Below are 47,762 nucleotides of genomic sequence, written 5' to 3'. Positions count from 1 at the left end.
TACAGGTGCTCGATCGAGACCGATGTTTACGAGATTGGAGGACAAGAGCGAGCCTGGTAGATCGCCATGTTCAATCTTTGTTCTTCAACATGGCCAAAATCGCAGCTTCGGGCCGACTGGGCCTGCAAGGGGGAGACTGAGCCAGGACAGGACATCCCCTGCCCGGCGCCCTTCGAGCAAGGCCAGCATAGGGACGAGAAACAATCTCGCAGTGACCATCGCCGACACCGGATTGCCGGGCAGGCCGACCACCCAGCGTCCTTGCGAGCGCCCGATCCACACCGGTTTGCCCGGCTTGATCGCTACCTTTGAAAAGAGCAGTTCGAGCTCCTGCTCGGCGAACATGGCATTGGCATGGTCCCGCTCGCCCACCGATGCGCCGCCGGTCACGATCACGACATTGGCAATCGCCAGCGCCCGTCCTGCAAGCCGCTGTAACGACAGCAAATCGTCATTCCCCCACAGGCGGGCCTCTATCGTCGCCCCGTATTGCTCCGCCATCGCGGCAACCCCGCACGAAACCGATTCCGGGATCGAGCGCGGGGTTGCGCGCGCCGCCCCCGGCGGCACAAGTTCATCGCCGGTCGCAATGATCGCCACGCGCGGCTTCTTGTAGACCAGCGCCGCCGGCTGATCAGCACCCGCCAGGGTGACGATCGCGCGCGGGGTGAGCAGGGTTCCGGGTTGCAGCAACAGATCGCCCTCGGCAAAATCGCTGGCGGCATCCCTGACGTGCCAGCCCGGACCGAACGGCCCCGTGATCTTCATCACGTCGCCGCCGGCGATGCAGTTTTCCTGCATGACGACGCGGTCAGTGCCCTCGGGCATCGCGGCACCGGTGAAGATTCTGGCGCATTCGCCAATCCGGACCGCAGGCGGAAGCTCTCCTCCGGCGAAACTTTCGCCGACGATCCTGTAGCTGGCACCCCTCAGGGCATCGGCGTTGCGCAAGGCATAGCCGTCCATCGCCGACACCGCGCAGCGGGGGGACGAGATTGCAGCATGGATAGGTTCGGCAAGGACCCGCCCATGCGCCTGGGCCAGGGGAACCTGCTCGGTCCCAAGAACACACCGCACACTGGAGGTGAGCAGGGCCAGTGCCTCGTCGAAACCGATCACGCGCAGACATCTCTTAGCCGGGGCAGCGCGCCTGCGATCGAACACGGCTTGTGGCGACTGTCGAACTCGAGTTCGAGCAAGCCGTCCCACGCATCGCGGCAGGCGCCGGTCGATCCGGGGATGCAGAATATGAAAGTATCGCCGGCCTGCCCTGCGAAGGCACGCGACTGCATCGAGGCGACGCCCACGGTCATGAGGCTTTTCTGGTGGAACGCCACGGAGAACCCGTCCATCTCGCGACGCAGCAAGGGCTTGACGGCCTCGGGCGTGTTGTCACGCGGGGAAAAGCCGGTGCCCCCGGTGGTCAGGATGACTTCTATCTCGCGTTGCTCGAGCCAGCTCTCCAGGCAGACCCTGATCGCCGGGATGTCGTCCTTGACGATCGCGCGGTCGTGCAGGACGTGTCCGGCAGCGACAAGCCTCTCCACCAGCAGGCCGCCGGATGTGTCGGTTTCCAGCGATCGCGTATCTGAAATGGTCAGGACGGCCATCCCCAGTGGATGGAAAGGCAAGTCCGGGGCTATGCCTGGCATGGTCGGTCTATGCTCCCTGGTTCAAGGCATGGGCGGGAAGAAGGCAAAGGCTTGACCCTGTCGACAAGGGGCGCGGCAGGTTCACCCTCCGATCGATGCAAGGTGGGGGGTCGCGCCGCTATTCCCCTCGTGCAGACGGTGCCCGGCATCCTTGCCCGCTGTCAGGCCGCGGATGCGGGCGACCAGTTCGTCATGGTGGCTGTCCTCCGCCAGCAGGGGGCGCAAGTCGCTGCCATAATCCCCGAACAGGCAGAGGTGCAGCTTGCCGGTCGATGATACGCGCAGGCGATTGCAACCTGCACAGAAGTCGCGCGAGTATGGGGCGATGATGCCGATCCGGCCACGCCCCGATGGGTGGGCATAGTCGGTCGCAGGGCCGGAACCTGCTTCGCGCGCGACAGGCCGCCAGCCCGCCCGCGCCAGCTGCCCGGCGATGTCCGCGCCAGGCAGGCGATGCCGCGTGAAAAACGGTACGTTATCGTTGGTCCGCATCAGCTCGATGAAACGGAGGGTAAGGTCATGCTGGCCGACGAAGTCCATGAAAGCGCCGAGTTCGTCATCGTTGATCCCGCGCATCAGAACCGTGTTGAGCTTGACCGCGTCGATGCCCGCATTCCGCGCCGCCTCCACCCCCGCGAGGACCTCCCCGAGCCGGTTATGCCCGGTTATCCGGGCAAAACGCTCAGGATCGAGCGAATCGACTGAGACGTTCAACGCCCCGATCCCCGCAGCGGCATAGTCCCGCGCCCGTTCGGCAAGGCGGTAGCCGTTGGTCGTCATCGCAAGGCGGCGGATGCCGCGCGTGCTGGCAACGGCGCGCGCGATGTCGAGCAGTTCCGGCCGAAGGCTCGGCTCGCCGCCGGTCAGCCGCACCTTCCACAGGCCCAGCGCAGCAAAGGCCGCCACCAGCCGGGCGATCTCCGCAACCGACAGGGCCGCCGGCGCTCCCGCCCGCTTGCGATAACCATCGGGCAGGCAATAGGTGCACCGGAAGTTGCAGGCCTCGGTCAGCGACAGGCGCAGGTATTCAAAACGTCGGCCATGCCCATCGGCCAGTGCTTGCGGTGTCCGTTGCTCGGTCACTGCACCAACGGTCCCGTGGCTGCTGCCAGCTCGACCCCTTCCAGCGTGGCGCCGGCGGCAAGGATCCCGATGTATTGGGCGACGGCGCGCCGCCAGCTCGCTTCCTCCAGATAGCCGGAAATCTGGTCCGATACGGCCTCGAACGGCAGTTCGCGCGCCTCCTCGTGCCGTCCGGCGCGGATCACGTGCACGCCAAAGCGGGTGCGGACTGGTTCTGGATGCAACGCACCGGGCTCGAGGCTGAAAAGAACCTCCTCGAATTCGGGAACCAACGCGCCCGGCGCAATTTGCCCCAGCATTCCGCCCTGCTCCTTCGACGGGCAGGCCGAATGCTGCCGGGCCAGCAGATCGAATGCCTGCGGATCGCGCTGGAGGGTGCGGATTGCCGTTCGCGCGTCGCCGGTCGCCAGGCCATAAGCCAGGGAGTCCGCAGGATCGGCCGCGAACAGGATGTGACTGGCCTCGACCAGCGGGGCGGACCGGAACCGCTCACAGTGAGTATCGTAATAGCGGCGCGCGGTCGCCTCGTCGGCACGCGGGGTCTGCACCTCGGCCGCAAGCAGCGCCTCGATCCGGGCTTCCTCGCCGCACAGGGGGCGGCCGTCGGCATCGGCCAGCCCGCTACCTTCGATCCCGAGCCGCTCTGCTTCATCGAGCAGCAGCTGGCGCACGGCCAGCGCCTCGGCCGCAGCATTCCAGGCGGCCTGTGCGTCAGGCGCGGGATGGTGCTGCGCTTCGGCGGCGATTGCCTCGGCGGGCACTTCCCGGCCATTGACGGCAACGCGGGGCTGGTCAAGCACCTCAACCATTGCGCGCCGCCAGCTTGCGCGAGCGCACGACCTGATACCCCGGCCGCCAGACATAGCGGATTGGTGCAGACAGCATATGGACCAGCCGTGTAAAGGGGAACACCAGCAGGATCGTCAGCCCCAGGAACAGGTGCAGCTTGAATACCAGCGCGACTTCGCGGATCTGATCAGCCGCACCGGCGCGGAAGGTGAAGATGCCCTGCGCCCATTCCATGAACTTGACCATCTCGTGTCCATCAAGATGCTGGGCCGAGACGGGTATGGTCGACAGTCCCAGTGCCAGTTGCACCCACAGCAGCAGGATCACCATGTTGTCGCTGAAGTTCGATGCGGCGCGCACGCGCGGATCGAGGAAGCGGCGGTGGATCAGCAGGCTGGCGCCCGCAATCGCCGCCACCCCGGCAACCCCGCCCGCGATCATGGCGAGCAGTTGCTTGGCTCCGTGCGGCACGCCCAGCATATCCCAGATCGCGATCGGGGTGAGCAATCCGACCAGGTGTCCGGCAAAGATCGTCAGCACCCCGGCGTGGAACAGCACCGAGCCCACGATCAATTGCCGGCGGCGCAGCATCTGGCTTGATCCCGCCCGCCAGGAATAGGGCTCCCGATCGTAACGGATCACCGATCCCACGACGAGCACGGCAAGCGCGATGTAAGGATAGATGCCGAAGAGCAGATGGTGGACGAAATCAGCCATGGACCTCACTCCTCGAAAGATTGAGGGACCCGAAGCGGGCAACCATCGCAGCCGCTTGCGGGCACGCGGCATCGGGCGCGGCGGGCGCGGCGGGCGCATCGAAGCGAACCTGTTCCTCGGCCCACGCCTTGTCGAGCGCGGCCAGATCGTCCGGATCGTCAGGCGGAACGATGGCTAGTTCGTCTGCGCTCGCTCCGGCAAGTCCGGACAACACCTGCATCGGTGCGGCCCAGGGCGTGCCCTTTTCGGCCAGACGCTGCGCAAGTGCCGCGATGACAACGCCGGGCTGGGAAAGTTCCTCGAGCGCCTGTTCGGTGGGAAGGACCGACAGGTACTCGAGGAACAGCGGCAAATAGTCGGGCAATTCGTTCGCCGCGATCTCGAGGCCCCGCGCCTCGTACCGGTCGCGCAGGTCGACCATGGCCTGGCCGCGATCACGGCTTTCGCCGTGGACATGCTCGAACAGGTGCAGCGACAAGGCCCTGCCCCGGTCGAAAAGCGAACTATACCCTTCCTGCAAGTCCAGCAGCTCGTCGTCGATCAGCGCCTGGACTAGCGGCTTGACCTCCTCGATCTGGCCGCTCTCCAGCACGCCATCGAGTTCGAGCGCCGCCACCAGCTCGGGGGCTGCCTGCTGCATGGCTTCTGAGGGGTAGCGCAACAGGTGCGACAGGATGAGTAGCGTATGGCGCATCAGAACACCTCCGTAGGAGTTTGCAGCTTCTTGCGGGCAGGTGCCCCGAACAGGTTCGCGTCGGACGATCCGCCCGAGCAGCCGTTGCCGAACGAGAACCCGCAGGAACCCTTTTCCTCGAACATGTCCTCGGCGTCCTCGCGGTGGCCGGCAGGGATGACGAAGCGGTCCTCGTAATTGGCAATCGCCATTACGTGATACATGCCCTCGATCTGCTGTCCGGTCAGGCCAACCTCGCGGGCGATCTCCTCGACGATCGTGCCGTTCACGGTCTTCGCACGCATATAGGCGCGCATGGCGAGCATCCGCTCCAGCGCGTCGACCACCGGCGCTTCCTTCCCCGCAGTCAGCAGGTTGGCGAGATACTTCACCGGAATGCGCAGGCTGCGGACATCGGGCATCCCGTTCCGCGCCGCGATCTTGCCGGCGCTGGCCGCCGCATTGATCGGGGAGAGCGGTGGCACGTACCAGACCATCGGCAGGGTGCGGTATTCGGGGTGGAGCGGGAAGGCGACCTTCCATTCCATCGCCATCTTCCACACCGGCGAATGCCGCGCGGCTTCGATCCAGCCCTCGGGCACGCCATCGGCGCGGGCCTGCGCGATGACCGCCGGGTCGTTGGGATCAAGGAAGATGTCGAGCTGGGCCTGGTAGAGGTCCTCGACGTTCTCCGCGCTGGCGGCCTGCTCGATCCGGTCCGCATCATAAAGCATCACGCCAAGGTAGCGGATGCGCCCGACGCAGGTTTCCGAGCAGACCGTCGGCTGGCCCGCTTCGATCCGTGGATAGCAGAAGGTGCACTTCTCGCTCTTGCCGGACTTCCAGTTGAAGTAGATCTTCTTGTACGGGCAGCCCGAGACGCACATCCGCCAGCCGCGGCACTTTTCCTGGTCGATCAGGACGATCCCGTCCTCCTCGCGCTTATAGATCGAGCCCGAGGGACAGGCCGCGACGCAGGTCGGGTTGAGGCAGTGCTCGCACAATCGCGGCAGGTACATCATGAAGGTGTTCTCGAACTCGCCGTAGATCTCCTTCTGGACGCCTTCGAAGTTGTAGTCGGCCGAGCGCTTGGAAAATTCGCCGCCGAGAATTTCCTCCCAGTTGGGGCCGCCTTCGATCTTCTCCATCCGCTGGCCCGAGATCAGGCTGCGCGGGCGCGCGGTGGGGAATGCCTTGCTTTCGCCCGCCTGCTGCAGATGCGCGTAATCGAAAGTGAACGGCTCGTAGTAGTCGTCGATCTCGGGCAGGTCGGGATTGGCGAAGATCTTGGCGAGCAACCGCCACTTGCCGCCCATGCGCGGCTGGAGTCGACCGTGCTTGAGATCCCAGCCCCCGTTCCAGCGTTTCTGGTTTTCCCAGTCCTTGGGAAAGCCGACGCCGGGCTTGGTTTCAACGTTGTTGAACCAGGCATATTCCATGCCGTCGCGGCTGGTCCACACGTTCTTGCAGGTGACCGAACAGGTGTGGCAGCCGATGCACTTGTCGAGGTTCAGCACCTTGCCGATCTGGGCGCGGACTTTCATGCTGCATTCTCCCCTTCGGCCAGCGGGCCTTCGAGCCAGTCGACCTTTTCGAGCTTGCGGACGATCACGAACTCGTCGCGGTTTGAACCGACGGTGCCGTAGTAGTTGAACCCATATGCCTGCTGGACGTAGCCGCCGATCATGTGGGTGGGTTTGAGGATCGCGCGGGTGACCGAATTGTGGATCCCGCCGCGCTGCCCGGTCAGCGGAGATCCGGGTACGTTCACGATCTTCTCCTGGGCATGGTACATGAACAGCGTGCCTTCCTTCATCCGCTGAGAAACGACCACGCGGGCGACCAGCGCGCCGTTGGAATTGAAGGTTTCGACCCAATCATTGTCGACCAGTCCGGCCTTGGCGGCATCGACTTCGCTCATCCACACAATCGGCCCGCCGCGCGACAGGGTCAGCATCAGCTGGTTGTCGGTATAGGTCGAATGAATCCCCCATTTCTGGTGCGGGGTAATGAAGTTGAGCACCACGTGCTTGGCCCCGGCGGCCTGCGCCAGCATCGGCGCGACCGCCTTGGTATCGATCGGCGGGCGATAAACGCACAGCCCTTCACCAAAAGCCAGCATCCACTTGTGGTCCTGGTAAAGCTGCTGGCGCCCGGTCAGGGTGCGCCACGGGATCAGCTCGTGGACGTTGGTGTAGCAGGCGTTGTAGCAGACGTGCTCGCTTTCCAGCCCCGACCAGGTGGGGGACGAGATGATCTTGCGCGGCTGGGCCTGGATGTCGCGGAAGCGGATCTTTTCCTCCTCCTTGGGCAGGGCCAGGTGGGTGTGGTCGCGGCCGGTATTTTCCGAGAGCGCCGCCCAGGCCTTGACCGCGACCTCGCCATTGGTTTCAGGCGCGAGCATCAGCAGGACTTCGGCGGCGTCGATCGCAGTGTCGATCCGGGCCATGCCCTTGGTCGGTCCGTCCTCGGTTACGGTGCCGTTGAGCTGGCGCAGGTTCTCGACCTCGTGCGCGGTGTTCCAGCCGATCCCCTTGCCGCCGTTGCCAAGCTTGTCCATCAGCGGACCGAGCGCGGTGAAGCGCTTGTAGAGGTTCGGATAGTCCCGCTCGACCACCGCGACATTGGCCATGGTCTTGCCCGGCAGCGGCACCGTCTCGCCCTTGCCCCAGTCGGCAACGCCAAACGGCTGCGCCAGTTCGCCCGCGGTATCGTGCTGGATCGGGACCAGCACCACGTCCTGCTCGACCCCCAGCACTTCGGGCGCGACCTCGGAGAAGGTCTTGGCGATGCCCTTGTAGATGTCCCAGTCGCTGCGCGATTCCCACACCGGGTCGACCGCCGCCGAGAGCGGGTGGATGAAGGGGTGCATATCCGAAGTGTTGAGATCGTCCTTCTCGTACCAGCTCGCGGTCGGCAGGACGATGTCGGAATAGACGCAGGTGGTCGACATGCGGAAGTCGAGCGTGACCAGCAGGTCAAGCTTGCCCTTGGGCGCATCGTCGTGCCACTTAACCTCGCGCGGCTTCTGGTGGCCCATTTCGCCCAGGTCCTTGCCCTGGACGCCGTGAGCGGTGCCGAGCAGGTGCTTGAGGAAGTACTCGTGCCCCTTGCCCGAAGAACCGAGCAAGTTCGAGCGCCAGACGAACATGTTGCGCGGCCAGTTGGCCTCGTCGTCCGGATCAAGGCACGACAGCTCAAGTTCACCGCCTTTGAGTGCCTTGGCAACGTAGTCCTTCGGCTCCATGCCAGATGCCTTGGCCGCCTTGCCCACTTCCAGCGGATTGGTCTTGAGCTGCGGCGCGCTGGGCAGCCAGCCCATCCGCTCGGCCCGCACGTTATAGTCGATCAGGCTGCCGTCCCAGTCGCCCTTGGGCGCGGTAGGAGAGAGGATTTCTTCCACTCCCAGCGTCTCGTAACGCCACTGGTCGGTATGGGCGTAGAAGAAGCTGGTCGAATTCATCTGGCGTGGTGGACGATTCCAGTCGAGCGCGAAGGCGAGTGCCGTCCACCCGGTCTGCGGGCGCAGCTTCTCCTGCCCGACATAGTGTGACCAGCCGCCGCCCGATTGGCCGACGCAGCCGCACATCACCAGGAGATTGATGATCCCCCGGTAGTTCATGTCCATGTGATACCAGTGGTTGAGTCCGGCGCCGAGGATGACCATCGACTTGCCGCCCGTCGCTTCGGCATTGGCGGCGAACTCGCGCGCCACGGTGACGATGTAGTTGGCGGGAATGCCGGTGATCTTTTCCGCCCAGGCCGGGGTGTAGGGCGTCATGTCGGCATAGTCGCGCGAGACGTGTTCTCCGCCGAGGCCGCGGTCCAGCCCGTAGTTGGCGCAGAGCAGGTCGAAGACGGTGGCGACATAGGCCTTGCCTTCGACCAGTTCGAGTTCGCGCACCGGCACGCGCTTCACCAGCACGTCGGGATGGTCGGTGCCCTCGAAGTGGTCGTGCTCGCGCCCGCCGAAATAGGGGAACGCCACGTCGACCACCTCGTCATGGTCCTTGTCGAGGATCGCGGTCATCCGCAGCTTGACCCCGGCGCCCTTGCCGTCCTTCTCCTCGAGGTTCCACTTGCCCTTTTCGCCCCAGCGATAGCCCGCCGAACCGGCGGGGGCGACCACCTCGTCGCTGGCCTCGTCGATCGCGACGGTCTTCCATTCGGGGTTGTTGCCCTCGCCCAGGTTGCCGGCAAAGTCCGAGGCGCGCAGCAGGCGGTCGGGAACCAGCCGTCCGTCTTGCTCGATTAGCCGGACCAGCATCGGCATGTCCGAATAGCGCCGGCAATAGTCCTCGAAATAGGGCACCTGCCGGTCGAGGTGGAACTCGCGCAGGATCACATGGCCCATCGCCAGCGCCAGCGCCGCATCGGTCCCCTGCTTGGGATTGAGCCACAGGTCGGCGAACTTGGTCGCCTCGGCATAGTCGGGGCTGACCACCGCGACCTTGGCCCCGCGATAGCGCGCCTCGGTCATGAAGTGCGCGTCGGGGGTGCGGGTCTGGGGGACGTTGCTGCCCCATAGCATCAGGAATCCGGCGTTGTACCAGTCGGCGCTTTCGGGAACATCGGTCTGTTCGCCCCAGGTCATCGGGCTGGCCGGGGGCAGGTCGCAGTACCAGTCGTAGAAGCTCATGCAGGTTCCGCCGAGCAGCGAGAGATAGCGCGACCCCGCCGCATAGCTGACCATCGACATCGCCGGAATCGGGCTGAACCCGATCACCCTGTCGGGGCCCCAGGTTTTCGCGGTATAGGCATTGGCGGCAGCGATAATCTCGTTGACCTCGTCCCAGGTCGAACGGACAAAGCCGCCGTGACCGCGGATTGCGGTATAGCTCTTGCGCTTTTCCGGATCGACCTGGATCGAGGCCCACGCCGCAACCGGCGGCAGGTCCTTGCGTGCCTCGCGCCACAGCCGCAGCAGGCGCTTCCTGACCATCGGGTACTTCAGCCGCTGCGCCGAATAGATGTACCACGAATAGCTTGCCCCGCGCGGGCAGCCGCGCGGTTCGTGATTGGGAAGTTCCGGGCGGGTCCGGGGATAGTCGGTCTGCTGGGTCTCCCAGGTAATGATCCCGCCCTTGACGTAGATCTTCCACGAGCACGACCCGGTGCAGTTCACCCCGTGGGTAGAGCGCACGATCTTGTCGTGCTGCCAGCGCTGGCGATAGCCCTCTTCCCAGTCACGGTTCTCGGCGGTGGTGACGCCGTGACCCTGGGCGAAGCTCTCCTTCTTCTGGCGAAAGAAGGTCAGGCGATCGAGCAGATGGCTCATGCGGGGGCTCCTTGGGCAATGGGGGCAGCGGCGATTCCGCGTTCAACGTCGTGCAGCAGGCCGCCGCGGCGGGTGTAGGCCCACCAGGTGAGCACGGCACAGCTGACGTAGAAGGCGAGGAAGCCGTAGAATGCAGGCAGCGGCGATCCCGCGAGCGTGATCGAGCTGCCGAAGGTCTTGGGGATGTAGAACGCCCCGTAGGCGGCAATCGCAGAGGTGAACCCGACGATCGCGCCCGCTTCCTTCTCGGCCTGGCGGGTGGCTTCAGCCGCCGACAATTCCGGCATCAGGCGCGGCACTTCGCGGCGCATGATGTTCGGGATCATCTGGAAGGTCGATGCGTTGCCGATGCCGGTCACGAAGAACATGAATACGAACATCGCGAGGAAACCCTGGAAGTCCTTGGCTTCAAGGAAGTGGACGACGCCGATGACGCCCACGATCATCGCGACGAAGACCCAGAAGGTCACCCGCGCGCCGCCCCACTTGTCGGCCACCCAGCCGGTCGCCGCGCGGCTGATCGCACCGACCAGCGGAGCGATCCAGACGTATTTCAGCGCATCGACCTCGGGGAACTCCTTCTTGGCGAGCAGCGGCAGGCTGGCCGAATAGCCAATGAATGAGCCAAAGGTTCCGGTGTAGAGCCAGCACATCAGCCAGTTGTGCTTGCGCTGGAAGATCACTGCCTGCTCGGCGAAGCTCGCCTTCACATCGGCGATGTCGTTCATTCCGAACCAGGCCAGCAGGCTGGAGGCGATGATGAACGGCACCCAGATGAACCCGGCGTTCTGCAGCCACAGGTGCGCACCGGTCTTTGCCGCGATCTGCGGTTCGCCGCCCAGCACTCCAAACACACCGCTGGTGATCACCATCGGCACCACGAACTGCATCACCGAAACGCCCAGGTTACCCAGGCCCCCGTTCAGCGCCAGCGCATTGCCCTTGCGTGCCTTGGGAAAGAAGAACCCGATGTTCGACATCGAACTGGCGAAATTGCCCCCGCCCAGCCCGCACAGCAGCGCCAGCACCAGGAAGATGAAGTAGGGCGTATTGGGGTTCTGCACCGCATAGCCGATCCCGAAAGCCGGGATCAGCAGCGATGCGGTGCTGAGCGTAGTCCACAACCGCCCGCCGAAGATCGGCACCATGAAGCTGTAAAAGATCCGCAGCGTCGCGCCGGTCAACCCGGGCAGCGCGGCTAGCCAGAACAGCTGGTCCGTGGTGTAATCGAAGCCGATGAGGGGCAGCTTCGCCACGACCACGGACCAGACCATCCATACCGCGAAGGCCAGCAGCAACGCGGGGATCGAGATGAACAGGTTGCGCCGGGCGATGCGCTCGCCGGTGCTTTCCCAGAAAGCCGGATCTTCCGGGCGCCAGTCGCTCAGGATCTTGCCGGCCTCGAGCGGCGGATGACGGGCGGCATCGTGCAAGCCCGCCATTTCCGGGAATTCCGGCAGCGTGCGCACGTCGATCCCGCTGGCCTTCTGCTCCATCTGGCGGATCGCCAGGTGCATCCACGCCAGCGCCACGGCCACCAGCGCGAACAGCACCGCAAAGCAGCTGGTCCAGATGCCGGTAAGATCGCTGACCGCGCCGAACACGATTGGCAGCACAAATCCGCCAAGGCCGCCGACCAGCCCGACCAGCCCGCCAACCGAGCCGACGTGATCGGGATAATAGACCGGGATGTGTTTGTAGACCGCGGCCTTGCCCAGCGACATGAAGAACCCGAGCACGAAGATCGCGATCACGAAGGGCACCAGGCTCATCGAGGTGGAAAAGCGGATGTCGCCCTTGACCCCATGGATAACATAGTCGGTCGCCGGGTAGGACAGCATGAACAGCAGGATCATCGAGACGCCGAACGTCGTGTACATGATCCGCCGCGCGCCGTAGCGATCGGAAAGAACCCCGCCATAGGCACGGAATACCGAGGCCGAGAGCGAGAAGGTCGCCGCCAACATGCCAGCCACCTTGATGTCGACCCCGTAGACCCCGATCAGGTACTTGGGCAGCCACAGCGCCAGCGCGACGAAGGCGCCAAAGACGAAGAAGTAGTAGAGCGAGAAGCGCCAGACCTGCTCATTCTTCAGCGGCTCGAGCTGTTCCTTTAGCCCCTTGGGTTTTTCCCCGCTGAGCTTGCGCGCCGCAAGATCGGGATCGTCCTTGGCAAACAGGAAGAACAGCACGGCCGTTGCCGCCAGCACCCCGGCCCAGATCTGCGCCACGGCCTGCCAGCCCATCGCCACCATCACCCAAGGTGCGACGAACTTGGTCACCGCCGCGCCGACATTACCCATGCCGAAGAACCCCAGCGCCGAGCCCTGCCGGGCCTGCGGATACCATTTGGAGACATAGGCAACGCCGACCGCAAACCCGCCTCCGGCAAGCCCCAGCCCAAGCGCCGCAAGCAGCATCATTGGATAAGTCGTCGCGTGGCTGAGCAGCACGGTCGACGCGGCCGAAGCCAGCATGGTCAGCGGAAAGACGATCCTGCCGCCATACTGGTCGGTCCACACCCCCAGGAACAGACGGACCAGCGATCCGGTCAGGATCGGCGTGCCCACCAGCAGGCCGAACTCGGTGTCGTTGAGCCCCAGCTCCTTCTTGATCTCGATTCCGATGATCGCGAAAATCGTCCAGACCGCGAAGCAGACAGTGAAGGCAAATGTGCTCAGCCCCAAGGCGCGGCTGCGCTCGGTACTGCTGGTCGATTCTTGCGTCGGCATGGTCTGCCCCCTTCCATTACGGATCCGGCTGGGCAGGGGATGCACGTGAAGACGCGGCAGCAGGTTGATTACGATCAAATTGGCGGAACGGAATGGTGCGACTTCTTATTGGCCTGATCTGGAAGTCATTCCTACTAGATAAAGATCAATCCGACGATTGATGAAGATCAAGCAGGCCTCTATTGCTGGGTGAAACTACCAGAAAGCGAATCCTCCGTGCGTCCCGCCGAACGACCCGAAATTGCAACCCTGCCGCTGTTCCGGGACATGGGCGAGGCGGAGCGCAACCGGATTTTTTCCGGTTCGTTCCTGCAAGTATTCCCGCCGCAGTTGACCCTGTTCGAACTGGGTCAACGCGCCGATTTCCTGCATGTCCTGGTCGATGGGCTGGCCGAACTCTATGCCCATAGCGCCGGCCGCGATACGACGATGCGGATCGTCGAGCCGGTGACCAGCTTCATCCTCGCCGCTGTCGTTACCGATATGCCGTACCTGATGTCGGCGCGCACCTTGACCTCGTCGCGGGTGCTTCTTGTTCCTGCGGCACTGGTGCGTGAGGTGATCAAGCAGGATACTGCGCTGATGCAGGCAACGATGCACGAGTTGGCGCTCGGCTATCGCGATGTCGTCCGTGCACTCACCGACATGAAGTTGCGACAATCGGCAGAACGACTGGGCAACCTCATTCTGCAACAGGAACGTCGGCAGGGCTCCACCGGCCGGGTGCAGCTCCGCGCGGAAAAGCGCGTGCTTGCCTCGCTGCTGGGCATGACGCCCGAAAACCTTTCACGTGCGTTCGGCGTGTTGGGAAGCCACGGGCTCGTCGTGGACGGCAGCCAGGTTCGCGTCGTGGACCGGTCCGCACTGGAAGCCTTCTCCCGGCCCGATCCGGTCAGGGAATAGAGCTAGAACTTCGCCTCGACCGAGAACCAGGCCTTGGTCGTATCCGTGGCGAAGCTCCGGGCATTGTAGCGGGCAAACTTGGCAAGAACTGTGATTTTGGGGTTCAGTGGATAGCTCGCCAGCGCGTTCCATTCGCTGCCATAGTCAAGCCCGGCACGCGTGGAGCGAAAGCGGTGCCACATCCCGCGCAGGGTCAGCCCGCCAAGCGCCTTGCCGCCGACCTTGAAGCCGGCATCAACATAGAGGTCCTCCAGCCCGTTGCCCGGCGTGGTGAGGAATTTGTCGGCCCATCCGTTGAAGGCATGGAGCGTGGCAAGCGGGGTTTGCAGGGCAGCCGCGCCATCGCCCTCCAGCCGCTCGTAGCCCAGGCGTAGCGTTACCGGCCCGGCCTTTAGCCCGGGCTCGAGCAACAGATAGTCCAGCGCGAAGGTGCGCGGGTTGTTCGAGAGGTTGTGCTGGCGAGCAAACTCGGCGGCATAGAGGATCAGGACCCCCTTTCCGACGGGCCGCTCGCCAGCCATCCGCACGCCCAGGGTACGGGAACTGCCGGCGGGGAAGGCCGGAAGAACCAGCCAGTAGCCGTAGCCCGAAAGCGTGCCGAAGCCTTTGATCGTGTATGCCGCCCGCGCGCCATTGATCGCGGTGTCGCGCCAGGTGCCCTGCGGCGAATCCGGTCCGAACACCCGGTTGACGCGCCAGGCATGAAAGTAATCCAGTGACAGGTCAGGGAGCGGCCTGACCGTCACGCGTGCTGCGTCGAGTGTCTGGTCATCCTGCCGCCAGCCGACCGAGCCGATCCAGCGCTGGTTCTCGACGTTGACCGCCTGACGCCCGACCGTCGCTTCAACCTCAGCGGATGGCCGCCAGCGAAGATAGGCCTGGTTGAGCAGCGTGTCGGTCGGATCGGCGACCACAGGATAGGCGGCCTTGCCATTGACAGTGTCGTTGTAGTGCGCGGCCCCGATCGCCAGGATTGTCTCGCCCTCGATCACGGCGGAAAAGTGCTGCCACTCGCGCGTCTTGATTCCCGCCCGGACGCGCAAGGTTGATGCCGCCGCATCCTCGGGCAGGCCAGCCTGATCGACCAGTTCGAGACGATAGCGGACGTCGGCATAGGGCGTGACCGGCGCTGCAGGCGGCGCCTCCGCCAAAGCTGGCGCAGCCAGACCGACAAGTGCCAGAACGCAGAAGTGTGATTGATGCATTTCGCACAACTAGCCGGATTTTCCCGCCAATGATTGACGTATATCAATTATATTGCACCTTTGCTGTTTTTGGATCTTCAGTGATCTGCATCACTTTTTGCAGTCACCCTTTGAGTAGGCCCCGGTCATGCTCAACAGGATCTTTCCGGAATCGGCCCGCCATAAACCGCCCGGCCGCGGGTTCTTTCGCGTCTCGAAACGGATTGCGGATTGGATGAACCCTCAAATCTGCACGCTTTGCGGACACATCCAATCCGTCGGCCACGCCGCGAACGCCGCGGGAACGGACAAGCAGACCCGGTGCGAATGCTGTGGACACCGCCTGTAACGGCATGAATCAGAGGGACTCGGGAACGCCGAGAACCGGCCAGGATCATTTCATGAAACACGTGACTACAAAGCGTCTGCCACCGATCCCGGCGGTATGCTTGCTACCGGTGCAACCCCTGCTCAAACGCATCGTGAAAAGGATCATCCTTGACCACCCGACGATCTTTGACCGCCTGGGACCCTATAAGCAGTGCAGCTATGTGATTGATGCGGGCCGGCTGCCATTCCTGTTGCTCCTCCGGCCTGATCCCTTGAATCCTCGGCTGCGCGCACTCACCCGCGGGCCAGCTCACCCTTGCGACGCCCGGATCACCGGCTCTTGCGCCCAATTGGCAAGAATGGCCGATGGCTGCGGCGATGGGGATGCGCTGTTTTTCTCCCGGGACATCCACATTACCGGCAACCTCGACGCAGTCGTCTGCTTGCGAAACGCCATCGACGATCTCGACGGCTCGATAATGGATAGCATCTGGGGGATGCTTCGCGGGCCGGGCAAACTCCTTGGCCAACCTGCGCGCAGGCGCTACCACCGGCGTGCGGCGACTTGGGCATGAAGCGGCCCGAACTCGTCTGCCCGGCAGGGACACCCGCCATGCTGCGCGCGGCGGTCGATGCCGGGGCAGACGCGGTTTACTGCGGCTTTCAGAACGCGACCAATGCGCGCAATTTCACCGGGCTGAATTTCACGTCCGAGGAACTGCACAGCAGTGTCGCCTATGCCCATGCCCATGGGGCCAAGGTGTTGCTGGCCTTGAACAGCTTTGCCTCGGCCGGGCGTTTTCCCCTCTGGAAGGAAGCGGCCGATTGCGGGGCGCGGATCGGCGTTGACGCCTTCATCGTGGCCGACATCGGGGTGGCAGCCTACATTGCACACCACCATCCTCATTGCCGGCTACATCTCTCGGTTCAGGCGGGGGCATCCAGCCCCGAGGCGATCAATTTCTATTGCCGCGAATTCGGCATCCGCCGCGCGGTGCTGCCCCGCATCCTGACCATTCCCGAAATTCGCCAACTGAAGGCGGAAATCCCCTGCGAGATCGAAACCTTCGTTTTCGGAAACCACGGGCTCATGGTTGAGGGAAGGTGCAGCCTGACCAACTATGCCGTCGGCATTTCCACCAACATGGACGGCGCTTGCTCGCCTCCTTCGAAGGTACGCTACGACCGCGACAGCGCCGGCGCCGTCATCGCCAGCCTGGGCTCCCACGTGATAGACCGCTTTGCTCCCGACGAGCAGGCCGGCTATCCGACGATCTGCAAGGGCAGATATTGCACTGCGGCGCGTCCTGAGCCGTTTTATGCCTTCGAGGAACCGATCAGCCTCAACCTGATGGAGATGCTGCCCGCACTCGCCGCGGTTGGCGTCGATGCCCTGAAGATCGAGGGCCGGCAACGATCGCGGGCCTATGTCGGCAATGTCGTTGGCGGCTTCCGCAAGGCAATAGATGCTGTGGCTGCGGGCCGGGCGCCAGACCTGATCGACCTGCTGGCCCTGACTGAGGGCCAGAAGCAGACCCAGGGCGCATTCATGACCAAGAAGTGGCGCTAGAAATCATGGCAGCCAAACTGACTCTCGGGCCAATTTTGTTCCACTGGGACGCCGACGCCAAGCGCGACTTCTACGCCCGGATAGCCGACGAAAGCCCGATCGACACCGTCTATCTCGGCGAGGTCGTCTGTTCCAAGCGCACCCCGTTCTTCGACAGCCACCTGCCGGAGGTGGTCGAACGGCTGGAACGCGGGGGCAAGACGGTCGTCTTCTCCAGCCTTACCGAGGTCGTGCTCAACCGGGAACGCAAGATGACCACCGACCTGTGCGTGGCCGGCGATCACAACATCGAGATCAACAATGCTGCGGGCCTGATCGCAACCAAAGGTCGGCCACATCGGATCGGCCCGATGATGAACGTCTATAACGAAGAGACCATGGTTCACCTCGCCGGTCATGGTGCAAATCATTTTTCCCTGCCGCCGGAACTTCCCGGAACAGTGGTGGAATTGATGGCGCAACGGGCCCGCCCCCTGGACGTTGCTATCGAGGTCCAGGCGTTCGGCCGCGTCCCGCTCGCCATCTCGGCCCGTTGTTTTCATGCGCGCGCGCACCGGCGAAGCAAGGATGAGTGCCAGTTCGTGTGCGGTAAAGACCCGGACGGACTGACGCTCACCACTTTGGAGAACGAGCGATTCCTGGTGATCAATGGCGTGCAGACCCTGTCCCACGGCTATCTCAACCTTGCAGCGGAAATCGAGGACTTGTTGGCGCGCGGCGTGACGCATGTCCGCCTGATGCCCCATCGGACCGACATGGTCGCCGTTTCGACGATATTTGCAGATCGCCTGGCAGGCCGGTCCACCGGAGCAGAGGCAATGTCGCGACTTGCTGCACTCGGCATCGGCCCTTTCATCAATGGTTTTTGGCACGGAATTGCGGGCCATCAATATCATGACGCTCGCGGTCCGGTCGTTGCCTGAGGGCGAGAGCACAGCGCTTGAGATGCTGCAAGCTCTGCAGCTTTTCAGGCGATGGCTGCGCGAGGCTGAGGCAGAGGAATGCCACGACCCCGCCACAATGGTCCTCGCAACGGCCACCTGTGACGGCACACCCTCGGCACGCATGGTGCTGCTGAAGGACTGCAATGACCGCGGCTTCGTGTTCTACACCAATCTGGGAAGCCGCAAGGCGCAGGAATTGCGCGCAAATCCGCAGGCGGCACTGCTGTTCGACTGGGCGAAAGCCGGGCGGCGCGTCGAGATCGCGGGCCGGGCGGAACCGCTTCGCGCGCAAGAGGCTGATGCCTATTTCGCGCGGCGTCCGGCGCTTTCCCGGATCGGAGCCTGGGCCTCGCGCCAGTCGGAACCATTGGGCAGCCGCCTGCACCTATGGCTAAGGATCGCACGCTTCACGGCGATCTGGGCAACTGGCAGGTTGGCACGGCCGAAATTCTGGTCGGGCTTTCGCGTCATTCCCTCGGAAATTCGATTCCAGGAGCAGGGCGGACCTGTTCGTCTCGTGGGAACCGACGACGCGGTGAATCCCGCTGGCACGTGAGTTGCCCAACCCCGCGGCCCGCCAACAACGGGCGAGCTTTGACCCAGATCATTCAAGCGCCGTGCTGAATCGGGCAATGGTGCCCGGCGAACAGGTCGAGCAATAGTCGGGAACGTGCGCCATGGCAGAGTGCCGAAGAGCCAATCTCGGCGATAAGCACCCGTGTCGCAGTTGCGCGGTCAGCGCCCGGGCTGTCTGCAACACGCTTGATGTGCAAGCGCTCGCCGAGCTGCGCAATCAAGGGGGCGAGGTCCGCCTGTCTCAGGGAGAAGCCCTGTTCCATCAGGGAGACCGGGCGGACTGCGTATTCAGCCTGACGAGCGGGATTATCCAGCTTTACGCACTGCTCCCGGACGGGCGTCGTCAGGTCATCGCGTTTCATTTTCCGGGCGAATTCATTGGCTTGTGCGGATGGGGGGACCATCATTGCACCGCCGAGGCAGTCAGCAGGGCCACGCTTTGCCGGTTCGATGCTGCGCGCTTCGAACAGTTTGCGCGTCGGAAAGCCGAACTTGCCCAGTCCAGCCAGCACCGCCTGACCGGCGATCTGATCGCCGCACAGAACAGGACCGTCCTGCTGGGACGGGCAACCGCGCGCGAACGGCTCGCGTGCTTTCTGCACGATGTCCATCACCGTTCGCAGGCCGGGGCGGGGGCGGGCGCCCCGGGCAACGTGATCCATCTCCCGATGAGCCGGATCGACATCGCGGATTACCTCGGGCTGACCAAGGAGACGGTCAGCCGGGAGTTCACCGCCCTGCGCCAGGCCCGAACGATCCGCTCCCGCCCCGGCAGGCAGCTTGAAATTCTCGACATGGCACGGATCTGCAGCCTGGCATTCGGAACCGGAACCTTTAGCGAGTCGGCGCTAGCCGCACTTTGAATAGCCGCACTCCAGGCATTTGTCGCAGCCCTCCTGGCGATGCATCGTAAGGTGCCCGCATTGGGTGCAGGCCCTGCCGACCGGTGCGCCCTCGATGGATGAGGCCGGGACCTGCGGATCGGCCCGCGGTCCTTCGCCGCCGCTTAGACCCGCCAGGTGCCCCTCGAACACATCGCCGATCGCGGCGAGCAGCGATGGGACATACCGCCGGTTCACCCACGAGCCGCCCCGCGGGTCGAACACGGCCTTGAGCTCCTCGGCGACAAAGCCGATGTCCCCGCCCCGGCGCAGCACGGCCGAAATCATGCGGGTCAGCCCGACCGTCCAGGCATAGTGCTCCATGTTCTTGGAGTTGATGAACATCTCGAATGGCCGGCGCCGATCCTCCTCGATCAGGTCATTGATCGTGACATAGATCGCGTGCTCGCTGTGTGGCCATTTGACCTTGTAGGTCGACCCATGCAGCAGTTCAGGCCGGGGCTCGAGGACGGCTTCGGCGGAAGCAGGGGCCGGAGCGGGCGCGGGCGGCGCCTCGACGCTCAGCACCGAACCCGTGGTGGCATTGGGACGATAGGTCGTCAGCCCCTTGCAGCCCAGATGATAGGCCTCGGCATAAATATCGACAAACGCATCGAAGCTGATGTCCTCCGGGCAGTTGACGGTCTTGGAGATGGAACTGTCGATCAGGCGCTGGGCAGGTGCCTGCATCGCCAGATGATCGGACGGATCAAGCGACTGGGCGCTGACGAACAGGTTTTCCGGCGGCGGGGCATCCCCATGCAGTTCCTTCCAAACCTGATAACCATGGTCCTCAACCGCCTCCTCGCGGGTCGATCCGTCCGCCTGCCGCACCTTGCGGAAGTAGCTGTAGGCAAAGACCGGCTCGATCCCCGAGGAAACATTGCCTGCCAGAAGCGAAGTGGTCCCGGTCGGCGCGATCGAGGTCAGGCAGCCGTTGCGCAGGCCGCTCTGGCGGATCAGAGCGCGGGTCGGATCATCCAGCGTCACCAGGTTGGGCTGTTCGAGAATGACCTCGTCATACAGCGGGAAACTCCCCTTCTCGGCGGCTAGCGCGGCACTGGCCCGATAGGCGGCGTGGCGGATGGTATCGAGCCACCGGCAGGTTAGGGCAATGGCCTGCTCCGACCCATAGCGGACGTTGCAGAACAGCAAGGCATCGGCGAGCCCGGTGATCCCCAGCCCGATCCTCCGCTTGGCCTTCGCCTCGGCCTCCTGCTGCGGCAAGGGATAGCGGGAAATGTCGATCACATTGTCGAGAAAGCGGACCGCCGTGGCCGTCAGGGCAGCCAGTTCGGCCTCGTCCAGTGCGCTGTCCGGCGCAAACGGCTGCAGCACCAGCCGGGCGAGGTTGATCGAGCCGAGCAGGCAGGCCCCATAGGCCGGGAGCATCTGTTCGCCGCACGGATTGCTGCCGACGATCGCCTCGCAATAACCGAGGTTGTTGTGCTGGTTGACCCGGTCGATGAAGATGACGCCCGGCTCGGCCACATCGTAGGTCGCCTGCATGAGCCGGCGCCACAGCGCACGCGCGGGCACCGACCGGTGGAACTCGCCGTTGAAGCGGAGCGCCCATTCGCCGTCGGCCGCCAAGGCCTCCATGAACGCATCGGTGACCAGGACCGAGAGGTTGAAATTGCGCAGCCGGGTCCGGTCGCGCTTGGCCTCGATGAACGCCTCGATATCGGGATGGTCGATCCTGAGGCACCCCATCATCGCACCGCGCCGCTGCCCAGCGGCCATGATCGTGCCGCACATCGCATTCCAGCTGTCCATGAAGCTGAGCGGCCCGGATGCCTGCGCGCCCACGCCGCGAACAGCTGCCCCGGCGGGCCGGATCGTCGAAAAGTCCATCCCGACGCCACCGCCTTGCTGCATCGTCACGGCGGCCTCGCGCAGATGCTGGAATATGCCGTCGAGATTGTCGGGGATCACCCCCATGACGAAGCAGTTGAACAGTGTGACATCGCGCCCGGTCCCAGCCCCCGCAAGGATCCGGCCCGCCGGAATGAAGCGGAAGTCAGCCAAGGTATCGTGGAACGTCTGAGCCCACTTCACCCTTGAATCGGGCGCTTCGTTGGCCGCGATCGCCTTCGCCACGCGCCACCACGTATCGTCAACCGAGTTGTCGGTGGTGCCGTCGCCGCCGTGAAAGCGATATTTCTGGTTCCAGATTTCACCGGAAAGCGTTGGAAGGGTCATGATCGCGCATCTTGTATGAACGTTGCAGGAGCCTCTACCATATATAGCGAATTAGGATTCAAATTGACCTGGATCACTTGTGCGTCGGAGAAGCCCCGGACGCTCTAGCCTTGGCGCTTCCCGAGCAGCATCGATCCGTAAGCAAGGCAAAAGCCGCCGAAGGCAGCAACCCAGGCCGCGCCTGAGAGGACGTAAAGCCACGGACCCGCAACCGGCCAGATCCCGGCGGCGACCCGTGCCGTGACCGCGCCGAGCAATGCCACGAACAGCGCCGCCGTGCGGCCATCGGCATGTAGCGGGCGGCCCGTGTGGCCGCGCGTTGCCCGGGCCATGACGGCCAGCGTCATCACCCCGATCGCACCCGCCGTCCACAGGTGCTGGCCGGCGGACGGCGCGATGGTGCCGGGAAGGAAATTGGCGGCGGCAAGGATAATCGCGCCAAGCGGAACAAAGGCATAGCCAAGATGCAAGATCCACAGCAGCGGCTCGCCCAGGGTCCGGTCACCAGCCCAGCGCCCCAACCTCAAGACATGCAGAAGCCCCGCCAGGCCCAACAGCACGGCCGTCGTACTGTCTGCTGGCCGCAGAACCCAGGCACCCACTGCGGCGAGCAGCACGGCCAGCGCAACCTTGTCAAAGACTTGCCCGGGTGGAACTGGCAGACGGCCGGGATTGTTCTGCACCAGCCAGTTGCGCGTGAACGCAGGCACGATGCGGCCGCCGACCAGCGCAATCATCATCACGCCTGCGCCAATGGCGATGCGCAGGCCCTGCCCCTGGGCGGCGAACTCGCCGCGTGCAGCCTCACAATGGAACACGCCGTTGCCGAACGCGAATATGCCCAGCAGAGCAAGCACGCCCAGGTTGCGCCAGTTCTTCGCGGCAATGATTTCCCGCATGACTGCCGCCGCCAGAGCCACCGGCAGCGCAAGGTCCGCCGCCGCGACGACAGCCGGCGGGATCATGTTTGAAACGGCAATCGCGGCCCGGCCTGCCGCCCACAGGACAAACAGGATCGCCAGCGGCCAACCCGTGATCGGGGGGCGCCCTGTCCAGTTCGGCACCGCAGTCAACAGGAAGCCAGCCATGACCGCGCCAAGATAGCCGAACAGGAACTCGTGCGCGTGCCAGCTGACGGGATCGAACGCTGTGGGAAGCGCGGCCCAGCCAGAAAGCATGAGGACCCAGCCAACCATCGCCATCGCTGCCCATAGGGCGGCGGCGAAGAAGAACGGCCTGAAGCCATAACTGAAAACGGCAGGGCCGCGCCAGGCCCGCATCTGCTCGCCAGTCGTCATGATCATCCTGCCCGGGGCATTCCGCCCTGCCGCTAAGGTCAATTCTCGAACATCGGAAAGAGAACCTCGTTCTCCGTCCGCACGTGCTCCTCGAAATCGGCCAGGAACTCGCCGAGCCCCTGATAGAGAGCACTCCACGTGCCGCACGCATCCGCCGGCAGGACGAGTCCGCCCGCCATGTGCCGAATGGACGCCAGTTCGCGTACATGGTCGTCGTGGTCGGCCCGCATGACCGCGATCGGGTTCTCGATGCCAGGCATTCCGCCCCGGCGCATGGCAGGAAACAGCACGTGCTCTTCCTTGCACATATGCATGTCCAGTTCGCCGAACAGTCGCCGCAAAGCGGCGGCCAGGCCGCGCGGGACCATCGGGTCCGCCGCGTGGGCGGCCTCGACCCTTGCCGCCTGTTCGATCAACCGGGGCAACTGCTCACGGTGCCGGGCGTGAAAGCGTTGCTCGATATGATCGGTGAGGATCACCGGATCGACGGTGGTTGTTTCGGTCACGATCAGCCTTTCGTTTTCAGGAGCAACGGGCCGCAACGGACGGGTCGCCGGGCAGATGCCAGCCATGTCCCGCGCGGATCCGGGGCGATCCCCTTGCCAGGCATGGCTACGCCTGATAATACGCATTGTAAATACCAATTCACCACTGTTGAGGCGAACGATGTGCGGCTGACCTCCTTCACCGATTTTGGCTTGCGCATGCTGATGCGGATGGCCGGAGCACCGGAACGGGTATTCTCGACCGCGGAACTTGCCACCGAATTCGGCTTGCCGCGCAACCACCTCGCCAAGATCATTCAAAGGTTGGCACATGCCGGCATCGTTGAAACACGCCGGGGCGGCGGCGGCGGGGCCCAGCTCGCCCGCCCGCCACAAGCGATCACACTGGGCGAGATCGTGCGCCAGCTCGAAGTCGGGCACCCCATCGTGGAATGCTTCGCGGAAATGCCGGGCCTGTGCTCACTCGACGGGAAATGCAGGCTGAAGTTCCGGCTAAGGGCTGCGGAACTTGCCTTTCTGGCAGAGCTGGACCGTCATGTCCTTGCCGACATCGCACTGGAAAACGTGCCCACCGGCGGCCCGCCCCTGCCGCAACAGACGACGGCCACACCGAGAAGCGACCAAGCATGACCGAAAAACACCCGGAGCCCGAGCTTCACCGCGAAACAATAGCCGCCGCGCACGGCGTTGCGGCGGATCGCGCATTCAGAGCGGTATCGCCGCCGCTTTACCTTTCGACCACCTACGAATTCCCGGGGTACGACCAGCCGGGCCCATACGAATACGGCCGCGCCGGCAATCCCACCCGCGATCTCCTGTCCGAGGCACTGGCCAAGCTCGAAGGCGGCAGCGGCGCGGTCGTGACCTCCAGCGGCATGGCGGCGATCGACCTGCTGCTGGGCAGGCTCTGCGTGGACGATCTCGTCGTGGCACCGCACGACTGCTACGGCGGCACGATGCGCTTGCTCAAAGCTCGTGCCCAGCGGCGCCAGTTACAGGTCTGTTTCGTGGATCAAGCGGACCCGCCGGCGCTTGCTGCCGCGCTGGAACGGCGGCCCACCCTCGTACTCGTTGAAACGCCGAGCAACCCCCTGATGCGCATCGTGGATATCGCACCCCTGTGCGCCATGGCGCACGCGGCGGGCGCGGAAGTCGCGGTGGACAACACCTTCCTGTCGCCCGCAGTCCAGCGGCCGATCGCACTCGGAGCCGACTACGTCGTCCACTCCACCACGAAGTTTCTCAACGGCCATTCGGACGTGATTGGCGGCGCGGTGATAGCCGTCAACGCCGACCGGGCTGCCGAGCTTCGCCAATGGTGCAATGTCGTGGGCACCGCCGGATCGCCGTTTGATGCATGGCTGACGCTGCGCGGACTGCGCACCCTGTTTGCGCGGATGGACCGCCAGCAGGGCAACGCCATGGCCGTGGCCACATTTCTGGAACGACACCCGACCGTCGCAAAGGTGCACTATCCCGGACTGCGCTCGCATCCGGGCCACGCCATTGCCACGCGCCAGCAGGACGGCTTCGGCGCGATGCTCAGTTTCGAACTCGCTGGCGACACCGGAGCAATCAAAAAATTTGTCGAATCGGTCAGGGTTTTCACCCTCGCCGAATCTTTGGGGGGAGTAGAAAGCCTGCTCGCTCATCCGGCCACCATGACCCACGCCGACATGGGCGAGGAAGCCCGCAAGACCGCCGGCATATCCGACACCCTGCTGCGCCTGTCTATCGGTCTCGAAGCAACTGAGGATCTGCTCCGTGACCTCGAATCGGGCCTCGCCATGCTCACCGACTGAGCTGATATTTACACTTGGCGGGGCTTTGTTGCGTAATTGGGGTTGTGGGATTCCCCGGGGGAATCGAGTGCGTTAATGGCTGGTGATGCCCAAGCCAACTCCGCCGAAATATTGTCGGCTGACAAAGTTTCGGTCTTTGCCGACCCCGATTTCAGGCCAACTCTGCCAGAATTGATGGCAACGAATTTCCCCGCCAGAGCCACTATCCCCTCACCTTACCCAGCATTCGCGCGGTCGCGTTAGAGGACGGGGCAAGCTTGCGCCCATAGCGCAGCGCGGTTGAGGTCGACGTCCAGCGCAGAGCCTGCGCGATCGGGCCGGCATCCTCGCCGGTGGCGAACAGATCCTGAGTTAACCCCACCCGCAGCGAGTGGGTGCTGAGCGCAGCGATCGCGGCGTCGAGTTCCTTGCCCGACAGATTGACGAGATGCTCGTCGACTGCGCGCCTGGCGGTGCGCTTGATGATCAGCCGCACGGCTGCCGGGGTCAGCGCATGGTCGCCGACCACGAACGTCGTTGTTGCCAGCGCAGCTTCACGAACCAATGGACGCTGCGTACCAACGGGCAATCGCCAAGTGTACCCGGGCGGTGCCGGCAATTCAGGCAGCGGGTCGGCTTGGCGTGCCTTGGTCCGCAACACTCCGATGCGGCGGAACAGCGGGCCGGCCGTGATACCCGCACCATGCTGCCATGCTGCAATGCGCCGCATCGTATCGGGCGAGAGCCACGCCATTGCCCCCTTCCCTTCCTGGTCGGTCTTGGACGTCGGGATCGTGAGCGCGGCCGTTCCGTCGCTTTCGGGAGCAATGTGCGCAACGGCCACGCGCACCAGTTCGGACACGCGCAGACCGGTGTCATAGGCAAGGCTGAGCAGCGCGGCATCGCGCATGCCGGGCAGCGTTCCCGGGCAGGCTTGCAGCAACACGCTCAGCGTGAAGCCCTTGGCAGGTTCAACGCCGACCCCCTCTCCAAAGCGCAGCGGCCCGGCCTGGCGCTGGAGGATGTCGACACGACGCCGGAAGCCGCGGAGAGCATCACGCACGATTGGGCCGTGCGTCGGGCTCGGCGAGCCCAGAAGCCCATGCACCACCGCGAGGCTGGCAAGCCGCCGACCGACCGAGGCGGGCTTGAGCTTTCGCACTTCGCAGTCTTCCAGGTAGGCGACGACCCGCCCTTCGCTGGCGGGAAGTCCTTCACCGCGGACGCGGGCGCAAAAGTCGGCATAGCAGGCCAGATCGTTCGCCAGTGCCTTGACGCTTGCCTCGGCGCGCGCCTCGAGGCTCTTGCGGAACGCCAGTCGGTCGACGGTTGCGCCCTCAGCGACAAGATTGGCAAGCAGGGACGCGAGTTGGGCGACGCGATTGGTGGCGCGGCCACCGGTGCGCCGCGGGAGAGACCCCTCGCCCGCCGGAAGGATCATGACGAGTTCGGCCTCAGCAGGTGAGACCGCCTTGTCATCACGAGGTGCCTTCGTCGTCACGGGGTTTGGTCTCCTGTCGTCAGGCTTGGCGGTGTCTGGTGCACAAGCCTTGGGTCGCCGCGATAGCAGAGCCTGACGACACTTTCACTATCGATAAGATCCGATTAGCGATAGTGACCAAGGACTTAGAGGAACCCCTTCCCCGCGTGGTCATCGAACAGCTCGACCGAACGGACATAGCCGAGCAGCACCTCGACCTTCTTGTGCCGCGACACTTCTTGCATTTTGGCGATGGTTGCCCCGGTCCGAGAGGCCTCGGTGAGGAATCCGGCCCTGAGCGAATGACCTGCGACCGTTCCAGGATCGAGGCCGACCCGTCCCGCATACTTTTGGATCAACCGCGCGATCGAACGGTCTGACATCGGCTTATCGGTCAACCGGCCCTGCGGGTCGATCTGGTAGAACAGCGGCCCCGCGCTGCTGCCGCGGACCGCCAACCACGCCTTGAGCCGCTCCACTGGTCTGAGGGTCTTGCCGGAGGGGACCGCAATCACTTGCCCCTCCCCTTCCTGATCGGTCTTGGAATGGCGCAGCATCAATTTGAGGCCCTTGTCGACCAATTTGACATCGCGGAGTTCGAGCGCGACCAGTTCGGAGCGACGCAGCGCCGCCGCCAGGCCCAGCGCCAAAATTGCCCGGTCGCGGATCGACCGGGTGCCCTCGCCGTCGGCCGCCGCGATCATTGCCGTCAGCTCGCTGGCGGTTAGCGCCGCCTTTCTGGCGCTCGGCCGCGCGCGCTGCTCACGGCGGATTCCGGCGAGCGTGTCGGCAATGACCATGCGGTCGTCGCGTTGGACCGGCGCGACCAGCCCGTCCTGCCGGTGCTTCCACCCGATCGCCGCGACATGGCGGCCGATGGTGCTGTCGGCCCTGCCCGCCAGGGCGAGCGCGGCGAGATAGGTCGCCACCGCTTCGGGCCGCGCCGGGAGCGGATCGATCTTGCGTTCATCGCACCAGCTCTCGAACTGGGCCCAGTCGCTGGTATAGGCGCGCACGGTGTTTGCCGCCTTGGCCTGGGCGCGGTAGTTGCGGGCAGCTGCGACCTCGTCGCCCAACATCCTTGATGAGGCAGCGATTTCGGGCGGAGATGCCGCCGCGGTGGAGTTCAGCGCGATCAGAGCTCCGCTTGCGGTGGAATCCTCGCTGCCATCGGCCATATTCCAAACTTCCCCGGCGCAAATCCCGCTGTGACATACCCTTCTTTTCACTGTCCGTGAAGAGCCATTATCGGACAGTGATTGCACCATACAAGCTGAGTATACTTTTTTGGCCGATAGTATATCCTTTGGCCAATGGATGCCCCCCCTCCCCCGTGGCAGATCACCCTCGCGCGGATCGAGGGAGCGTTGCCGTTCCTGCGTGCGGAGGTCGCCGACGGATTGGCGCGGGCCTCGCTGCGCCGGTTGTGGCGCGTGCATGTTCGCGACTATGCCTTTGAAAACCTTGGTCCCGAGCACAATCCGGGGCTTGGCGCAGCCGAGCTGACCCGCTCGTGGTACGCGGCTGAACGGCAGGACTTCCTGTCCTGGATCAGCCGGCGCGGCCCCCCTCCCCTCGCCCGGGCGGCGCAGCTCACCCTCGCCGCCAAGGACGCGCGAGAGAGCTTCTCAGGCACATTTGAAGCCGCTGACCGGGCGCTGGAACGGCTCGATGCCCTGCTGCCGGCGCGCGGGCCCCTGGCAGCCCTGACGGAATGGCTCCGCCAACTCCGTGACCACGAAGTCGACTTTCTCGAGGGCGGCAGCGAGGAGGTGCTGATCGAGGGCCGCGTGTTCCAGCGGTTCGCCGCGCGCGGGAGCGCCTGGGCCGCCTCACTGGCCGCAGCGATGCGCCCGCAGCTGTTCGCCCTGGGCGCGGCGCCGTTGGCGCTCGCCGGGCTCGCCCCGCGTGCGCTGTTCCGCGTTGAACCCGAAAGCCCCCTCCCCGCCCTGCTGGCGAGCGCGATCGGCGCTGCGGCCGGTGACGTGGCATCGGACCTCGCCGCCGTTGCGGCCATGGTTGCGCGCGGTGACGAGCGCCTCGCGGACCTCTACGCTTCGTCGCAGGCACCTGCGATGTGGCAGCTGATTAGCGGGCTGGGGCCCCTCACCCGCGCCGAACTGGCCCGTGCGCTCGGGGTGACCCGCCGCACAGCCTCACAAGCCGCCCAGGCGCTCGAGAAGGCCGATCTGGCCGCCTTGCGCCCCGGAGACCATGCGCTGGTCCCCAAACGCCCCTAGATTGCCTCTTGAGGGCCTCTCACGGCTAGAATGAGACTTCGCGGTACGGCACGCCGATCCGCTTGGGTGCAGACGCCCGCCGACGCAGCAGTTGGCGGGCAAAGCGCGACGCTTCGTCCTCGCTCGCAAACGACACCGCCCTCCCCTGCCCGCGCGTTCCGATTCGCCCCCAGGCAAATTCGACGATCGACGCTCCGAACAGGTCGCGGTTCAGCGCTACAGTGTAGCGACGCGCGACATTGCGCTCGGCGCAGATTGCCTCGAGCCAGATGAAGCTTCCGTGGGTCAGGTTGTCCATGCGCGCATGAATGCTGCAGCAGGTATCGTGCAATCCAACGGGAATTTTGAATCAGTCGAGTCCGACTGATTCACCCAGGCGATTTGTTGCTATCCCATTTGCAATGCCAACGCGCTTTACGTCCAGTACTGGTCTAGCACCGCCCGTACAGCTTCTTCCGCCTCATGCCGCGTTGCTCCGCCCTTGCTCAGTAGCGTGAGGCGGATGCCCTTGCGATCAGCGCCCTCGATCCGGAGTACGGGTTTGCCACTCGCACTTGCGACCGTTTCAGCCTTTCCTGACTTTTTGGGGGCACCTGACTTCTTGGGGGGGTCTACAGCGAGCGACAGTGCCTTGATCACATCAATCACTGGCATTGATTGCCCGGTTGCCTTGCGTTCGTCAGCTAAGCGCGCGGCCTCCTTGAAGGCGCGATCCCTGCGATCATCCGGCTTCAGCAATGCCTTGAGCGCAATAGCATTGCGAATGCCAAGCTCCTGCGGCTCGGCAAATGCCCTGGTCAGTTCCTCTGGAAGGCGGGCAAGATCAAGATATCGCGTGAGCCAACTTTCAGAGACCTTCAGACGCTCGGCCATCGTCTTTTGGCGACCGTCATAGTAGGCAGTCAGTGCCCGGAGATAGTCCCTCGCCCTTTCAAGATCGGTGAGGTCGTCGCGGGCGCGGTTCTCGATGTCGGCGAGCCTGAACGCCTCTTCATCGCCAATCTCACGCACATCGACAAGGAACTTGAAATCCGGGTAATTATGGGTCCTCAGCCAGCTGATCGACCAATGTCGCCGCGCGCCGCAGATGACCTCAAAATCATAGTCCTCATTACCGGATATGCGGCGTACAATCGCGGGAATTTCCTGCCGCCCCTGCGCCTTGATGCTTTCAATGAGATCCGAACACCGCTCTTCGTTGAGCAAGGCGTAATCACGGTTATGACCCGCCCACATCCGGCATTTCGCAGGATCCACCAGCTCGTGTGTCCGATTGACGATCGACCCGGACGCAAGGTCGGCAAGACGATTTGATCGGCCTGTGAGCACATTGGAGGCAAGGCTTGATCGACGGGGCGTCGCGCCATCATCGGTCAGGTCGATACCTGCCGCCAAATCGGCTGCAAAACCGCTGTTTTTCTTACTCATGCAACCCTCCCATTAGCAGAATTGCACGCGTGCAATTCCGGGATCTCATGCCAACGCCTCCTGGCGCAGACGCTTCTGATGACTGGGCCACATCGAACGGATATCGACTTCGATTTCAGCGTTTACCCCATCAAGATAATTCAAGCATCGGTTGCGCACGGCCGAACTGGTGGCGGGGCCGTCAAGCTCATATACCGTCATCAAACGCGCTGTCGCATTGTCGATTTCGGCCGAATCCTTCAGCGGCGTCCGAACCATTGCATGCCCAAAAAGAGTGCGCATGAGCTGGAGAAGCTCCTTCTGCATTGATTTGTTCTCATCGACTTTCGAAGCGACGAAGCGCAGAAATTTCAGCTCCGGTGCGAGACCACGGTCCGCGAGCTGTTCAATCGTCTCATCCAGCATCGAGAGAAAGGCTGCAGTCGATGAGAAATCCATAACGGTTGGCGGGACCGGTACGACCAACGAATTTGCCGCACGCAGCACAGAAAGGGAGATTGCGCCAAGGGCCGGTGGAGGATCCATCACAACGACGTCAAAGCGGTCCGAGATGCTTTCAATCCCTTCCTTCAGGCGGTCGAGAAGCGAGCCATTGCCCTGCGCCATCCGCGCTGCGAGTTCATATTCGGAATTGAACAGACGAAGGTTGGCCGGGATCAGTTCCAAGCCGTCGAAATGGGTCTTGCGGAGCGCATAGTCGAGGGACGATCGTTCGCCTTCGCGAAGGAACGGGTAAAGGGTATCATCTTCCGTGAGATCAAGGTCGGGGACGTAGCCGAAAAGCGTGGTTGCAGACGCTTGGCTGTCACAATCAACCAGTGCGACACGGTAGCCTCGAATCGCAAGATATTGAGCCAGATGGACAGCCAAAGTGGACTTGCCGACCCCGCCCTTGAAGTTCTGAACCGCGACAACGCAGCAGGGATCATCTGCGGTCCGATAGGGCCTCGTTCCAAAGACCCCGCGCATGTCGTTGAGTTGCGCCAACGTATATCGCTCACGCCGGTTATTGTCGGTCCTTGCCGGCTCAGGGAGCCGCCCATCCTTCTCGGCATCACGTATAGCCGCTGGCGTTCTCCCAACCAGTTCGGCTGCCTTGCCAATCGTGAAAGTCGGCTCGCGGCGGTCATCCGCGCGGGCGCTACGGGCAGAATCCCGCAATTTTTCGAGCACTGACGAGGTCCGACTGGCGAGCGTCGCAACCGAGACCAGGCGCTCTGCTTCCTCAATTTGAAGTCCGTTAGACACATGCCCACCTTTCGCAATTGGGCGTGTGCTACACCCACTTGCGCTTTTGGGTCAAGAAATTCGCAATTTTCGAAAGTGAGGGTGCCAAATAGGCCTCAAATTGGCGCTCGTCAGCCTCAACCTGACTCGGTGGGGGAGGGCCAAATTGCACGCGTGCAATTTCTTGTCATTGGGGCCTGCCGCGGCGATTAACCCAACCCTCGCAAAAACCCTTCCATGCCGCCATCAATTTTGCGCCCCGCAGCTTTTCCAATCGCTCACCCATGTGGGAGCGAAAGCCATCGGCGATCATATCCACATCCCAGCCCCCGCCATGCTCCCTGCCAATCGAGCGGAATTCGGATTCTGTGTCCCCGTAGCGCAGCGACCCTCTTGGAAAGCTGGCTTCAGGTGGCTTTCTGCTTGCGACTGCCTTGCTCGGCCCCGGAATAGCCCCCTGCCCCGCAGCGATAGTCTCAACCGTTCCCTCGCGCCGCGCATGGCGACCTGCCGAATGACGATCCAGTTCGGCGACAGTTTCGATGACTTCCGGCGCACCCTTCGGCTCAAACCGGAATTCAAGCTCGGTCACAGTTCTACCCTGCCGAATTTCGCGCCATTCGACACGGAAGTGCGCCAACTGGTCGATCTCGGATTTGGCCTTCTCAAGCACCTTGCGCCGAAGCTGCGCAAAGTCGGTGTATACCTCGGGTGGAATACCAAGGGCTGCTCGGAGCGCTTGCATGTCCCCCCTCCACGTCGCCTGACGACGATGCAAGCGAAGGGCTCCCAGTTCATAAAGCTTGAGCGCATAGTTCGAACGAAAACCAAGGACCGCTTGGCGGTTCAGCACGGCGTAGGTCTCGGACGCTTGGATTAGCTTACGCGCATCTGGCGTGAACTCCCATTCGATCCAACCTGCTTCACCGCCCTCTTCTTCCGTTTCCTCCCGCGACCGCGAGATCAATGAGAACAGAAGTGTCGCCTTCTTTCCCCGCCAGGATTTGTCATCAACGGCGAAGAGCGTTCGGTGCAGTTCCTGGAGCATGTCGGTGATCCGCTCATTGCCCTTGTGCCCGCGCCGGATGTCAGCTTTGCGAATTCGGTGTGGCCGATCCTCCCAAGCATCTCCTCCCGCCGTCAAGATCATCAAGGCTAGTAGCCGAGACGCCGTGAGACTGAGCGATTCACCTTTGACAAATTTGATTTCGATGATGCTGCCTGGCTTGGCGAATTCATCGCCGCCCTTGGCTTTTAGAGCTGCGGCAACGCGCATGGCACGGCCAGGAGATACTTCCTCTGCGGCCTCTTCGACACCTTCGGCTATTTGGCCAACTTCACTTTCCATGCCATATTTCGATCAGAGCGTGATTCTCCAGCCTTGCTTGCTGCCTGACCTGACCTCCTTCGTCAAGTCAGGTCAGGATGCAAGTGTGGCAGCCACCCCCAAACGGTCAGGATAGAAACGCAGCTACACGGCAAGGAAAGCCGCAGACAAACACGAGTCGGCGTACCTTTGGGCTAATTTCGAATCTCGCCTTGATTTCTACGACTTCGCGATTCAGATATTCACTTCAGCGGGGCAGGGAACGCACATCCATTTGATTCCCCCAATGAGTCAGGAAGGCCCCAAAGGGTCAGGCAAGTTCCCCCGATGGGTCAGGCTATTGCCCCCACGAGGTCAGGCAAATTCCCCCATGAGGTCAGCTATATGGCCATTAACACTTGTAATAGCGCCTCTTTTAGGCCTGTGAATCTGAATCCTTAGAATCATGAATCCTTCCGCTGCAAGCAGCGGCGTGTGTAAATTGATTTTTAGAAGATCAAATGCCGATTCGTGTGACCCAACATGGACCCTCCATCTGGCGAGAATGGGGCACAAGAGTCACAATGAGGGAGGGGAGCAGGGACGAGTTGGGCGATTATGCCCCTTGTCAGCAACAACCCTACGTCAGAGTTACGCGCTCTCATTACCCGCCTCGGTGGCACGTGGTCTGGCAATACAGCAATGTGTCGGTGCCCTTGCCATGCCGACCGAACCCCGTCGCTTTCCATCCGCCAGGGTGATCGAGCAATCCTCGTAACATGCCACGCTGGTTGCGACAGCCGAGACGTACTCACATCTCTTCGGCGTATCGCCGAACTGCCGATCGTCAATGCCTCTGGTGTGATCCCCAGCGTCGGGCACAGCACCGGAATTCACCTCGGCATCTGGCAATCCGCGCGTTCAATCGAAAGAACGCTAGCCGAGCGATATGTGCGCGAGGTGCGCCAGATCTGGGCACCGCTGGAAGACCTGCGCTTTCACCCCCGTTGTCCACGCGGGAAGGGGATGCTTGCGAGCTTCGAGCCGGCACTCCTGATCGCTTTGCGAAAGGCAGGCGCGATCGCCGCAATCCAGCGTATTTTCCTCGATCCATCGACAGCTGCTTACACCGAGAAGCGCGTCCTCGGTCAGGCTATCGGGGCGGCGTGGACCAACGGCCCGCCAGGCAAGACCATCGGCATTTGCGAGGGTTTCGAGACTGCGGCTGCCTATACGTCGCTCACAGGTATCCAGACCTGGGCCACCATGGGTGCCAAACGCTTCCACCAGGTCGACATCCCGGCGTCAGTCGAAACCGTGATCCTGCTGGCCGACAACGACGCCGAAGGCAGGCGGGCGCGCGATCGCGCAGCCGAATCCTACCGACGCGCCGGACTTGCAATCGAGACCGATTGGCCGCCGGGCCGCATGAACGACTGGGCGCAGCTTCTGAAGCGGTGAGGGGAGGGGGGCTGGAGCGGGCGTGCCGCTGATCGGCACGAGCTCAGGAGTTCTCCGCATGACCACAACGATTCCGCGCGCCAGCGCCATTCTCGGCGCTGCGCGCACACTTGCCGCCAAGCTGCTCCTCGCTGTTCCGATCGACCGCGCCGCTCTGGGCGAAGCCATGACGGAGAGTGCAGGCGGCAATGACGCCGCAGGTGCCTGGAAGCAGCGCGACAGTTTCGAAGCGCTGGAAGTAGCACTCTCCCTAGTCATTCCCGAGCTTGTCGGCCGCATGGACGTCGGCGCGGCGATCCACACGCTGGAGGCGCTGGCGCGCGAACTGCCGACCCACACGGTACGCAGCGAGGACCAGATCCAATTCCAGCAGTTCTCGACGCCGCCGGCGCTGGCCCGTCTTGCAGTTCATCTGACGCGGCTCTCGAGCGATGACATTTTGCTCGAACCGAGCGCAGGCACCGGGATCATCGCTTCGCTTGCCAAGGGCTCGGTCAGGGATCTGATCCTCAATGAACTTGAGCCAACCCGCGCCGACCTGCTCGAGGCCGTATTTCCGGGCAAGAAGGTCTACCGCCACGATGGCGCTAAACTCAGCGCACTGCTCTCCGGAACTGAACGGCCGAGCGTTGTTCTGATGAACCCGCCGTTTTCGGTGTCGCAATCGCGCGGGGAAGATCAGAACACCGCCGCCAGGCACCTGCGGGCCGCGCTCGACCATTTGCTGCCGGGTGGCCGGATCGTTGCGATCATGCCCGACTGGTTCTCGCCCTCGGCCAAGTACGAAGAAACCTTCCGGCGCACCCTCGAAGGCGCGCGGGTCGTCCTCTCGCTCCGTCTGGACAAGGGCGGTTATGCCAAGCACGGCACCGGTATCGCCGTTCGCGTGCTGGTGATCGACAAGGTGCCGGGAGAGATCGGCCTATCGACCATCAACCGCAGCTCGGTCGGCGAACTCTTCGCCGCGCTGCCAACCGTGCCACTCCGGGCGCCATTGCGCGACCCGACGCCGTCGGCAGCGCCCCGACCCAAGCTCAGCCTGTTCCGCTCGGTGAAGACCGGTCCAGCCCGGCCCGTGATCGTGCGAGCTCCCCAGACCAACGACGTCCGCCCCGTCGCCTACGAAGTGCTGGACGAACCTGCCGCGATGGGCGAGCAGCGCGGGGTCTATGCCGATTACCGGCCTTCACGCGTGGTGATCGCGGAAGCTGGCGAACATCCAACCCACCTCGTCGAATCCGCCGCCATGGCGTCGATCGCCGCGCCAAAACCCAGCTACGTGCCCTCATTGCCCGAACGCACCGTCACGGCGCGGCTGCTATCCGCCGCCCAGCTCGAAACCGTGATTTATGCGGGCGAGGCCTGGAGCCGCGATCTCCACGGCCGCTTCAGCCATCCTGCTGGCGAGGTCTCGCTCAAGGAGGACCCGGACGGCAAACTTTACCGCACCGGGTTTTTCCTCGGCGACGGTACCGGGGCAGGGAAGGGGAGGCAGGCTGCGGCCTGCATTCTTGACCAGTGGCTGAAGGGCAATCGCCGACACATCTGGATCTCGAAGAATGCGCCGCTGCTCGAAGACGCGCAGCGCGACTGGACAGCGATCGGCGGCTTGCCGTCTGATATTCTCGATCTTGCTCGCTGGAAGATCGGCGAGGAGATTACCGCGCCCGAAGGCATCCTGTTTGTTCCCTATGGCACGCTGCGCAGCTCACGCGTCGAAGATACCCGGCTCGACCAGATTGTCCGCTGGGTCGGCGAGGACTTCGAAGGCGTGATCGTCTTCGACGAGGCCCACGAAATGGGCGGCGTCGCCGGCGGGGAAGGGGCATTGGGGCAAAAACAGGGCTCGCTTCAGGGCATCGCCGGCGTGCTGCTCCAGAACACTTTGCCCCGCGCCCGCGTGCTCTATGCCTCGGCAACCGGCGCATCGGACGTCAACAACCTCGCCTATGCGGTCCGGCTCGGCCTGTGGGGGCCGGGCACGGCGTTCGCAACCCGCGAGCAGTTCATCAGCGAAATCCGCGACGGCGGGATTGCCGCGATGGAATTGGTGGCCCGCGACCTCAAGGCCTCCGGGCTCTACCTAGCCCGGGCGCTCAGCTTCGCAGGGGTAGAGTACGACATCCTACGCCATGACCTGACGTCTGAGCAGATCGCGGTCTACGATACCTATTGCGAGGCCTGGACGATCATTCACCAGAACCTCGAGGCCGCGCTCGAACTCACCGGCATCGTCGATGGGCTCGAGAACAAGACCCTCAACAGCGGCGCCAAGGCGGCCGCCCGCAGCCGGTTCGAGGGAACCAAGCAGCGCTTCTTCGGACAGGTGCTGCTCTCGCTGAAGCTGCCCTCGATCTATCCTGCGATCGACGATCACCTGGGCGAGGGGGACAGCGTGGTGGTCCAACTGGTGAGCACGGCGGAATCCATCCTCAACCGGCGGCTCGATCAACTGGAACCGGCTGAGCGTGAGGCGCTCGACATAGCCTATGACTGCAAGGAATATGTCGTCGATTACCTCACCCGGGCCTTCCCGACCCGGCAGATGGAGGAATACAAGGACGAACTCGGCGACGTGCGCTCGCGTCCGATGTGGGACGAGGCCGGCAACCCGGTCCACAACCCGCAGGCCGAGGCCGCACGCGCCGACCTGATCGAGCATATCTGCGCCATGCCGCCGATCCCGACCGCGCTTGATGCCCTGCTCGAGCACTACGGCGTGACGGCGGTGGCCGAAGTCACCGGGCGCAGTAAACGCCTCGTCCGTGACGGATCGGGCCAACAGCGCCTCGAAAGCCGCTCACCCCGGACCAACCTTGCCGAGACGACTGCGTTTATGACCGGCGCCAAGCGCATCCTCGTGTTCTCGGATGCGGGCGGCACGGGGCGCAGCTATCACGCCAGTCTCGATGCCAAGAACCAGCAGCGCCGGGTCCACTTCCTGCTCGAGCCCGGATGGCGCGCGGACCGTGCGATCCAGGGGTTGGGCCGCACCCACCGCACCCACCAGGCCTGCCCGCCACTGTTTCGTCCGGTTACCACCGACTGCAAGGGCGAAGCCCGGTTCACCAGCACCATCGCGCGGCGCCTCGATGCATTGGGCGCGCTGACCCGCGGCCAGCGCCAGACCGGCGGGCAGGGGATGTTCGATGCGTCCGACAACCTCGAGAGCATCTACGCCAAGCACGCGCTCCACGACTGGTACGGCCTGCTCGCGACGGCCAAGCTCAAGAGCACGACCTTGTCCGAGTTCCAGCGGATGAGCGGGCTCGAACTCACCGATCAGGACGGGGTCCTGCGCGAGGATCTGCCGCCGATCCAGCGCTGGCTCAACCGCATCCTCGCCATGAAGATCGCCGTCCAGAACGCCATCTTCGACGAGTTCCTGACCCTTGTCGAAACCCGCGTCTCGGCAGCCAAGGAAGCCGGCACCTTCGATATCGGCGTCGAGACGGTGCCGGTCGAGGCCTGCGAGGTGCTGTCCGACACGGTGATCCGGACCGATCCTGTGACGGGCGCGACCTCGCACCTGCTTGAGCTGTCGCTGACCCAGCGGCGCAAGGTCCTCTCGCTCGAGCGCGTGCTCAAAATGGCATCCTATGAGGAACAGCCGCTGTTCCTGCGCAATGACAAGTCCGGCAAGGTCGCGCTTGCGGTTCCGGCGCCCTCGCACATGGACGAGGAAGGTCACATGATCCGCCGCTACGAACTCGTGCGGCCGCTGCGCAGCGAGTACCTCCGCGCCGACCGGCTCGACGAGTCCGCCTGGGAGCCCGTCACCAAGTCCCGGTTTAGCGCGCTGTGGGAAGAGGAATACGCCGCCGACGAGAGCCAACTGGTCACGGAGACCGTCTATCTCGCGACGGGCCTGCTCCTGCCGATCTGGGGCGCGCTTCCCAAGGAAGACCTTACGGTCAATCGCATCGTCGACAAGTCCGGCGCCTCCTGGCTCGGCCGTCATGTCCACGACCTCTACGTCGATGCGACCCTCGAGAAGCTTGGGGTTGCCCGCAAGGCGCAGACCGATCCGACCAAGATTGCTGCCGCCATTCTCGGCGGCGGGACTTGGAAGGCGCCGCATCCCCTCAATTTTACGATCCGCACAGCCCGCGTGAACGGTTCCCGAAGGATCGAGATCGTCGATGCCGAAGCCGCGCGCATTCCCGAGCTCAAGGCCAAGGGCTGCTTCACCGAGATTATCGCCTACAAGACGCGGGTGTTCGTGCCGCTGGACGGCGCCGAGGCGATCATCGTCGGCATTGCCGTCCCGGGCTGAGCCACCAGGCAAGCCAACGCTCTGCAGCTATCGGTAACCTGCCCGACCGCCTGGGATCATGTTGAGCCGTCTTGTATCTTCCCAATGGCCGCGCACCAGCGCTGCCTCCGCTTCGTAAAGCGCCTCAACGTTGGTCGTGACGGCCATTACCTTGTGGTGGATGTATGTCACCCGTTCGGCCTCCAGTTCCTCCCGCAGCTTGCGGTGGAATAGCAAGTTGCTGCCCTTGCGCATCGCGCGTCGATGCTCGGCCCAGCGGGTCTTCCAGCTCCGCGTCGTTATGCCGACGTAGAAGTAACCATCTACGGGGTAGGAACTGCCCTCGCCGAAGATATGCTGGTAGAGGACGAACGACTTCTTTGGCCAGCCATTTGGCCTGATAAGGATGTGTGCAGGCGCCGAAAACAGGATGCTCGGTTCGGTTACGTGCGCCGATGGCATGCTTATGTCGAACCTGCGCGCCGCAGCCATGAGCGCCGGGTCGCTGACGAGGTCGAGGCGGATCACCGGTGATAGTATCAACTCGCCGGCTTGTTGAGGCTTACCGGACCTATAGTCGTCCGTGCCGATGGACACGTTCCGGTGTCCCTCGCGCATGCGCTTTTGCGGCGCGACGAACTTCAAGCCACTGCGCATCGCGACCATGTGGAAATCCGGGATAGCGTCGCCAGCGTTGATCCTAATGACACCACCTGGCTCTCGCGCGCTGCTAAGCCAGAACTTGCCATAGTCGGTCTCGCACCAGGCGCGCAGCTGCCGTTCGACCGCTGCGCGCAGCTTGTGCATCGGGGTTGGGGTGAGATGCTCCCACCACCCCCTATCGATCGAGACCGGGCTGGCCATAGCCTATCCAGCTGCTGGCTGCTCGGGAGCTTGCGCCGGCGGGGCAAGTGGAACAGGACGGGCCGCGACTGCGCCCACATGTGCGGCAGCCACTTCGCCTTCTTCCGGATCGTCCTCGCTGATGCGCATCATCATCCGGTAATGCGCTCCATGCCCTGTGCGCTCGAATACCTCTCTGAACACACGCAGGTAACCTTGCACGGCATTGTCATCGACGGCGACGTAGATATCGTCATGCGAGCTGTGCGAACCGTCGTTAATCCACGAGAATAGCGAGGCGCAAATTTGGGCGTCGCGCCCCTCAAAAAGTGCGACGATCTCGTCCTGCTTCAGCCCGCCCAGGACGGTCAGATAGTTCTCGACGATCCGGCGCATCGTGTTCTGGATTGTGAGGTTCGGTCGTTCCGGATTCCGCACCTCATCCCACAGCAGCTCGTAAGAGGTCTTGATCGGGTTGTAATCGTAGTGGGTGAGCGAGGACACGTTCTCGCGCTTCCGAACGATCCAGAAGGTCTCGAACGACCGCGCTCTGCCGCGGCGCTCTCGGTCGAAACTGACCTCCTTGTGAAAGTAGATGTTGTGCGTGAGCACGAATACCTGGCGGACGTTGCCTACATTCTCCCGCACGTCGGATACGACCTTCCGGATCAGCGCACTGACCACGAACAGTACGTCGGCGTCTAGGCTCGAGACGGGATCGTCGAATACCACAATCTTCTCGACTGCGGTGCCTGTGGTCGACGTGCTGCCAGCTAGTTGATGATAGAAGTAGAGGAAGGTGATGAAAGAACGCTCACCTTCGCTCAATGAGTGCGCAGCCTCGCTCCCGTCCAGTCGCACGATGCGATACATGTCGCTGCGCTCACCAGCTACCTCAAGGCGGAAGTTCGAGAAGCCATATTGGCTGAGGATCCGATTGATGGAATCGACTGTCGGGCGGACACTGGTGATCGTCTGCTCAATCGCGGAGAGCTGACGTTTCAGGTCCGCTCGGCGCGTGGTTTTGTCGGCGATACTGCCACGCATTCCGTCAATCGCGCGCTGAAGATTGCGGGCCGTGGTCTCGTAGGTGTCGAGATCCGTGCGTCGTTCCTCGACGACGAACCTCCAGATCTGCGCGGTTAGCGCCGACTTTGCGCTCGCGAGGTTGCGGATAGTGGCGTTGTACTGCTCGGTCGCCTCATTGGCGGCCGTGACCAGAGCGGTGATCGCAGCCGTCAGCTCCGTCGTAGCGTCGAGCTCGATCACACCACTCGGCTCCTTCCGTTTCGCCGTGATGCGTTCGATGTTGAGTTCGAAAGCAGTCTTTAGCGCCGCGGAGCGTTCGCCGAGGACCGCCGCATCCACAAACCGATGTGGCGCCGCAACGAGGGCGTCGATGCGGGCGACGACGGCATTAACGGCCTGCTCGTATGACTCCGCGAGAAGGTCGATCGAGGCGAGATCAGCCTCATACTGCTTATCGAAGAACGCGTTTAGATCATCAAGCAATCCGGCAGGCGTCGGCTGCTGGCAAAATGGGCATGGGCCATCGGCCTCGGTTAGATATCCGACGCCCTGCTTGACCCAATCGCTGTTGCCAAGGCGGCCGATGAGAGCGGCCACGACCACGTCGTCACGGCCCACAATGCTGCGGGTGAGGATCGGGGAAGCCTCCAGACCCGCGAAGCGATCAAAGGAAATCGGGGCGATAGCAATCTCCGCCGTCGCGGCATCCTGGAAGACGGTCGCCGCCTCTGCCACCAGGGCGTCCAGCGTCTTCAACTCAGAAGTGTTGCCGTCTGCCTCGACCAGCAGCTTTGTGCAGAAGTCGCCCTTCTTGCCACGGAAGCCGGTGAAGGCGTCCATGAACGCGTCCTTGTGTTCGACCTGCGACTTCCAGCACGCCTCGATCAGTGCCGTGCGCGCCGCCGCGAGTTCGCTTTCACGGCCGCCTGTGCCGTCCTCTCCGACCAGATTCCGGCGCAGGTTGACCATGTCGTTATCAAGGTCAGCGATCTCGCTCGTAAGGCGCTCGATCTCGGCGGCCGCCCGGGTCGAATCCTCGCCGAGCGTAAAGATTCCCTGCATCTGGTCACCGAAGCTGGCATCAGCGAAATCTCGGTTGAAGACCAGCGTCGCAAGCTCGCGTCCGTCGCGCCAACTAACGGTGTAGCCCGCGCAGATCGACGAGTCGTGGATCGCGCGCGAGATCGTCGTCTTGCCGCAGCCGTTGTGGCCGAACAGATAGTTGACCCTCTTCAGGTCTGTCAGCCTCTCGCCGCCAGCTGGATAGGTCGCCTCGCCGGCGATCTCGATTTCGATGATCAAGCGATTCCCCCTAATACTACTCCGTCCGCGAGATTATCTCGAGACCAGCACAAAATTGACGTAGAACCGTCACCAGTTCCATTTCGTGGCCGAATATCAGCACGAACAACCTAATCTAGCAAACATCAGCGGCTTAGTCTTCACGTGGGGAAGTGGACACTATGGAGTTTATTCCGAGGCCCTTAGCTCGCACTAATGCGGCTGCAAAACCTCAGATCACAGCCGGTAGGCTGCACGCAGCCTTGCGGCGACGCCCTCTCGCGTCATGTTCACCTTGAATTGTCTGGGGTCGAAGTCGTCTTCGATCGCCGCATTCTCGACAAAGGCGAGCATATCTTCCGCGACGGCTGGGGGCAGGGCATATCGAGCCTCCTGGCTCAACAACTGCAGAAGCCGCGCGACGTCGTTGCGGTGCTTGCGGATGTTCCTTTCATCGACTTGGCCCCCTTCCGCGCGTTGGCGGGTAAGGTCGAGCCATGCCCGGGCCTTGAACGGAATGATCGCTGCCTCATCAAGAACCGGGATGCCGCCGGCTTCGCGCACCATCGACTTGAGAAACTCATAGTAGCTCTCGTCGAGGAGGATGGCGGATAGGCTGGCCGCGGCCTCATCGATGGCGAGCGGCGTCAGGTGGGCGTCGTCGCCCAGTTTCAGGCCTTCGGGCGCGCGCGAGAAGAGCTCGAGCATGGCGGGATATCCTTCAGCCTTCGGCTTCTGGAAGCGATAAAGGACCTTCGCGCCTTCGCTGCTCTGCCTGATTTCGTAGTCGCCCTCCTCGACAAAAGCCCAGAAGCGTGCCGCAAAAGCACTGTCCAGTGCTTCGACCACCAGGACGATATCGAGATCCTTGGTAGCGCGAAAGTCGAGCCCAACTTCGTCCATGATCAATTCGCAGGCGGCCCCGCCGATCAGCACATATTGGTGCTCGTGGCCCGCAAAATGCGCCCGAAAGCGGTCGACCCCGATCACCATGCAAATGTCTCCAACAGTTCTTCTGCCGCTTGCGCAACGCGTTCGTCCGGGCTGCCTCGGACGCTGAGGTACAGCGAGAGGCGATCGACAACGCCATTGCTGGCGAGAACTCGGGGATCGTAGGTCCATGTCTGGACCTCGACGCGCACGTCATCGAAGGCGGTGGCAGGCCGCAAGGACTGTGCCGCCTGCAGATTCTTCCAACTGGCAGCCAGAATGGCCCTTGTCTCGAGGCGCGGCGGAGCCAGCATGGTGTAGCGAGCAAGCGCGGTTGTCCCAGCAAGGGGGCCGATCACTTCACCATCCAGGGCGCAGACCTCCCGAACCTTGCGCACCGGCGACTGGAGCTGTGCCTGCACAGTGTCCCAAAGCTCCCGGCCGCGCCTAGCCATGTGCAGACGGCGCTGCCGACCGACATGGTGTGCCTTCGCCAATTGGAGCGCCTCGAGCTCATCCAGAGTGCGGCTGATGCTCATGATCGAGACATGCAGCTCGTCCGCAAGTTCGGTGAGGTTTAGGCCATCCAAGGTGCGGCCCTGCATGACCGCCAGCAGGAGGAATTGCGTCGTTGGGCTGATCTGCTCGGCGTGAACGAGCGCGAAAGCAGGCGCGCGCTCGCGCAGGTCGAGGAACACTTCGGGGACATAGAGCTGCGCGCCAGGTGCGATGAAGCCGATCTTGCGCTCCATCATCTGGCGGCGGATCGCGCCCGGTACGCGGCCCAGCAGCAGGAGCACCAGGTCGGCCCCGAGTTGGTGGCGAACCATCTCTCGGTGCTTCAGGTACTGCGCCGTTGCGCCAGATCCGGGCGGCAGGTTTTCTCTGATGGCCATGAGCAGCAACGCGCGGCCGTCCAGCGAGCCTTGCCAAATCGCGTAACGATCGAGGATGAAGTGCGGCAGATTGGTGGGTGCTGCGGGCACGAGGGCAAGCCGCTGTCCGAACGCGTCCTCGACGTACGCTTCGGCAGCTTCCGCGAGCGCTTCCAACCGCGCCTCAGGAACCCTTTCTAACACCACTCGTCTTATTTAACATCACTAATGTTAAATGTCCATTACGATGTTAGATGGGTTGCAGATGGTGCCCATGCTGCCTCTCCGTGAGGCATAAATTCAACATTTATGCCTCACGAAACCGAGCAAGTCGTTTTGGCATGCGCGGCATGTGCCCGGGAATTCGGGCAATCCTGAAACCGTGAGGGGAGGGGGGCTGGAAGGTGTGAGCCGAAGGGCTCGGCCAAGTCCGGCTTTCAGGAGCACCCCTATGAACCACATCGAGTTGATCCCGCTCGGCAAGCTGCGCTTGTCCGAAGCCAACGTCCGCAAGAATGACAGCAACCTCTTCATCGAGGAACTGGCCGCCAATATCGAGGCCAAGGGCCTCCTCCAGAACCTGATCGTGGTGCCCGCCAAGAAGCGGGGCATGTTCGATGTGACCGCAGGTGGCCGCCGCCTCCGCGCACTCAACTTTCTGCTCGGCGCAGGCAAGCTCCCCAAGGACCACCCTGTCGCCTGCCGTGTCCTCGACATCGATGCTGCCGAGCAGTCCGAACTCTCGCTGATCGAGAACGTCATCCGGCTCGACATGACCCCGACCGACGAGATCCGTGCTTACAAGCACTTCGTCAACGAGGGCAGCGACCTCGACGCGATCGCCAAGCGGTTTGGCCGCACCCGCCGGTTCATCGAAGGCCGCCTGCGGCTTGCTGACCTCGCCGACCCGATCTTCGCCGCGCTCGAGGAAGGCAAGATCACGCTCGATGTCGCCAAGGCCTATGCGACGACGCCCAACCATGATCGCCAGATGATGGTCTGGAATGAACTGTCGAATAGCTGGCAGGGCAACAATCCCGATTCCATCCGCCGCATGGTCACGCACAGCGCCATCCGCTCGTCTTCGCCGATGGCAAAGCTCGCCAGCGAAGCGGAATACCTCGCCGCCGGCGGCAAGATCGAACGCGACCTCTTCACCGAGGACGGCGGCGAGACCTGGATCGATGCCGAGATCGCCCAGCGCATTGCCGGCGAAAAGCTCCAGGCCTATGCGGCCGAGGTCGCCCAAACCTCCGGCTATGCCTGGGTGCGCCCGATCCTCGAGACGCGTGTCACCTACAACGCGACCGAAGACCTCCACCAGGTCCATCTCGAACCGGCACCGCTCAACGACGACGAACAGATCGAGGCTGACAAGCTGCTTGAGACGATCTCGGCGCTGGAAGCCGAAAGCGAGACGCTCGACGAGGACGACGAGGCCGCCGCCGCCGAGTTCCAGGCACGCTGGGATGCCGCAAGCAGCGCCTACGATGCGCTCCACGACAAGCCCCCGATGATCCCAGAAGAGATGAAGGCGAATGTCGGCTGCTTCGTGATCATCGGCGCTGACGGCCAGCCCACCGTCGCGAGCGGCCTCTACAGCGACAAGCCGCTCGAACGGCGCAAGGCCCGCGGGTCCGACGCGGGCGAGGGTGCAGGCGGAGCAGGGGAAGGCGGTAGCGCCGCTCCGGCCCCCAAACCGTTGTCGCAGAAGCTGGTCGAGGAGCTCGCTGTGCAGCGCCGCGACATCCTCGCCATCAACCTCGCCTCGAACCCGGCAATCGCGCTCGATTATCTGATCTTTGCCATTGCCGACTCCCGCGCGCTTTACAGTGCGCAGGCGCTCGGCACTACGCTCCGCGCGCCGTCGCCCTCCCTCTACCTCGCCAACCACCCTGAAAGCCCGGCGCACACGCTGATGGCCGACATGCGCGAGACGCTCGACCTGTCGTGGACCGAGCATCGCCGCACGGTCGACCGGTTCTCGGCGTTCAGCGCGCTTGACGACGATGCCAAGGCAAGCTGGCTCGCCTGGTGCATGGCAAAGACACTGGAAGCCAGCATGGGCATCGACAAGAAGACCGGTCAGTCCGGCCCCGAGCCGATCGACCTGCACGATCACCTCGCCGCGTTGATGGGGATCAACGTCGCCAGCCACTGGCGGCCAACTTCGGCCAATTACTTCGATCGCGTGAGCAAGCAGGCGCTGCTCGCCCACGTCAGCGAAGTTGGCGGACCGACCATGGCGGCCAGCTTCATGGGCTCGAAGAAGGGCGACCTCTCGGCTTCCTGCGAAAAGCTGTTCGCGGGCGAGACCATCGTCGCTCCCGAGGTAAAGGAAGCTGCGCTCGCCTGGGTGCCCGAGGCCATGCGATTCCGGGTGCTCGCGGCGAGCGAGCCAGATCAGGAAGCGCCGGTTGCGCACGAACCGGACAGCGATGCGGGCGACCTCGAACCTGCCGATGAGCAGGCCGTCGAAGCCAGCGAGACCGTCGACGCCTGACCAGCCTTGCCGGCACGCTGCCCGCGCATCCGTTGCGATCTGCGGGAGCGTGCCGGTCCATCCAGGAACTACCCTCATGACCATGATCACCAAGCTGCGCGCCCGGGTTTCCCCCAAGGCGATCTCGAAGGTTACCCGGATCTTCAACGGGACCCTCGACGACATCTTCAACGAGCTCTTCCAGAATGCCCGCCGCGCGGGAGCAACGCGCATCACGGTCACCGCCGAGCACATGGGCGATGCCTGCCTCATCACGGTGAGCGATGACGGCGCCGGGATTGCCGACCCTGTTGACCTCCTCTCACTCGGCCAGTCCGACTGGTCCGAGGAGTGCCGTACGCGCGAGGACCCGGCGGGCATGGGGTTCTTCAGCCTCGCGGGCCTCGACACAGTGGTCAGTTCGCGGAGCGCGGACGGCGCGTTCTCGCTCGCGATCACGGGCGATGCCTGGACCGGCGAGGCCGACATAGATGTGCTGCCCTTCGACGGGTCGCGCGGCACGACAATCGCCTTCCGGTTCGATCCGCAGCCTGACGGCAAGCTCGAACGCTGCGTCGAGGCAGCCGCCCGGTTCCTGCCGCTTGCCGTCAGCTACAATGGCAAAGACCTCGCCCGCGCCGATTTCCTCGCAGACGCGCACAAGGTCATCGAGCGGGAGGGGTTCAGGATTGGCGTCTTCCGCGATCGGCACTCGCCGCACGTGGCGACGCTCAACTTCCACGGCGTGACCCTCAAACACGCCTTCCCGGTCGTGAAGGAAGTCCACCATGCCCAATGGTCCGTCCTGGTCGATGTGATCGACGCGCCCGATCTCGTCCTGGTGCTGCCCGCCCGCAAGGAAATCTACCGCAACGCCGCGCTCGACCGGCTCGTGGCACTCTGCCGCGAGGCGATCTTTTCGGTCATCCGCGAGGAACCGTTCCACCGCCTGAGCTTCGAGAACTGGCTCGAGGCGAGCCTGTATCACGACAATTTCCCGCAGGCGGCGCGGCAGTTGCCGCTGTGGTACCCGACGCTCGCCCGCGACAGCTACCGCGAGGTGCCGCGGTTTGCCGACCTCGAGCCGGGCGCGGCGATCTACGATGATACCGACTCCTTCGATGCCGTCACCTTCGGCCGCGCCTTGCGGCGCTCGAGCGGCGGCGAGATGCACCGTCTGGGCGGCCCTGAGCCGCGTGCCTTCTACGAGCCGATCACCAATTTCATCGGCTATCCCTGGTACGATGCCCTTCCGGCCTTCGTGCGCACCGGTGAGCGCTACACCTTTGATGGCGGCATCCCCGCCGACGAAGCCGATGCTGTCACTCTGCGCCCCGACGCAATCACGATCGAACTCACCGACCAGCACGACCGGCGGCTCGATCTTGAGACCGATTTCGCGATTCTAGACGACCCTGACTCCTGGGGCGATCCCGACTGCGCGCGCATTGCGCTGACGCGGACCGCCGCGCTTGGCCCGGACGATCTCACCGACCTCATCATCGATGCCGTGTTCTCGCCCTCGGATGATTCCGATGCGGACAGCTACGACACCCAGGAGACCCGCTTCCGTCACGATGCCGCAGTGCGCGCGCACGCGATCCTCGAAGGCGAGGACGCTGCGATCCTTGCCGGCATCCGCATGGCCTTCGCCGACCGGGTCGCCTGGCGCATCCCGCATGGGCGCACGCTCCGCCTCACCTGGTTGAGAACGGCGGAGCAATATTCGACCACGGTAGCGGCGGGATAGTCCTGCTGCGGGCGGCGTAAAAGTCGTCCACCTTGAAGCCTTTCTGCCGAGTCAGGGAGGTGTGGGGATCTACAGC

36 protein-coding genes are annotated in these 47,762 nt (G+C 63.5%); 13 read left to right on the top strand and 23 right to left on the bottom strand.

Features of this window, described 5'->3' with window-relative positions:
• Positions 1-84: 84 nt before the first annotated feature.
• The 9 genes from Q4610_RS19035 to Q4610_RS18995 form a co-directional block, all read right to left on the bottom strand.
• Positions 85-1,119 carry a molybdopterin molybdotransferase MoeA gene (locus Q4610_RS19035; RefSeq protein WP_304537450.1) on the bottom strand — a complete coding sequence of 345 codons (1,035 nt, stop codon included), beginning with the start codon at positions 1,117-1,119 and terminating at the stop codon, positions 85-87.
• Positions 1,116-1,652 carry a molybdenum cofactor synthesis domain-containing protein gene (locus Q4610_RS19030; RefSeq protein WP_304537449.1) on the bottom strand — a complete coding sequence of 179 codons (537 nt, stop codon included), beginning with the start codon at positions 1,650-1,652 and terminating at the stop codon, positions 1,116-1,118. Before Q4610_RS19030 ends, Q4610_RS19035 begins: the two co-directional genes overlap by 4 nt.
• Before the next feature lie 81 nt (positions 1,653-1,733).
• Entirely contained in the window at positions 1,734-2,735 is a 1,002-nt protein-coding gene (gene moaA, locus Q4610_RS19025; RefSeq protein WP_304537448.1) for a GTP 3',8-cyclase MoaA, read from the bottom strand.
• On the bottom strand, positions 2,732-3,544 hold the full coding sequence (locus Q4610_RS19020; protein ID WP_304537447.1) for a peptidylprolyl isomerase: 813 nt from the start codon (positions 3,542-3,544) through the stop codon (positions 2,732-2,734). Before Q4610_RS19020 ends, moaA begins: the two co-directional genes overlap by 4 nt.
• A complete protein-coding gene (narI, locus tag Q4610_RS19015) occupies positions 3,537-4,241 on the bottom strand; it encodes a respiratory nitrate reductase subunit gamma (RefSeq protein ID WP_304537446.1) in 705 nt (234 codons plus the stop codon). The genes Q4610_RS19020 and narI overlap by 8 nt, the downstream gene beginning before the upstream one ends.
• On the bottom strand, positions 4,234-4,935 hold the full coding sequence (gene narJ, locus Q4610_RS19010; protein WP_304537445.1) for a nitrate reductase molybdenum cofactor assembly chaperone: 702 nt from the start codon (positions 4,933-4,935) through the stop codon (positions 4,234-4,236). The genes narI and narJ overlap by 8 nt, the downstream gene beginning before the upstream one ends.
• Positions 4,935-6,458, bottom strand: a complete 1,524-nt coding sequence (gene narH, locus Q4610_RS19005) for a nitrate reductase subunit beta (protein ID WP_304537444.1) — start codon at positions 6,456-6,458, stop codon at positions 4,935-4,937. The genes narJ and narH overlap by 1 nt, the downstream gene beginning before the upstream one ends.
• The gene (locus tag Q4610_RS19000; protein WP_304537443.1) at positions 6,455-10,192 is read right to left on the bottom strand and encodes a nitrate reductase subunit alpha; all 3,738 of its coding nucleotides are present in this window, start codon (positions 10,190-10,192) and stop codon (positions 6,455-6,457) included. The genes narH and Q4610_RS19000 overlap by 4 nt, the downstream gene beginning before the upstream one ends.
• Positions 10,189-12,924, bottom strand: a complete 2,736-nt coding sequence (locus tag Q4610_RS18995) for a nitrate/nitrite transporter (protein WP_304537442.1) — start codon at positions 12,922-12,924, stop codon at positions 10,189-10,191. Before Q4610_RS18995 ends, Q4610_RS19000 begins: the two co-directional genes overlap by 4 nt.
• 216 nt (positions 12,925-13,140) lie before the next feature.
• On the opposite strand from Q4610_RS18995, the gene Q4610_RS18990 reads away from it, so the two are divergent.
• The gene (locus tag Q4610_RS18990) at positions 13,141-13,827 is read left to right on the top strand and encodes a helix-turn-helix domain-containing protein (protein ID WP_304537441.1); all 687 of its coding nucleotides are present in this window, start codon (positions 13,141-13,143) and stop codon (positions 13,825-13,827) included.
• Positions 13,828-13,829: 2 nt separating this feature from the next.
• Here the strand turns inward: Q4610_RS18990 and Q4610_RS18985 are convergent, their stop codons facing one another.
• On the bottom strand, positions 13,830-14,978 hold the full coding sequence (locus Q4610_RS18985; protein ID WP_304537440.1) for an alginate export family protein: 1,149 nt from the start codon (positions 14,976-14,978) through the stop codon (positions 13,830-13,832).
• Between the two features lie 434 nt (positions 14,979-15,412).
• Between Q4610_RS18985 and ubiT the strand changes: the two genes are divergently transcribed.
• The 5 genes from ubiT to Q4610_RS18960 all read left to right on the top strand — a co-directional run bounded on the left by ubiT (position 15,413) and on the right by Q4610_RS18960 (position 19,294).
• Positions 15,413-15,916 carry a ubiquinone anaerobic biosynthesis accessory factor UbiT gene (gene ubiT / locus Q4610_RS18980; RefSeq protein WP_304537439.1) on the top strand — a complete coding sequence of 168 codons (504 nt, stop codon included), beginning with the start codon at positions 15,413-15,415 and terminating at the stop codon, positions 15,914-15,916.
• 38 nt (positions 15,917-15,954) lie between these two features.
• Complete coding sequence (locus Q4610_RS18975) at positions 15,955-16,911, top strand: peptidase U32 family protein (protein WP_304537438.1); 957 nt, start codon at positions 15,955-15,957, stop codon at positions 16,909-16,911.
• 5 nt (positions 16,912-16,916) lie between these two features.
• The gene (gene ubiV, locus Q4610_RS18970; protein ID WP_304537437.1) at positions 16,917-17,834 is read left to right on the top strand and encodes a ubiquinone anaerobic biosynthesis protein UbiV; all 918 of its coding nucleotides are present in this window, start codon (positions 16,917-16,919) and stop codon (positions 17,832-17,834) included.
• Positions 17,806-18,411: a pyridoxamine 5'-phosphate oxidase gene (pdxH, locus tag Q4610_RS18965; protein ID WP_304537436.1), complete on the top strand. Its 606-nt coding sequence runs from the start codon at positions 17,806-17,808 to the stop codon at positions 18,409-18,411. The genes ubiV and pdxH overlap by 29 nt, the downstream gene beginning before the upstream one ends.
• Before the next feature lie 121 nt (positions 18,412-18,532).
• Positions 18,533-19,294: a Crp/Fnr family transcriptional regulator gene (locus Q4610_RS18960; protein WP_304537435.1), complete on the top strand. Its 762-nt coding sequence runs from the start codon at positions 18,533-18,535 to the stop codon at positions 19,292-19,294.
• Here Q4610_RS18960 and Q4610_RS18955 read toward each other — a convergent pair.
• The 3 genes from Q4610_RS18955 to Q4610_RS18945 form a co-directional block, all read right to left on the bottom strand.
• The gene (locus Q4610_RS18955; RefSeq protein WP_304537434.1) at positions 19,280-21,514 is read right to left on the bottom strand and encodes an adenosylcobalamin-dependent ribonucleoside-diphosphate reductase; all 2,235 of its coding nucleotides are present in this window, start codon (positions 21,512-21,514) and stop codon (positions 19,280-19,282) included. The genes Q4610_RS18960 and Q4610_RS18955 overlap by 15 nt on opposite strands.
• A gap of 104 nt (positions 21,515-21,618) precedes the next feature.
• Positions 21,619-22,812 (bottom strand): NnrS family protein, encoded by a 1,194-nt coding sequence (locus tag Q4610_RS18950; RefSeq protein ID WP_304537433.1) that lies wholly within the window; start codon positions 22,810-22,812, stop codon positions 21,619-21,621.
• Positions 22,813-22,850: 38 nt separating this feature from the next.
• On the bottom strand, positions 22,851-23,384 hold the full coding sequence (locus tag Q4610_RS18945) for a hemerythrin domain-containing protein (RefSeq protein ID WP_304537432.1): 534 nt from the start codon (positions 23,382-23,384) through the stop codon (positions 22,851-22,853).
• A 36-nt stretch (positions 23,385-23,420) separates the two neighbouring features.
• On the opposite strand from Q4610_RS18945, the gene Q4610_RS18940 reads away from it, so the two are divergent.
• Together Q4610_RS18940 and metB are read left to right on the top strand one after the other, a co-directional pair.
• Positions 23,421-23,948, top strand: a complete 528-nt coding sequence (locus Q4610_RS18940) for an RrF2 family transcriptional regulator (RefSeq protein ID WP_304537431.1) — start codon at positions 23,421-23,423, stop codon at positions 23,946-23,948.
• The gene (metB, locus tag Q4610_RS18935; RefSeq protein ID WP_304537430.1) at positions 23,945-25,120 is read left to right on the top strand and encodes a cystathionine gamma-synthase; all 1,176 of its coding nucleotides are present in this window, start codon (positions 23,945-23,947) and stop codon (positions 25,118-25,120) included. Before Q4610_RS18940 ends, metB begins: the two co-directional genes overlap by 4 nt.
• 202 nt (positions 25,121-25,322) lie before the next feature.
• Here metB and Q4610_RS18930 read toward each other — a convergent pair whose 3' ends face one another.
• The gene (locus tag Q4610_RS18930; protein WP_304537429.1) at positions 25,323-26,600 is read right to left on the bottom strand and encodes a site-specific integrase; all 1,278 of its coding nucleotides are present in this window, start codon (positions 26,598-26,600) and stop codon (positions 25,323-25,325) included.
• 125 nt (positions 26,601-26,725) lie between these two features.
• Positions 26,726-27,757 carry a tyrosine-type recombinase/integrase gene (locus tag Q4610_RS18925; RefSeq protein WP_304537428.1) on the bottom strand — a complete coding sequence of 344 codons (1,032 nt, stop codon included), beginning with the start codon at positions 27,755-27,757 and terminating at the stop codon, positions 26,726-26,728.
• A 135-nt stretch (positions 27,758-27,892) separates the two neighbouring features.
• Here Q4610_RS18925 and Q4610_RS18920 point away from each other — a divergent pair, with 135 nt between their 5' ends.
• The gene (locus Q4610_RS18920; protein WP_304537427.1) at positions 27,893-28,819 is read left to right on the top strand and encodes a helix-turn-helix domain-containing protein; all 927 of its coding nucleotides are present in this window, start codon (positions 27,893-27,895) and stop codon (positions 28,817-28,819) included.
• A 25-nt stretch (positions 28,820-28,844) separates the two neighbouring features.
• On the opposite strand, the gene Q4610_RS18915 is transcribed toward Q4610_RS18920, so the two are convergent.
• The 4 genes from Q4610_RS18915 to Q4610_RS18900 form a co-directional block, all read right to left on the bottom strand.
• On the bottom strand, positions 28,845-29,117 hold the full coding sequence (locus Q4610_RS18915) for a WGR domain-containing protein (RefSeq protein WP_304537426.1): 273 nt from the start codon (positions 29,115-29,117) through the stop codon (positions 28,845-28,847).
• Between the two features lie 116 nt (positions 29,118-29,233).
• On the bottom strand, positions 29,234-30,247 hold the full coding sequence (locus tag Q4610_RS18910; protein WP_304537425.1) for a ParB/RepB/Spo0J family partition protein: 1,014 nt from the start codon (positions 30,245-30,247) through the stop codon (positions 29,234-29,236).
• Positions 30,248-30,292: 45 nt separating this feature from the next.
• Complete coding sequence (locus tag Q4610_RS18905; RefSeq protein WP_304537424.1) at positions 30,293-31,495, bottom strand: AAA family ATPase; 1,203 nt, start codon at positions 31,493-31,495, stop codon at positions 30,293-30,295.
• A 166-nt stretch (positions 31,496-31,661) separates the two neighbouring features.
• Positions 31,662-32,750: a replication initiation protein gene (locus Q4610_RS18900; RefSeq protein ID WP_425262590.1), complete on the bottom strand. Its 1,089-nt coding sequence runs from the start codon at positions 32,748-32,750 to the stop codon at positions 31,662-31,664.
• An 891-nt stretch (positions 32,751-33,641) separates the two neighbouring features.
• On the opposite strand from Q4610_RS18900, the gene Q4610_RS18895 reads away from it, so the two are divergent.
• Together Q4610_RS18895 and Q4610_RS18890 are read left to right on the top strand one after the other, a co-directional pair.
• Complete coding sequence (locus tag Q4610_RS18895) at positions 33,642-34,241, top strand: DUF7146 domain-containing protein (protein ID WP_304537422.1); 600 nt, start codon at positions 33,642-33,644, stop codon at positions 34,239-34,241.
• A gap of 58 nt (positions 34,242-34,299) precedes the next feature.
• Positions 34,300-38,517, top strand: coding sequence for a strawberry notch family protein (locus tag Q4610_RS18890; RefSeq protein ID WP_304537421.1), 4,218 nt, complete (start codon positions 34,300-34,302; stop codon positions 38,515-38,517).
• Between the two features lie 27 nt (positions 38,518-38,544).
• Here Q4610_RS18890 and Q4610_RS18885 read toward each other — a convergent pair whose 3' ends face one another.
• The 4 genes from Q4610_RS18885 to Q4610_RS18870 all read right to left on the bottom strand — a co-directional run bounded on the left by Q4610_RS18885 (position 38,545) and on the right by Q4610_RS18870 (position 43,631).
• Entirely contained in the window at positions 38,545-39,360 is an 816-nt protein-coding gene (locus Q4610_RS18885) for a GIY-YIG nuclease family protein (RefSeq protein WP_124811278.1), read from the bottom strand.
• 3 nt (positions 39,361-39,363) lie between these two features.
• Positions 39,364-41,670 carry an AAA family ATPase gene (locus Q4610_RS18880; RefSeq protein ID WP_292940251.1) on the bottom strand — a complete coding sequence of 769 codons (2,307 nt, stop codon included), beginning with the start codon at positions 41,668-41,670 and terminating at the stop codon, positions 39,364-39,366.
• A 216-nt stretch (positions 41,671-41,886) separates the two neighbouring features.
• Positions 41,887-42,642, bottom strand: coding sequence for a hypothetical protein (locus Q4610_RS18875; RefSeq protein ID WP_292940248.1), 756 nt, complete (start codon positions 42,640-42,642; stop codon positions 41,887-41,889).
• The gene (locus tag Q4610_RS18870) at positions 42,636-43,631 is read right to left on the bottom strand and encodes a helix-turn-helix domain-containing protein (RefSeq protein ID WP_223806857.1); all 996 of its coding nucleotides are present in this window, start codon (positions 43,629-43,631) and stop codon (positions 42,636-42,638) included. Before Q4610_RS18870 ends, Q4610_RS18875 begins: the two co-directional genes overlap by 7 nt.
• A gap of 274 nt (positions 43,632-43,905) precedes the next feature.
• On the opposite strand from Q4610_RS18870, the gene Q4610_RS18865 reads away from it, so the two are divergent.
• The gene (locus Q4610_RS18865; protein ID WP_304537420.1) at positions 43,906-45,957 is read left to right on the top strand and encodes a ParB/RepB/Spo0J family partition protein; all 2,052 of its coding nucleotides are present in this window, start codon (positions 43,906-43,908) and stop codon (positions 45,955-45,957) included.
• A 76-nt stretch (positions 45,958-46,033) separates the two neighbouring features.
• Positions 46,034-47,686 (top strand): ATP-binding protein, encoded by a 1,653-nt coding sequence (locus Q4610_RS18860; RefSeq protein WP_304537419.1) that lies wholly within the window; start codon positions 46,034-46,036, stop codon positions 47,684-47,686.
• Positions 47,687-47,762: the final 76 nt, after the last annotated feature.

This window comes from Sphingobium cyanobacteriorum (assembly GCF_030580935.1).
GTDB classification, from domain to species: Bacteria; Pseudomonadota; Alphaproteobacteria; order Sphingomonadales; family Sphingomonadaceae; genus Sphingobium; species Sphingobium cyanobacteriorum.
This window is presented reverse-complemented; position numbering and strand designations above follow the sequence as displayed.

Excerpts from the sequence above, each read along its gene's own strand:
- Q4610_RS19030 (WP_304537449.1), bottom strand. The coding sequence starts at position 1,652 with ATGCCAGGCATAGCCCCGGACTTGCCTTTCCATCCACTGGGGATGGCC.
- Q4610_RS19020 (WP_304537447.1), bottom strand. The coding sequence starts at position 3,544 with ATGGTTGAGGTGCTTGACCAGCCCCGCGTTGCCGTCAATGGCCGGGAA.
- narI (WP_304537446.1), bottom strand. The coding sequence starts at position 4,241 with ATGGCTGATTTCGTCCACCATCTGCTCTTCGGCATCTATCCTTACATC.
- narJ (WP_304537445.1), bottom strand. The coding sequence starts at position 4,935 with ATGCGCCATACGCTACTCATCCTGTCGCACCTGTTGCGCTACCCCTCA.
- narH (WP_304537444.1), bottom strand. The coding sequence starts at position 6,458 with ATGAAAGTCCGCGCCCAGATCGGCAAGGTGCTGAACCTCGACAAGTGC.
- Q4610_RS19000 (WP_304537443.1), bottom strand. The coding sequence starts at position 10,192 with ATGAGCCATCTGCTCGATCGCCTGACCTTCTTTCGCCAGAAGAAGGAG.
- Q4610_RS18995 (WP_304537442.1), bottom strand. The coding sequence starts at position 12,924 with ATGCCGACGCAAGAATCGACCAGCAGTACCGAGCGCAGCCGCGCCTTG.
- ubiT (WP_304537439.1), top strand. The coding sequence starts at position 15,413 with ATGAAACACGTGACTACAAAGCGTCTGCCACCGATCCCGGCGGTATGC.
- Q4610_RS18975 (WP_304537438.1), top strand. The coding sequence starts at position 15,955 with ATGCTGCGCGCGGCGGTCGATGCCGGGGCAGACGCGGTTTACTGCGGC.
- ubiV (WP_304537437.1), top strand. The coding sequence starts at position 16,917 with ATGGCAGCCAAACTGACTCTCGGGCCAATTTTGTTCCACTGGGACGCC.
- pdxH (WP_304537436.1), top strand. The coding sequence starts at position 17,806 with ATGACGCTCGCGGTCCGGTCGTTGCCTGAGGGCGAGAGCACAGCGCTT.
- Q4610_RS18960 (WP_304537435.1), top strand. The coding sequence starts at position 18,533 with ATGGCAGAGTGCCGAAGAGCCAATCTCGGCGATAAGCACCCGTGTCGC.
- Q4610_RS18955 (WP_304537434.1), bottom strand. The coding sequence starts at position 21,514 with ATGACCCTTCCAACGCTTTCCGGTGAAATCTGGAACCAGAAATATCGC.
- Q4610_RS18950 (WP_304537433.1), bottom strand. The coding sequence starts at position 22,812 with ATGACGACTGGCGAGCAGATGCGGGCCTGGCGCGGCCCTGCCGTTTTC.
- Q4610_RS18945 (WP_304537432.1), bottom strand. The coding sequence starts at position 23,384 with ATGGCTGGCATCTGCCCGGCGACCCGTCCGTTGCGGCCCGTTGCTCCT.
- Q4610_RS18940 (WP_304537431.1), top strand. The coding sequence starts at position 23,421 with ATGGCTACGCCTGATAATACGCATTGTAAATACCAATTCACCACTGTT.
- metB (WP_304537430.1), top strand. The coding sequence starts at position 23,945 with ATGACCGAAAAACACCCGGAGCCCGAGCTTCACCGCGAAACAATAGCC.
- Q4610_RS18925 (WP_304537428.1), bottom strand. The coding sequence starts at position 27,757 with ATGGCCGATGGCAGCGAGGATTCCACCGCAAGCGGAGCTCTGATCGCG.
- Q4610_RS18920 (WP_304537427.1), top strand. The coding sequence starts at position 27,893 with ATGGATGCCCCCCCTCCCCCGTGGCAGATCACCCTCGCGCGGATCGAG.
- Q4610_RS18915 (WP_304537426.1), bottom strand. The coding sequence starts at position 29,117 with ATGGACAACCTGACCCACGGAAGCTTCATCTGGCTCGAGGCAATCTGC.
- Q4610_RS18910 (WP_304537425.1), bottom strand. The coding sequence starts at position 30,247 with ATGAGTAAGAAAAACAGCGGTTTTGCAGCCGATTTGGCGGCAGGTATC.
- Q4610_RS18900 (WP_425262590.1), bottom strand. The coding sequence starts at position 32,750 with ATGCGCGTTGCCGCAGCTCTAAAAGCCAAGGGCGGCGATGAATTCGCC.
- Q4610_RS18890 (WP_304537421.1), top strand. The coding sequence starts at position 34,300 with ATGACCACAACGATTCCGCGCGCCAGCGCCATTCTCGGCGCTGCGCGC.
- Q4610_RS18885 (WP_124811278.1), bottom strand. The coding sequence starts at position 39,360 with ATGGCCAGCCCGGTCTCGATCGATAGGGGGTGGTGGGAGCATCTCACC.
- Q4610_RS18875 (WP_292940248.1), bottom strand. The coding sequence starts at position 42,642 with ATGGTGATCGGGGTCGACCGCTTTCGGGCGCATTTTGCGGGCCACGAG.
- Q4610_RS18865 (WP_304537420.1), top strand. The coding sequence starts at position 43,906 with ATGAACCACATCGAGTTGATCCCGCTCGGCAAGCTGCGCTTGTCCGAA.
- Q4610_RS18860 (WP_304537419.1), top strand. The coding sequence starts at position 46,034 with ATGACCATGATCACCAAGCTGCGCGCCCGGGTTTCCCCCAAGGCGATC.